Source organism: Kineosporiaceae bacterium (assembly GCA_016713225.1).
In the GTDB taxonomy this organism is placed as follows: domain Bacteria; phylum Actinomycetota; class Actinomycetes; order Actinomycetales; family Kineosporiaceae; genus JADJPO01.
This window is the reverse complement of sequence record JADJPO010000003.1, coordinates 115,344-173,014: the sequence shown is the minus strand read 5'-3', so window position 1 is coordinate 173,014 and position 57,671 is coordinate 115,344. Positions and strand designations below refer to the sequence as shown.

Below are 57,671 nucleotides of genomic sequence, written 5' to 3'. Positions count from 1 at the left end.
CCATGTACGCCAAGGCCCGCTCGGCCGCCGTGCGCGCACTCTCGTCGTCCATCGCTGCCGGGTCGGGAACCCGAGCCGACAACGGAAGCCCCTGCCCCGGATTGGTTCCCCAGGTGACGAAGGGCTCGAGCTCGGCGGCGTCCAGCACCACCTCGGCGTCGAAGGTGGCGTCGGGGTCGGTGTGCAGCTGCGACCAATCCGCCACGGCGGCCTGCCAGTCGGCGCCGGAGGGGGCATGCGGGCGGCCCTGCAGGTAGTCGAAGGTGGTCTGGTCGGGGGCGATCATCCCGGCGCGGGCGCCGGCCTCGATCGACATGTTGCACACCGTCATCCGAGCCTCCATCGACAGGGCACGAATCGCCTCGCCGCGGTACTCGATCACATAGCCCTGCCCGCCACCGGTTCCGATCCGCGCGATCACCGCGAGGATGATGTCCTTGGCGGTGGCGCCCTCCGGCAGCGTGCCGTCGACGGTGACGGCCATGGTCTTGAACGGCTTGAGCGGCAACGTCTGCGTGGCCATCACGTGCTCGACCTCGCTGGTACCGATGCCGAAGGCCAGCGCCCCGAAGGCACCGTGGGTCGAGGTGTGCGAGTCGCCGCACACGACCGTCATGCCCGGTTGGGTCAGTCCCAGTTGAGGACCGACCACGTGCACGATGCCCTGTTCGACATCACCCAGCGCGTGCAGCCGAACACCGAACTCTGCACAGTTGGCCCGCAGCGTCTCGATCTGCGTGCGGCTCACCGGGTCTGCGATCGGTTGGTCGATGTTCGTGGTCGGGACGTTGTGGTCCTCCGTGGCCAGCGTCAGGTCGGGACGGCGCACCGGACGACCGGCCAACCGCAGCCCGTCGAAGGCCTGCGGGCTGGTCACCTCGTGAATCAGGTGAAGGTCGATGTAGAGCAGATCCGGCTCTGCCCCGCCGCCGGTGCGGACGACGTGCGCGTCCCAGACCTTCTGTGCCAATGTGCGTCCCACGCCTGGACCCTCCTGCGATCGATCGTCGGGTGTGCTGCTCGACACAGCGTGCTCCTCCGATCGGGTGTCGTGCGCTTGCGTCTCACGCATCGAGACGCGAGTATCACCTTATGGACTCCGCCACTGCTCCCCTGCCAGCCGACGGCCTCGACCGGTCCGGCAGCGGAGTCGGCGTCCTCGACAAGGCGGCCGTCGTCCTGGGGGCGCTCGAGGCGGGCCCGTGCTCTCTGGCACAACTGGTCTCGGCCACCGGGCTGGCCCGCCCGACCGCCCACCGGCTGGCCGTGGCGTTGGAACACCACCGACTGGTCTCCCGTGATCTGCAGGGGCGGTTCATCCTCGGGCCCCGGTTGGCCGAGCTGGCCTCCGCCGCGGGTGAGGACCGGCTGCTCGCCGCCGCCGGGCCGGTGCTGACCGCCCTACGCGACCACACCGGGGAATCGGCTCAGCTCTACCGCCGCCAGGGCGATGCCCGGGTGTGCGTCGCCGCGGCCGAGCGTCCGATGGGCCTGCGGGACTCGATCCCGGTGGGTTCGTCGCTGTCGATGCTGGCGGGCTCGGCGGCCCAGGTCCTGCTCGCCTGGGAGGAACCCGACCGGTTGCACCGTGGCCTGCACGGCGCGCGGTTCACGGCGACCACGCTGTCCGGGGTGCGTCGTCGTGGCTGGGCACAGTCCCTCAGCGAGCGCGAGGCAGGTGTCGCCTCGGTGTCCGCCCCGGTGCGCGGCCCCTCGGGTCGGGTGGTCGCGGCCGTGTCGATCTCGGGCCCGATCGAGCGGTTCACCCGCCAGCCCGGCCGACAGCACGCCGCCGCCGTGGTCTCGGCTGCCGCCCAGTTGACCGCGGTGCTGCGCTCGGCGACCTGAGCCACCACCCGAACCACCACCCGACCAGCAGCCGACCGCCGCCGGTTCGAGGCCGGTTCGAGGCCGGTCGGTCAGCCGGCCACCGGCTGCATCCAGGTGTGGGTCTGCACCCCGCGCGGCTGTCCCGCGGGCAACAGCACCGGCTCGACCTCGACCGCGTTCCCCCCACGATGCCGCACCTGCAACCAGCCCCGGACGGCGGCGCCGCACCGGCTGGGCAGACCGAGCGCCGGCGCGATCACCTTCACGTGGTGCACGGCCGGGGTGATGGTCACCGATCGCGCGCTGCCCCGCCACGTCGCACAGACCCGGCCGGAGGCCTCGATGTCCTGCGCCACCAGCGCCACCTCGACCACGGATGTCGCAGCGCCTCCCCGCCCGCACAGGTGGTAGCCGAGGGCACAGGTCGTCAGCTCGGCCTCGCCCTCGAGCCGCAACCGTGCAGCGGTCGTGACCGGCCGCAGCGCGGCCACCAGGGCCACCGCAGCGGCCTGCTGGCCCACGGGGACCCCCGGCGCCCCGGGACCGCCCACCAGCACCGCAGGGCGTTGCGCGGCGCGCGCCACCACCCGGGCGGCCGTGGCACCGAGGGTGCCCGAGGTGATCCGCAGCCACGACGACGACGTCGACTCCGTGCGCGGCGAGACCTGCAGCAGGCAGCGCACCGCGCGCCCCGGGGTCACCGAGACCACCGCACGCCCTGTCAGCACCCGCGAGGCGACCTGGGTGGACCCGTTGCCCGGCACGGGGTTCTGCCCGATCACCAGGACATCGGGCAGCGCGCGCCGTCCGGGGGCGGTGCCGACCGCGGACGGCGCCGCGCACCAGGCGCGCACCGAGAGCGCGATCCTGATCGGCACCTCGACGCGGAGCTGCGTCGCCAGGACGACACTGCCCCGTGAGGTGGTCGCGGCCGGGACGTCCAGGGTCACCACGCTCGTGAAGCGAGCCGGGCGCAGGACATCCCCGGACGTCGTCCGGCGGAATCCCGGATCGGCCACCACCCGACGGGGCAGCACCGCGACCCGCACCGACGCCGACGCCGACGCCATGGTCATCGACGTGGTCATCGCCGAGGTCACCGCAGAGGCGGTCGGGGCAGGGCCGAACAGCAGACCCGTCAACACCAGGAACAGCCCGAATCTGCGCATGGGCCTCACGCTGGCACCGGCCTCGGTACCCCGTGCGGGACCTCGGCCCTGCACGGATCGGATGATCCCGACAGTCTCGGCGCCAGCCAGCACGACGTCAGGGCAGCGACAGGAACGGTCCGTGGTGGACGCTGCAGACGATGTAGTCCGCGGCATTGCCGTCCACGGTGCCGTCGTAGGCCGATGAACAGGACTCGAAGATGACCTGCACCCGGCCACCGGCCATCACCAGGCCCTGGGACATGTTGGGCGCGACCAGCCAGCGCCCGATCGCCGAGCTGCCGTTGTAGACCTTCGTGCGCGGCCAGTAGATCAGCTGGCTGTCGTTGTCGCGCCCGTAGGACTGGCTCCACACGATGCGGTTGCCGAACAGGATGACCCCCTGAACCCGCGAGGGCGTGTACACCCGGTCGACCCATTTTGTGGGCAGGCTCCCGCCCACCACCGGGTAGCTGTACATGTAGTCGCGCGCGTCCGGATTGAAGTGTCCGACCCACAGCGTCTCGCCATCGGCAAACGCGTACGAGCTGGCCGCGACCGGAAAGGACGCCGTCGCCGACAGCGGGGTGCCACCGGTGCGGCTCAGCTGCGAACGGGGATAGCGCCGCATTCTGGTGCCGTCGGCGACCCAGAGATGGCCAGAGGTCATGGCGATCCCTCCGACATGGCCCGTGATGTCCAGCGGATAGGTGCGCAGCCAGGTGCCGGTGGCCCGGTCCATCAGCGCCACGATCGACCTCGCCGACTCGTAGTGGTCGTAGTACGAGATGATCAACGTGTTCTCGTCGAGCTTGGTCAGGCCCTGGGGCACCCAGCTGGTGTGCGCGTAGGGCTGCCACTTCGGCCCGGTGTCGAAGTAGACGTAGTACTCGTCGAACTGTGCCGGTGCGGCCAGCGCGGACGATGGCACGAACAGGGCCACCACCGTCGCCGCGATCACGCCGAGCATGCGTCGTCCCCGCGTCATGTGTGCCTCCTGCGTCCTGGCCCGCCACCCGTCGGGACGCCCGGGCGACCCGCCGGGCAACCTACCGCTCTCACCACGGCCTTGGGCAGGGGGTGAGTGACAAAAGCGACAGGCCCCCGGTCGATGACCGGGGGCCTGTCTCATGTAGCCCCGACGGGATTCGAACCCGCGCTACCGCCTTGAGAGGGCGGCGTGCTAGGCCACTACACAACGGGGCCGCTGGGGTACCAGGACTCGAACCTAGACTAACTGAACCAGAATCAGTCGTGCTGCCAATTACACCATACCCCATGGGGGTATCTCGTCCGGCACCACGGCACCGCTCGAGACCCGCCGCACGACTGTACCGGGCCGCCGTCCCTCGCCCAAATCAGATCCTCACCAGGGTGGGGAACGCGCCGGCGTCCAGCAGATCGGCGAGCTCGAGCAGTGAACCGACCACCGGCACGTCGTCCGGGGTGGGCTGGCCGTCCCGGTCACCCCGGCCTCCCCAGCTGCGGTCGAGCCACACCCCGACCAGGCCGGCCGCCCGGGCACCGCGCGCGTCGGCGTCCGGTTCGTCCCCCAGATACAGGCTGCGGCCCGGGCTGACCCCGAGACGCTCACACGCCAGGTGGAACACCCGGGGATCGGGCTTCCCGACGCCCAGGTCGTCGACGGCGACCATCACCTCGAACCGATCCGCCAGACCGACCCGTTGCAGCTTGTCGCGTTGATAGGCGGCGCCGGCATTGGTCACCAGCCCGTAGGGCAGGCCCAGGAGCTCCAGGCGCTCCAGCAGCGGCACGGCGTCGGGGAAGAGCCGCCAGGCCTCACGGAAGGCCACGTCGTAGGCCTCGCTCCAGCGATGTTGGTCGGCGACCGAGAGCGTGGGGCCGTCGAAGGCCGCATGTAAGGCCACCGCGCGGCGATGCCGTTGCTCGGCGAAGCTCGACTCACCGCGGGTGTACGCCCGGAAGTGCCCTCCGGCGTCGCGCACCCAGTGCTGCAACGCGGCCGCCTCACCCTCGGCGTCCAGATGAGGCAACCAGGTGGCCACGATCGCGCTGATCGCCCGTCCGAAGGCATACCGGGTGTCGACCAGGGTGTCGTCGAGATCCAGCAGCACCCCCGCCCGGTCGGGTGACGGCGGCCGGCTGCCGGTCACCGGGTGGTCACCGGGTGGTCACGGGAGTGGTCACGCGATCACCAGGCCCGCATCGGGGGGTGGAACAGCCGCGGCACCGCCCGGCGACGGGCGAGTCGGTCGAGCACCACGGCGGTCAGCACCATCAGCACCAGGTCGGCGACGAACGATTCCGGGGTCGACGTCGTGGCGTCGAGCATCTCCTCCAGGTGACCGCTGCCCACCGAGTAGGCGAAGGCGATCACGTTGTTCGCGCCGTGCATCGCGATCGAGGCCTCCAGCCCCCCGGTGCGCCAGACCAGCCACGAGGCCGCCAATCCGAACACGAACCGGTCGGCGAACAGCCAGGGGTCCTGCTGGCCGTGGGCCAGGGCGAACAGGGTGCCCGAGACGAGGGCCGCCACGATCGCGCCCACCTCGGCCCGCGGGATCCAGGCGCCGATGGCCTGCGTCAACCAGCCGCGGAAGAGGTACTCCTCACCGGCAGCCTGAAGGGGCGTGGTCGTGATCACGATCACCGCGTAGAGGCCCGCCTGGCTCTCCGGCTGCCAGGTCAGGTCACCGTCGAGGGCCAGCAACAGTGCATCGGCGATCACCAGGACGAGCAGACTGACCAGGTAGCTGGTCACCAACCAGGCCCACCGGACGCCGCCGGTGACCGAGGCGAGCCACCTCGGCCGCCACCCATGACCGCCCCAGACGGCAGCCTGGGCCACCACGATCAGGGCCGCCAGCACCAGATTGGTCACCAGCACGCCGGTGGGCGAGATGGCCCACCGGTCGTACTCGGCGTCCGAGGGCGCCGCGCCGGACCCGTCGGACCCGGCCGACTGCCCCATCAGCAGGGCGGCCGTCACCACCCACGAGAGCACCAGGACGGCGAAGGTGGCCCCGGCGGCGATGGCCAGGCTCACCAGGGGGCGCCACCAGCGGTGGTTCGGCCCCCGCAACAGCTGCGAGTAGGGCCGGGCGAGCCAGGCCTGCGGCGGGCCGGCGGGCAACGCCACCCACGGGGCCGGTGAACCGACGGCCGACGGTGGGCCGATCGGATCCGGCGCGCGCAGGCTCATTCAGGCCAGCCTGGTGCGCAATGCAGCCAACCGGGCCAGCGTCGCGGAGCTGCCCAGGATCTGCATCGACTCGAACAGCGGCGGCGAGATCCGGCGCCCACTGACCGCGACGCGCAGCGGGGTGAACGCCACCTTGGGCTTGAAGCCCAACCCGTCGATGATCGCCCCGCGCAGTGCCGCCTCGATGGCCTCGACCTGCCAGTCCGCGGCGGCGAGCGAGCCGAGCGCGGACGCCGCGGCGTCCAGGACGGCCACCGAGGTGGCGGCGTCCTTGGTCACCTGGGCGAGCGCATCGTCGGCGATCTCGAGGTCACCGTCGGCGGTGAACAGGAAGCCGAGCATGCCGGACGCCTCGCTCAACACCTGGATCCGGGTCTGGATCAGCGGGGCTGCGGCGGTGAGGATCTCGCGCTCGCGGGCGGTGAGCGCGGCAGCGTCCGCAGTGCTCAGCAGCGCGGCGGTGTGCAGGTAGGGCACCAGTCGCGCGGCGAAGTCGGCCGCCTCCAGCCGTCGCAGGTGCTCGGCGTTGATGGCGTCGGCCTTGGCCTGGTCGAATCGGGCCGGGTTGCCGTTGACGTCGGCGATGTCGAAGGCCTTGGCCATCTCGTCCATGCTGAAGATGTCGCGGTCCTCGGCGATCGCCCAGCCCAGCAGGGCCAGGTAGTTCAGCAGGCCCTCGGGCACGAAACCGCGATCGCGGTGATGGAACAGGTTCGACTGCGGGTCGCGCTTGGACAGCTTGCGCGTGCCCTCCCCCAGCACCATCGGCAGGTGGGCGAAGCGGGGCACGAAGCTGGTGACACCGATGGCGATCAGCGCCTGGTACAAAGCGATCTGGCGTGGCGTGGACGAGAGCAGGTCCTCGCCACGCAGCACGTGGGTGATGCCCATCAGGGCGTCGTCCACCGGGTTGACCAGGGTGTAGAGCGGCTGGCCCCCGGCGCGGGCGACCACGAAGTCGGGCACCGTGCCGGCCTTGAAGGTGACCTGCCCGCGCACCAGATCGTCGAAGGTGATGTCCTGCGCGGGCATCCGCAGCCGCAGCACGGGCTCACGGCCCTGCGCCCGGAACGCGTCGCGCTGGGCGGCGGTCAGGTCGCGATCGTGGTTGTCGTAGCCCATCTTCGGGTCACGCCCTGCGGCGCGGTGACGCGCCTCGATCTCCTCCGGGCTCGAGAACGACTCGTAGACGTGTCCCCCGGCCACCAGGCGGGCCAGCACGTCGGCGTAGAGCTCGCCCCGCAGGCTCTGCCGGTACGGCTCGTGGGGGCCACCCACCTCGACGCCCTCGTCCCAGTCCAGCCCCAGCCACCGCAGCGCGTCGAGCAGTTGGGCATAGGACTCCTCGCTGTCCCGAGCGGCGTCGGTGTCCTCGATGCGGAACACGAAGGTGCCGCCGGTGTGACGGGCATAGGCCCAGTTGAACAGCGCGGTGCGGATCAGGCCGACGTGCGGCGTCCCGGTCGGTGAGGGGCAGAACCGGACGCGGACCGGGGACGGAGCGGTCGGCGCAGCGGCGGCAGCCGGGTCAGCAGTGGGGCGGCTGACGTCGGTGTTCACGGTGTTCGCGGAGTTCGCGGTGTTCACAGGGTTCTCGGTCATGGTGGCCTCAGGGTATCGGCCAGCTCACGCCCTCACCTGGTCCAGCATCACCGAGCACCAGCGAACACCACCGAGCACCGCCGAGCCCCCCGACGGCTCTCGGGGGTGGCTCAGGGGTCCCTCAGGGACGTCCCGGACAGACAGCCGCGCCTCGTGGGCGCAGTCTGGACTCATGACGAACTCCGCACAGCGCACTCTCAGCCGCAGCGACAACCGGGTGGTGGGCGGTGTCTGCTCGGGCCTCGCCGACTACTTCGGCATCGATGTCACCCTGGTTCGCATCGTGACCGCGGTCCTGGTGATCTTCGGTGGCGCCGGCGTACCGCTCTATCTCGCCGCCTGGCTGATCATGCCCGACGGCCGGGGCGACATGATCGCCGCCCGGGTCGCCGGCAAGGTCCAGGCCAAGATGGAGAACCGCGGCGCACCGGTCCAGGTCCCGAACCCCTACGCCCCCAACGGCCACGTGCCGGACGCCGAGTCCACGCGGCCGTCGTCCGCCTCGGCACCCGCGCCGAGTACGGCCGCCGACACCGCGCACGAGCCGCCGGCGGTGTGACCGCCGGGGTGTGAGCGCCGGCCCAGCGAGGGCCGAGGCTCTCACCGGGTCAGCGGCGCACCATCGGATTCGACAACACGCCCAGTCCCTCGATCTCGACCTCGACCCGCTGCCCGGCCGTGACCGGACCGACCCCCGCCGGGGTGCCGGTCAGGATCACGTCGCCGGGCAGCAGCGTCATGACCGAGCTGACGTGCACGACCAGGGTGGCGATGTCGAAGACCATCTGCGAGGTGCGCGCCTGCTGCACCACCTCACCGTCGCGGCGGGTGGTCAACGCCAGATCGCCGGCGGTGTCCAGATCGAGACCGGTCACCAGGTAGGGGCCGAGCGGGCAGAACGTGTCGAACCCCTTGGCGCGCCACCACTGGCCGTCCTTGCGCTGTAGGTCGCGGGCGGTGACGTCGTTGGCACAGGTGTAGCCGAGGATCACCTCGGCCACCCGCTCGCGCGGCACGTCCCTGCACAGGCGTCCGATCACGACGGCCAGTTCACCCTCGTAGTGCACCTCGGCGCTCTGCGGCGGCAGCACCACCGGGTCGCCCGGGCCGATCACCGAGGTGTTCGGCTTCAGGAAGGCCAGCGGTTCCTCGGGGACGTCGCTGCCCATCTCGGCAGCGTGGTCGACGTAGTTCTTGCCGATGCCGATCACCTTGCTGCGCGGGATCACCGGCGCCAGCAGCCGCACGGCGTCGTCCAGCGGCACCACCTCGCCGGTGTAGGTGATCGGGGCGATGAGCGGGTCAGCGCTGATCACAGCGAGCTGCTCGATGCCGTCACCGGCGTCCCCAGCCTCCTGGACGACGGCGAAGCGGTAGTCCTCACCCGTGGTGAATCTCGCGATACGCACGGCGGTGAGGTTAGCCGGTCGACGTAGCCTGGTGCGGTGAACGAGCTGCCACCGCCGCTGTGGCGGGCGCGACAGGCCGCCCACGAGCGCCGCGTCGACCGGCTGGTCGGCCCGCACCTCGCGCGGCGTGCCCGGGGCGAGAAGCACGCCGTCGAGGACTTCCTGTTCACGTACTACTCGCTGCGTCCGGCGCGGTTGCGCCGCTGGCATCCGGGCGCGGGTGTGACCCTGATCCTGGACGACGGCCGGCGCGAGTCGCTGGACGTCGCGGCCTTCCTGGCGCGCCGCGGCGAGGCGGTGGGACACTTCGCGGACCTGTTGCGCGCCACGGCGTCCCGCCCGGCGCACCTGGGCTGCTTCGGCCTGCACGAGTGGGCAATGGTCTACAAGCACGGCGCGGACGACGAGCGCCGACACCCGGCGCCGCTGCGGTTGGGCGCGGCCGGCAGCGACGCGGTCGTGGAGGCGCATCGGATTCGGTGCTCGCACTTCGATGCGTTCCGGTTCTTCACCCCGGATGCGATGGGCCGCAACGAGCTGCAACCCACGCGTGAGCGCCAGATCGAGCTCGAGCAGCCGGGGTGCCTGCACGCCACCATGGACCTGTACAAGTGGGCCTACAAGCTCGCCCCCGCGACGTCGTCCGAGCTGATCGCCGACTGCTTCGAACTGGCCCGCGATGCCCGCGCCCTCGACATGCAGGCCTCGCCCTACGATGTGAGATCCCTGGGATACGAACCGATCCCGATCGAGACCGCCGAGGGCAAGGCGGCCTACGTCGTCCGCCAGCGTGAGCTGATCGCCCGCGCGGAACCGTTGCGCGCCAGGCTGATCGAGGTCTGCGAGGCGCTGCTCGGCACTGAAGCCCTCACTGAATCCACCACTGAATCCATCACCGTCTGAACGAGCACGCCCTCAACGGCGGGATTCCGTGCGCCCTGGCAACACCAAACCCCGCCAACATCACCCACCAGGCCAAACCCTCTCGGTGATCATGTAATCCGTGCACATTTTCGTTACCTGATCTCGACGTGGTGTCGGCAAACGTGCACGGATTGCATGATCACCGAGAGTGTGTGAGCGTCGGAACCGGCTCAGAACCCCGGGTGGACGGCGGGTGGATCCTCACCGCATGCCGGCGCCTGCTCGCGGCGAAAGGCGGTCGCGACGGGCACCCAGGGACAGGTCCACCACCGCGCCCAGCCTGCCGAAATCGGCCGCTGCGGCCGCGAACCGCCGGACCGGCCCCCGCCCGGACGAGGTGGTCACAGCTCATCGTCTCCATCCGGCGAGCGCCGGCCGAGCACGCGGCGTCCGATCAACCACACCAGGACCAGCACCGTGGCGGCTCCGACGAACGCACCGGCGATCGTGCTCAGATCCCCATCGAGACCGTCGCCGGAGCCGGTCGCCCGCAGCAGGCCCGACAGCAACGCCCCCATCACCAGCGCGAGCAGCAGATAGCGCCCTCGGCTCCTCGACCAGTTGCCCGACGCTTCGACGCCCAGACGCCGGGCATAGCCGATGGTCATCGCGGCGGCCAGACCGATGACCCCCACGAGCGCCTGGGCGTAGGGCAACGCGTCGTGGCCGCCGATCCAGAGCATGGCCGCGCCGAGCGTGAGACCACCCCACAGGATCAGCTGAAACCCGAAGGCGGAGGCCTCGTTCCAGACGTCCCGCTGGCGCTCCTCGGCATAGAAGGGATCACCGAAGTCGGCCACTGCCGCGGCCAACCGCATGAAGGCCGACCGCTTGGTCGAGGTGCTCATGGACCTACCCCCGCATCTGATGGCGCGAACAGGGTCTCGACCGTCGTTCCCAGCACAGTGGCCAGGCGCAAGGCGAGATAGACCGAGGGGGCGTAGTCGCCCGCCTCGATTGCCACGACGGTCTGCCGGCTGACCTCGCACGCGGTGGCGAGTTGAGCCTGTGTGAGGCCGGCGAGCTGACGGTGCCCACGCACCGCGTTCACGCGCCCGTCCGCCGTCGTCTTGACCACGATTCGAGTGTCAATCTTACCTGACATCATGTCAAGTAAGAGCGACATGCCATGTCAATGATCGCCGTTAGATCGCAGTCTGCACCGGACAAGCCGGAGCGAACTGCGATCTAACGGTGATCTTGGGTGGAGGACACCAGGATTCCGTGATCATGCGACATTCCATCCGCCGACAGGGCCTGCCGCGCCGCCACTCACTCCGATGCGGCTGGTCTGGGGGCACCATGCCGGCCCTTCCGCTGATCTCGCCGACCCCTCGCCTCATCGGAACAGGCCGTGCACCGACGAGGTGCGCACCCACACCGACCGGCGTCCCGAGTACACAGCAGTAACCGGCTCATGCTCCGCAGGTGACCAGCCATGCTCCCAGGCATGCCCGATATACACCTATTCAAGGCGGTCCCTGCGGAGCATGGTTGGTCACCTGCGGAGCATGAGCAGGTTTGTGGTCGGCAGGTTGGGGGGTCAGCGGGGGGAGACTCCGGCGCGCATCAGGCCGTACGTGAGGCCGTCGACCAACGACTGCCAGGACGCCTCGACGATGTTCGCGCCGACGCCGACCGTCGTCCAGGTGCCCTTGCTGTCCGCGGTCTCGATCAGTACCCGGGTGATCGCGTCGGTGCCGGAGGAGGCATCCAGGATGCGCACCTTGAAGTCGATCAGCTGCAGCTTGGCCAGCTCCGGGTAGACCGGCAGCAACGCCCCGCGCAAGGCCTGGTCGAGGGCATTCACCGGGCCGTTGCCCTCTCCCACCGCGACCTGCCGCGCACCGCCGGCGAGCAACTTGACGGTGGCCTCACTCAGGGCATCGACGCCCGGACGCGACTCGGTGATCACACGCCAGCTCTCCACGTCGAAGAAGGCCAGGCGCGCGCCGTCCGCCTCTTCACGCAACAACAACTCGAACGAGGCGTCCGCCGCCTCGAACGTGTAGCCCGCCGCCTCCAGGGACTTGACCCTCTCGGTGATCCGAGTGACCAGGTCGCCCTGACCTGCCAGGTCGTACCCCAACTCGCGCCCCTTCAGCTCGATCGAGGCGCGCCCTGCCATGTCGGAGACCAGCATGCGCATGTCGTTGCCGACCGTCGTGGGGTCGGCGTGCTGATAGAGATCGGGATCAACCTTGATCGCTGAAGCGTGCAGGCCTGCCTTGTGGGCAAAGGCGCTCGCACCGACATACGGCTGCCTGGAGTACGGCGGGACATTCGTGACCTCGCTGACGGCATGCGCGATACGCGTTGCCTCAGCGAGCTTTCCGGCCGGCAGCACCTGCCGGCCGAGCTTGAGTTCCAGGTTGGCGATCACCGCGAGCAGGTCGGCGTTGCCGGTCCGCTCGCCGTACCCGTTCAGGGTGCCCTGCACCTGGACGACGCCCGCGTCCACCGCGGCGAGCGAGTTCGCCACGGCGCAGCCGGTGTCGTTGTGGCAGTGGATCCCCAGCGGCGCACCGCTGGCGGCGGCCACCGCAGCCACGACGTCCGCGATCTCGACCGGCAGCATGCCGCCGTTGGTGTCGCACAGCGCGACCACCTCGGCGCCGGCCTCGACCGCCGTCCGCAGCACCTCGACCGCGTAGGCGGCATCGGCCCGGTACCCGTCGAAGAAATGCTCGGCGTCCAGGAACACCCGCCGGCCCTCGCCGACGAGGAACGCGACGGTGTCGCGCACCATGGCCAGGTTCTCGGCGCCCGTGGTGCGCAGTGCCCGCTCGACGTGGCGGATGTCGCTCTTGGCCACCAGGGTCACCACCGGTGCCAGCGAATCGAGCAACGCCCGCACCTGCGGGTCGTCGGCCGCGACGACACCGGCCTTGCGAGTGGCACCGAACGCGGTGAGCCGAGCGTTCTTCAGCCGCAGCTCGTCGGCCGCGCGGCGGAAGAACTCGGTGTCCTTGGGGATCGCGCCCGGCCACCCGCCCTCGATGAAGCCGACGCCCAGATCGTCCAGGTGGGTGGCGATGGTGAGCTTGTCGGCCACCGACAGGCTCAGACCCTCCTGCTGGGCACCGTCGCGCAGGGTCGTGTCGTAGACCTGCAAGGGGCTGGTCGGGCTCATCGTGTTCTCTCTTCCGTCGGTGCAATCGGCACGAAAAAGACCCCTCGCGAATCGCGAAGGGTCTGCGCGTCGGTGGTGCCTGGAACGTTCCTCAGGCGGTACCGACGCGCCTGCCGATAATGATGCTGAAGGCGGTCATGATGGGAGCAGTCAACCACATCAGCGCTGCCGGAACCGAATCCTTCGGCTAGTAGTGCTCGCAGTCATAGGGCGCCGAACCGATGGCGCCCTCCTGTCGCCACCGGTCGATGGCCGCCTGCTGGTCATCGGAGCAGTGACTGCTGACGGTTGCGGCCACGAACGCCGGGATCCCGACGGTGATCAACGCGGGGGCCAACACCACGACCGCGAGGGCCGCCGCCGGTAGCCGGCGGTCGCGCCACCGCCGGACGATCGCTGCGCCGAGCAGGATCCCCAGCGCCAGGCAGAGGATCGGTAACGCACGCACCACGGCGCCGTCGGCGGCGCGGCACAGCGCCCCCCGGGGTGAGTCGTGAGCGGTGTACGGGGCCCCGCCGTCACCATCGAAGCACTCGATGATCACGAAGTACTCGACCACCACCCAGACCGAGACCGCCAGCAGCACGCCGCCCACCAACGCAGCGGTCTGGGCCAGGTGCCGCCGCTTCGTCATCCTCAGCCCTGCTCTCTGCCGGTGCCGACGTGTCAGGCCCGACGGCGATCCGACTCGGCGATCAACACCGAGCAGGGCGCGTGGTGGGCGAGATGGGTCGCGACGGAACCACCCAGGAACCGCCGCACCAGCCCGACACCCACGCCTCGCGTGCCCATGACCACCAGGTCGACGGACCGTGCTGCCTCGACGAGGGCGGAGCGGGGGTCCTCTCGGCCTCGCGAGGTCGGGACGACCTCGGTCACGAGACCCGCCTCGCTCAGGAGTGCCACCATCGCCGACGACGAGGCCACCGGGTCGGTGCGGCCGTCGGCCACGCTCAGCACCTGCACCCTCGTCCGGGCGGCCCAGGGCAAGCGGGCAAATCTCGCCGCCGCCGCCTCGGCATCGGCCGAGCCGTCGGCACCCACCAGCACCCGGCGCACCGGCCGGTCATCCCGCGCGATCACCAGCGGGCAGGGCGGCCCGTGGAGCAACGAGTCCGCCGTGCTGCCCAGGGTCACCGGCATTCGCCCGGCTCCACGCGCCCCGATCACCAGCAGTTCGGCGTCCGGGAAGCCGAGCAGCACCAACCGCGGATCGCCGATCGCCACCAGGTGCTGTACTCCCCCGCCGAGCCGGGTGGGATCGGCCGGCGTACGTGGCGTCGGTGGTAGCCAGGGGCGCGCGGCCGCCAGCTCGGGGGTGGTGGGGATCTTCGCCGGATCGTCGTCGGCGGTGATCACCTCGACCCGCCAGCCGTCCCAGTCCTGGGCGTCGACCCACCGCCACGCACGGTCGGCCTGGTCCGACCCGTCGTCACCCATCACCAGGAAGGGCGTGTGCGTCATCGCCGGGAACCCCCTCGACTGCGCTGAAGAGCTCGAGCACCTCGAGCTTGCCCCGTCGACAGCGCGAGCGCATCCACCCAAGGTCGCCCTCAGTCGCCGGCGAGCCGGCCCAGCGTCTCGGCCACGACGTCGAGGTCGGACGCCGCGCCGTCGACTCCACGCACCGCCGCACCGACCTCGGAGGTCGCCAACACCAGGCGCCGGATCTGCTCGACCAATGCCTCCGCCCCGGTGGTGGTCGCTCCCACGGCCTGTTCGATCGCCACCGTCACCGATTGCTGGGATGACAGCGCCTGGGTGACGGCATCCTGCGCCGACTGCACCTCCTCGACCACCGAACTGATCGAGTCGATCGCCTGCACCGTGCCGAGCACCTCGTGCTGGATCGAGCCGACGCGTTCCTCGATCTGCCCGGTGGCCGCATTGGTCGCGCTGGCCAGTTCCTTCACCTCGGACGCCACGACGGCGAACCCCTTGCCCGACTCCCCCGCCCGGGCGGCCTCGATGGTCGCGTTGAGGGCCAGCATGTTCGTCTGATCAGCGATCTGGCGGATCAGCAGCACCACGTTGCCGATCTCGCGTGAGCTCTCGTCGAGCGCGTTCACCCCGGCCCGTGAGGCGCTGGTCTGCTGCGCCGCGCCGCCGGTGAGTTCGTGGGCCAGCGAGGTCTGCCGACTGATCTCGGCGATCGAGCCCGCCATCCGGCCGGTGTCGCCCGAGACCTCGCCGAGCCGCTCGGCGATCGCCGCGGCCTCCTCCTGCACCGCGGCGGCCACCTTCGTTCACCTCGTGGGCCACCCCTGCCAGAACGGCGCCGTCCTCACGCACCCGGTGGGACTGCGCCCGGACGACCTCGGCTGCCTGGCGCAAGGTCGTCCGGTGCTCGGCCGGCACCGCCCCCTCGGCGGCGGACGAGGCGACGTCGGGCGGCGTCGTCGCCGAGCGTCGGCCGGCCGACAGCACCGCGCTCACCCCGGCGAGCGCCGCGCAGCCGGCGGTCACGAACTGCCCCTGCACCACGCACGAGCCGGCGGCCGTGCCGGCCAGCACAGCGCTGGTCCAGCCCAGCACCACGCCCGCACGCAGGCCGGACGACGCCGCCGCGCCGGCACGGCGGCCCCCCGGCTCCCCGGAGGAGGCCGGTCCGGGCAACAGCGCACCCAGCGCCGAACCGCGTCCCGACGACGCCACACCGGACGACGTGGACCGGGAGTACTCCTCGACGGCCCGGCGCGCCGCGGCCAGGTCGGCGACGTAGCGGAAGCGCGCGGCGTCCGGGGTGGCGTCAGAGGTGCGTTTCATCTGGCTGCGCATCACCTGGCTCGGCACCACGTGCACCGCCTGGCCGAGGCCTCGCTGCAGACAGAGGCCCATGCACCCGTTGTGCAGTGCCTGGGTGGCCTCGTCCTGCGCCGGGTAGGACGACAGGTCGACCAGGAGCTGGAAGCCGGGGGCGACCTGGTCCAGGTGACGGGTCAGGTCACGCTCCCACGCCTCACGTTCGGCCGGCCCCCACACCCCCCAGAATCCGAACTCGATCACCTGGCCGCGCCGGGTGATGGCGTGACCGGCTTCGGTACGGGTGGCCACGGCCATGCCGGCCTCCTGATCTGGTGCGCTCGGGCATCGATACCCCGCACCATCGGCACGTCGGAGGCCTCACTCGAGCCCGTCGGCTCGACACCTCGCCGTGATCAGACCAGGCGGCGCATCCAGCCGTGGACATCCTCGGTGCGCCCGTACTGCAGGTCGACCAGGGTTCGGCGCAGCCGCATCGTCACCGAGTCCTCGGCCCCGGGATTGGGCGAGGCGACCTCGCCGCCGTCCCAGACCAGCTTGCCGACCGGGGTGATCACCGCCGCGGTGCCACAGGCGAAGACCTCGGTGATCTCACCGCTCGCCACGCCGTCACGCCACTCGGCGATATCGACCTTGCGCTCCTCGACGTCCAGGCCGAGCCCCTTGGCCAGGGTCAGGATCGAGCTGCGGGTGACCCCTTCGAGGATCGTGCCCAGCTCGGGGGTGATGAGCCGGCCGTCCCGGGTGACGAAGTACAGGTTCATGCCGCCGAGTTCCTCGACCCAGCGGTTCTCGGCAGCGTCCAGGAAGCACACCTGGTCGCACCCGTGCCGGCCGGCCTCGAGCATCGGTGCCAGGGACGCCGCGTAGTTGCCGCCGCACTTGGCCTCGCCGGTGCCGCCCCGGGCCGCCCGGGTGTAGGCCGACGACAACCAGATCGAGACCGGCCTGACCCCACCGGAGAAGTACGACCCGACCGGGCAGCCGATCAGCAGGAACTCGATGGTCGCCGCCGGACGCACCCCCAGGAACGGCTCGGAGGCATACATGAACGGGCGCAGGTAGTACGAGCGCTCCTGACCGGGTGCACTCTCGGGCACCCACGCGGCGTCCGTGGCCACCAGCAGGTCGAGCGCGGCGAGGAAGTCCTCCGTGGCCAGCTCCGGCAACGCCAGCCGCCGCGCCGAGCGCTGCATCCGTGCCGCGTTGGCCTCGGGGCGGAACGACCAGATGCTGCCGTCGACGCGCCGGTAGGCCTTGAGCCCCTCGAAGATCTCTTGCGCGTAGTGCAGGACGGCGGCCGCCGGGTCGAGTGTGAGCGGCCCGTAGGGCTGCAGCTCGGCAGTGCCCCAGCCACCCTCCGTCGTCCAGGTCGAGCGGATCATGTGGTCGCTGAAGTGCTTGCCGAAGCCGGGATCCGCCAGGATCTCGGCGCGGCGCTCGGCGCTCGCCGGGTTCTGGTTCGGGGTGATCTGGAACGGCTTGCCGGCGAAGGTCAGGGCAGACATCGGGAACTCCTCGGGGGTCACGTCAGATGCGGGCGGCGATGGCGTCGCCGATCTGCGCGGTCGTCCGGACGGCCGACCCGCGCTCGGCGAGGTCGGTGGCTACCGCCTGCTCCACCCGCGCGGCCGCCTTGTCGTGGCCCAGGTGCTCGAGCAGCATCGCCACCGACATCACGGTGGCGGTCGGGTCGGCCTTGCCCTGCCCGGCGATGTCGGGGGCCGAACCGTGCACCGGCTCGAACATCGACGGCACCGAGCGGTCGGGGTTGATGTTCCCGGACGCCGCGAGGCCGATCCCGCCGGCGATGGCCGCCGCCAGGTCGGTGATGATGTCGCCGAACAGGTTGTCGGTGACGATCACGTCGAACCGCGTCGGGTCGTTGACCATGAAGATGGTCGCCGCGTCGACGTGCTGGTAGGCGGTGGTGACCTCGGGGAAGTCCAGCCCGACCCGCTCGACGGTGCGCCGCCACAGGTGCCCGGCGAAGCTCAGCACGTTGTGCTTGTGCACCAGGGTGAGGTGACGCCGGGGTCGGTTCGCCGCGCGCGCGAAGGCATCCCGGATGACCCGCTCGGCTCCGAAGGCGGTGTTGACGCTGACTTCGGTGGCGACCTCGTGCGGCGTACCGACCCGCAGCGCGCCCCCGTTGCCGGTGTACGGACCCTCGGTGCCCTCGCGGACCACGACGAAGTCGATGTCGCCGGGGTTGGCCAGCGGCGAGACCACACCCGGGTACAGCTTGGCGGGACGCAGGTTGACGTAGTGGTCCAGCTCGAACCGCAACCGCAGCAACAGCCCTCGCTCCAGCACTCCGCTGGGCACGCCCGGGTCACCGATGGCACCGAGCAGGATCGCGTCGTGCCCACGGATCTCGGCCAGCGCACCCTCGGGCAGGGTCTCGCCGGTGGCGTGCCAGCGGCGGGCACCGAGGTCGTAATCGGTGGTCTCGACACTCACCTCGCCGTCCAGTGCCGTGCGCAGGGCCTTCAGGCCCTCGGCGACAACTTCGGGGCCGATTCCGTCACCGGCGATCACTGCGAGGCGAATGGCGTCCATGCGGGGCAGGGTACTCGGCGAACCGGCGTCGGGCGGTGCCGTGTCCACGACGCGGACGAGGGCGGGTTCAGGCCCGACAGCTCAGGCCTGGTTGGAGAACAGCTCCACCTTGCGGCGAGCGCCCGACACGATCACCAGGTCACCTTCCTGCACCACGGTGTAGGGGGTGGCGTGGGTGAAGTCGCTACCGGGCGTCTTGATCCCGACGATCGTGACCCCGTGCTTGCTGCGGACCTCGGACTTACCCAGCGGCATCCCCATGATCGACTTGGGTGGAACGGTCTTGACGATGGCATACCCGTCGTCGAACTCGATGTAGTCGAGCATCTTGCCCCGCACCAGGTGGGCGACCCGCCGTCCCATGTCCTGTTCGGGCCGGACGACGTGACCCACGCCGACCTGCTCCAGGATCTGGCGCTGCGCCTCGCTGGCGGCCTTCGCCCAGATGTTCTCGACCCCGAGATTGCGCAGCACGAACGCCGTCAGCACGCTGGCCTCGAGGCTGTTTCCGATGGCGATGACCGCCCGTTCGAAATCTTGGACGGACAGTTGCCGCATCGCCTCGATGTCGGTGGAGTCCGCCTGCACCACGTGGGTGACCCGACCGGCCATGTTGTTCACCCGGCGCGCGTCGGAGTCGATGCCCAGCACCTCGGCGCCGTCCCGCTCGAAGTTCGAGCGCCAAGGCGGTACCGAACCGGCCGAGGCCGATCACCACGACGCCACCGGTGTCCACGCTCTGTCTAGCCAATCAGGGGCCTGCCTTCCGGGAAGGTGTAACGACGTTGGTGCTCGCGCAGAACGAGCGCCGAGACCAGGGTGACCGGACCCAACCGGCCGAGGAACATCAACACGATCAACACCAACTGTCCCAACCCCGGCAGCTTGGGGGTGATCCCGGTGGACAGGCCCACCGTGCCGAACGCCGAGGTCGCCTCGAACATCACGTCCCGCAGCGGGAAGCCACTGATCTCGCTGAGGACCATCGTCGAGCCCACCACGGCGGCCACCCCCAAGAGGGCGACCGTCAACGCCTGACGGCTGGTGCGGGGATCGATCCGGCGCCGGAAGACGTTCACGTGCTCCTCGCCCCGGGCCTCGGCGAGGATCACGAAGAACAGCAGGACGAACGTGGTCACCTTCAGGCCGCCCGCGGTGCTGGCCGATCCCCCACCGATGAACATCAGGACGATCGTGCCCAGCAGACTCGCGTCCTTGATCTGGGCGTAGTCCCAGGCGTTGAACCCCGCCGTGCGCGGCTGAACGCTGTGGAAGAAGCTGGACAACAGCTTGGTGCCCACGTCGACCTCGCCGAGGGTGCCCGGGTTGGTCCACTCGTTGATCGCCAGGAAGATCCAGCCACCGATCAACAGGGCGAGCGTCATGGCGACGGTGAGCTGGGTGTGGATGCTCCACCTGCGCGGCGCGGCCCGTCCCAGCAGCTCGAGGATCACCGGGAAGCCCAGGCCGCCGAGGATGATCGCGAAGCCGATGGGCAGCAGGATGAACGGGTCGGAGGCGAACCCGATCAGGTTGTCCGAGAAGAGGGCGAACCCGGCATTGTTGAAGCTCGACACGGCATGAAAGACCCCCAGGTAGAGCGAGCGACCGAAGCTCTCGCCGTACCCCAGCCACCAGCGCAACGTGAGCAGGGTCGCGATCGTCAGTTCGACCAGCGCGGTGATCTTGAAGACGCCCACCAGCACACGCCGCAGATCGCCCGGCCCGAGACTCTTGGTCTCCGCGGCCGCGGTGAGCCGGGTCTTCAAGCCCATGCGCTTGGTGACGAACAGGGCCAGCAGGCTGGCCATGGTCATGATCCCGAACCCGCCGACCTGAATCAGGGCAGCGATCACCACCTGGCCGAACGGCGTCCAGTACGTGGCCGTGTCGACCACGGCCAGCCCGGTCACGCAGGTGGCGCTGGTCGCGGTGAACAGCGCGGTCAGCAAGGGCGCCCCGGAGGGACCCTGGCGCGAGACGGGCAGCATCAGCACCGCTGTGCCCAGCCAGATGGTTGCCCCGAAGGCGAAGACCATCACCTGGGCAGGGTGGCGCAGCAGCTCTCGACGCCGGCCCGACCGACCCGGCGACTGGATGGTCACGCGGCGCAGCATCGCACGAGGCACGGCCGGACCTGCCACACATCGGCCATCGCGTCGACCTTCGGTCGTTTCCAGCGACGAGAGGCTCAGCTGGCGATCTCGCCCGGTTCGCGCTCGGTTCTCGCTGAGTTCGGGCCGGGTTCAGGGCGGGGTGACGGCGGTGGCTCCATCGCGGCGCGGGTCGGCGGCCGCGGTGAGCGCGCCGTCCGGATCGCGAACGGCGACCGAGACGCCCCCGAAGTACATCGACGACGGGTGGTGTGCCCGACGGGGCAGCTCGGCCGCCGAGGGCAATCGACCCGCCGCCTCGAGCACCTCGAGATCCGCGGCCAGGTCGGATTCGTACTCGAGCTGTTCGGCGCCCTCGGCGGTGCGGCTCAGGTGCAGCCGCGGCCGGGCGATCGCCTCGGGCCAGTCCAGTCCGCTACCGGCGACCGCCGTCAGCACCTGGGCCAGCGCCGTGGTGATCCGGTCGGCGCCGGGACTGCCGATGGCGATCGTGGGGCCGTCCGAACGTCGGCCGCCCGTCGGTCCCATGTTCGAGGCCAGCCGGACGCCGGGAGCCAGGGCGTGAAGTCCGGTGCGGTTCAGTTCGTGCTCACCCAGGCAGTTGTTCAGCCACACCCCCGTGCCTGGATGGTGATGCCCGAGCCGTAACCACACGAGGCGGTCACGGCACAGGCCGCCCCGGCGGTGTCCACGGTCGAGACGTGTGCCGTGGACGGCGCGACGCCGAGCCAGGCCTGCCCGCCGGAACGCACGCCGTCCAGCAGGGCCTGACCGGCAGCCGCCCGGTCCGGGGCCACGTCGAGGTCGAGCGCGCGGTAGGCCAGCACGGCACGAAAGACCGTCACCAGACTCGCGAGCTCGGCCCCGCCCGGCCCGTCGAGCAGCATCAGCATCGCCGCCAGCACGGGGCCACCGATCGCCGGTGGCGGGTTGGTCGCGACCTGCCAGCGGGCGCCGTCCCGGGTGCTCAGCTCGACCTGCGTCGCCGGCCGGACCACCGGGGCGCAGCGGATCAGATCCTCCACCGTGATCAGCCCACCGTGGGCGGCCATGTCGTCGGCCAACGCCCGAGCCACCTCGCCCCGGGTCATCGCGGCCGATCCCTCTCGCGCCACCCGGGCCAGGAAGTCGGCCAGATCCGGGATGCGCAGGCACTCGCCCCGGCGGACCGGGGTGCCGTCGGGGTGGTGCAGCGCGGCCGGGTCGCCGGGTCGTGACCGAAGAGTGAGTCGCGGGTGTAGCCGAGGTAGTAGTCGGCCGCCGCTCCCAGGGCGAAACCGTCGCGGGCCACCTCGATCGCCGGTTGCACCACCACCGACCAGGGCAGTGAGCCGAACCGGCGATGGGTCTCCTCCAGGGCGGGGAGCACCCCGGGGGTGGCCGCCGATCCGTGCCCGACGGTCATGTGCGTGCCGCCGCCGTACTCGGTGTACAGCTCACGGGTGCCCCGGCCGAACGCCTCGGGCGGCAGACCTCGCCCGGGCATCTCGACGTAACCGTCGATCGTGATCGGGTCACGCCCGTCGCCGGGGTCCACCGTGACGAACGCTCCCCCGGCCAGCGAGACGATGCCCGGTTCGGTGACGCACACCATGAGCGCTGCGGCGAGCGCGGCGTCCACGGCGTTGCCGCCCTCGACCCCCATCCGGGCCGCGGCATCGGCGGCGTAGCGGTTCGGGGCGGCGACGGCGATCTGTGAGGTCGGACCCGTTGTCGTGCGCGGGGTCACCTGCTCGAACCCGCGCCTCACCTCGGGTGGTCGCTCACGTCAGATCCACCCGCCGACCGGACATCGCCCCGATCCGGGCCACGATGTCCTCCAGCACAGCGGCGGGAACCGCCTGGTCGAGGGTCAGCACACTCAACGCCTGGTCGCCGTGGTCGGGTCGTGCCACCTGCATCGACCCGATGTTGACCGCTGCGTCGCCGAGCAGGCCGCCGATGGCCCCGATGACGCCGGGCCGGTCCTGGTAGCGCAACACCAGCAGGTGGTCGGCCAGCGGCAACTCGAAGTCCAGGTCGTCGATCCCGACCAACTTCTCGACCTGCTTCGGGCCGGTCAGCGTGCCCGAGACGGCCAGCGGAGTCGAGTCGGCCATGCAGCCCCGCAGGGTGATCACGTTGCGGAACGCGGGGCTGTTGCCGTCGGCGATCAAGCGGGCCTCGATGCCCCGGTCGGCGGCCAGCACCGGTGCGTTGACGTAGGACACCGGGTCCTCGACCACATCGGTGAACAGCCCCTTGAGTGCCGCCAGTTTGAGCACCGAGACATCGTGGGCGGCGATCTCGCCGTGCACCTCGACGTCCAGCTGCACCGGGAACCCACCGGCCAGGGCCGTGAACATCCGGCCCAGCTTCTCGACCAGGCCGATGCCCGGCCGGACGTCCTGAGCGATCACCCCACCCGAGACGTTGACCGCGTCCGGCACCAGTTCGCCGGCCAGCGCCAACCGCACCGAGCGGGCCACCGCTGATCCCGGCGTTCTCCTGCGCCTCGTCGGTCGAGGCCCCCAGGTGGGGCGTGACCACCACGGTGTCGAGCTCGAACAGCGGGGAGTCGGTGCACGGCTCGCGGACGAACACGTCGAGCCCGGCCCCGGCCACCCGGCCCTCCTCCAGCGCCACCAGCAAGGCCTTCTCGTCGACGATCCGCCTCGGGCGGCGTTGATGATGCGCACCGACGGCTTGACCTTGCGCAGCTGCTCCTCACCGATCAGCCCGATGGTCTCGGGGTCTTGGGCAGGTGCACGGTGAGGAAGTCGGCCTCCGGCGAGCAACTCGTCCAGACTCAACAGGCGTACCCCCATCTGCCCGGCCCGCGCCGAGGAGACGTAGGGGTCGTAGGCCACCACCCGCATGCCGAAGGCCGACAGCCGCTGGGCGACCAGCACGCCGATGCGCCCCAGCCCCAGCACGCCGACGGTCTTGCCCTGCAGCTCGACCCCGGTATAGGCCGACCGCTTCCAGGCCCCGCCCTTGAGCGAGGCATGCGCCTGCGGCACGTTGCGCGCCACCGACAACAACAACGCCACGGCCAGTTCGGCCGCCGAGACGATGTTCGAGGTCGGGGCGTTGACCACCATCACGCCCGCTTGCGTGGCCGCGGGGACATCGACGTTGTCGAGCCCGACGCCGGCCCGCGCCACCACCCGCAGCCCGCGCCCGGCGGCCAGCGCCTCGGCGTCCACCTGGGTGGCCGAGCGCACCAGCAGCGCGTCGGCGTCGGCCAGCGCCGCCAGCAGCGCCGGGCGGTCGGTGCCGTCACACCACCGGACGTCGAACCCGTCGCCCAACGCCTGCACGGTGGCCGGGGAGAGCTCCTCGGCGATCAGGACGACGGGCCGGCGGCCCGGGTCGCTGCTGACACTGCTCATGATCGACTCACTGCTCCGGTGGTCTCTTCCACTCGTCGGGCAGGTCGAGTGGACCTGCCCCGGGGTCGCCGGGCGAGAGCCGGTTGGGCTTGCCGACCCGCTTCTCCTGCTTCCGCTCGGCGACCTGGACGTGCTTGTTCCCGTTGAACAGGGCATGGACCATCTCCATGCCGATGCCCACGGCCGTCACCGACCTCGTCCGGTCGCGCCGGAACCACCGCAACAGACCCATGGAACCCGACGCGCCTCAGCGCGCGGCGGTGCCCTCCACGTAGTCGCTGTCGGTCGACTTCACCCAGCTCATCAGCTTGCGCAGCTCACGGCCGGTGCCCTCGATCGGGTGCTGCTCGCCCTTGGCACGCAACGCCGTGAACTCGGGCGCCCCGGCGTCCTGGTCGGCGATGAAGCGCGCCGCGAAGGCGCCGCTCTTGATGTCGGCCAGGATCGCCTGCATGTTCTCCCTTCACGTGGGCGTCGATCACCCGCGGACCGGAGACGTAGTCGCCGTACTCGGCGGTGTCCGAGACCGACCAGCGCTGCTTGGCGATGCCACCCTCGTACATCAGGTCGACGATGAGCTTCAGCTCGTGCAGGCACTCGAAGTAGGCGACCTCGGGCTGGTAGCCGGCCTCGATCAGGGTCTCGAAGCCGTACTGCACCAACTGCGAGGCACCACCACAGAGCACGGCCTGCTCACCGAACAGGTCGGTCTCGCACTCCTCGGTGAAGGTGGTCTTGATGCCGCCCGCCCGCAGGCCGCCGATGCCCTTGGCGTAGGACAGCGCGAGCGGCCAGGCCTTGCCGGTGGCGTCCTGCTCGACCGCGACCAGCACCGGGACGCCGCGCCCGTCGACGTACTCGCGGCGTACCAGGTGACCCGGACCCTTGGGCGCGACCATCGCGACGTCCACCGCCGGCCGGGGGGCTTGATGTAGCCGAACCGGATGTTGAAGCCGTGACCGAAGAACAGCGCGTCGCCGTCCACCAGGTTGGGCTCGACGGCCTCGGTGTAGACGTCACGCTGCACGTGGTCGGGCACCAGGATCATGACCACGTCGGCCTCTTCACAGGCCTGGGCGGGCGTGACCACCCGCAGGCCCTGGGCCTGCGCGCCTTCTCACGGCTGCGGCTGCCCTCGGGCAGACCCACCCGGACGTCGACGCCCGAGTCGCGCAGGGACAGGCTGTGGGCGTGACCCTGGCTGCCGTAGCCGAGGACCGCGACGTTGCGGCCCTGGATGACGGACAGGTCGGCGTCGGCGTCGTAGAACATCTCGGCCACGGGGTGCATCTCCTTCAAGTGGTCCATCAGTGGATGGGTATGGCGCAAACGATAGGTGCTCGGTACGACACGACGCTCCCGCCCGGGTCGCTGGAGCCGCCGGCTCGGTCGCAGAGCGTGGGTTCGATCACCGGGACACTGCCCCGGTGATCATGCAATCCGTGCACCTTCCGTGATCATGCAATCCGTGCACAGCAGTGACTCCCTGGCCGCCGTCGATGCCTCGGCGAGTCGGCAACGCCGCCGAGCCGCGCCGTCCACCCTGCACACGACGCGAGAAGGGCGTGCAGGAATTGCATGATCACGGGCGTTTTGTGCACGGATTGCATGATCACCGGGGGTGGGGTCAGGCCGAGCGGAGGGAGCGGTCGGTGATCGAGCGGCTGCCGCGGCCGATGGCCACCAGGCCGGACTGCACCAGCTCACGGATGCCGAACGGCTCGATGACCTTCAAGAAGGCCTCCAGCTTGTCCGGGTTGCCGGTGACCTCGACGGTGACCGCGTCGGGCGCGACGTCGACCACCTTGGCCCGGAACAGCCGCACCGTCTCCAGCACGTTGGACCGCGAGGTGATGTCGGCCTTGATCTTGACCAGCAGCAGCTCACGCTGCACCGAGGCGGTGGTCTCCAGTTCGACGATCTTGATCACGTTCACCAGCTTGTTGAGCTGCTTGGTGACCTGCTCCAGCGGCAGCCCCTCGACGTCCACCACGACCGTCATGCGTGAGACGTCAGGGTGCTCGGTCGGACCGACCGCCAGGGAGTGGATGTTGAAGCCGCGCCGGGCGAACAGACCGGCGGCGCGGGTCAGCACGCCGGGCTTGTTCTCGACCAGCACCGACAGCGTGTGCTTGCTCATGGTGGTTCGTGCCTCGTCTCTGAGTTCTCAGGTTCGGTTCAGTTCACGTTTCGGTTCGCCGGAGGTCGGCCGTCGAGGCCGGGGGTTCACCTCGCGGTCCCAGCTGGGGTGAGGTCGCGGGCGAAGAGGGATCTCGTCGTTGCTGACCCCGGCCGGCACCATCGGCCAGACCATCGAGTCGCGGAAGACCACGAAGTCGACGACCACCGGGACGTCGTTGATCGACATGGCCTTCTCGATGGTGGCGTCGACGTCCTCGGGGCGCTCACAGCGCAGCCCGACGCAGCCGTACGCCTCGGCGAGCTTGACGAAGTCCGGGATGCGCGACCCGACCGAGGTGTGCAGGTCGGTGTTGGAGTACCGCTCGTTGTAGAAGAGCGTCTGCCACTGCCGCACCATGCCCAGGCTGGAGTTGTTGATGATGCCGACCTTGATCGGGATGTCGTTGATGACGCAGGTGGCCAGCTCCTGGTTGGTCATCTGGAAGCAGCCGTCGCCGTCGATCGCCCAGACCGTGCGGTCCGGCATGCCGACCTTGGCACCCATCGCGGCCGGCATGGCGTAGCCCATCGTGCCCAGGCCGCCGGAGTTGATCCAGGTGTTGGGGTGCTCGTAGGAGATGAACTGCGAGGCCCACATCTGGTGCTGCCCCACGCCGGCGACGTAGATCGACTCCGGGCCGCTGATCTGCCCGATCCGGGAGATCACGTGCTGCGGCGAGACCTCACCGGCGGGCGGGGCCGCGTGCCCGAGCGGGTAGGTCTCGCGCAGCCGGTCGAGGTGGCGCCACCAGGCACCCAGGTCGGCCTTGCGCCCCTCGGCCAGTTCGGCCTCGACCGCGACGAGCAGCTCGGTCAGCACGTCCTTGGCGTCCCCGACGATCGGGACGTCGGCCACCCGGTTCTTGGAGATCTCGGCCGGGTCGATGTCGGCGTGCACCACCACCGCCTGCGGCGCGAAGGAGGACAGCTTGCCGGTCACCCGGTCGTCGAAGCGCGCCCCGAGGCTGAACAACAGGTCGCACTGCTGCAGCGCGGCGACCGCCGCCACCGTGCCGTGCATGCCGGGCATGCCCAGGTGCTGGGGCTGCTGTCCGGCAGCGCGCCGCGGGCCATCAGGGTGGTGACGACCGGCGCACCGGTCAGGTCGGTCAGGCGACGCAGCTCTGGCGCTGGCGCGCGCCTTGATCACGCCGCCGCCGACGTACAGCACCGGACGACGGGACTCGAGCAGCAGTTTGGCCGCCTGCTGGATCTGCTTGCTGTGCGGCTTGGTCACCGGGCGGTAGCCGGGCAGGTCGATCTTGTCGGTCCAGGCGAACGTGGTCTGGGCCTGCAGGGCGTCCTTGGAGACGTCCACCAGCACCGGGCCGGGCCGGCCGGTGCCGGCGATGTGGAACGCCTCGGCCAACACGTGCGGGATGTCCGCCGGGTCGGTGACCAGGTAGTTGTGCTTGGTGATCGGGATGGTGATCCCGGAGATGTCCGCTTCCTGGAAGGCGTCGGTGCCGATGGCGGCACTGGGCACCTGCCCGGTGATGGCGACCATCGGCACGCTGTCCATGTAGGCGTCGGCGATCGGCGTGACCAGGTTGGTCGCCCCCGGCCCGGAGGTCGCCATGCAGACCCCCACCCGACCGGTCGCCACGGCATATCCCTCGGCCGCATGCCCGGCACCCTGCTCGTGGCGCACCAGGATGTGCCGCACCGAGGGCGAGTCCATGAGCGGGTCGTAGAGCGGCAGGATCGCGCCGCCCGGGATGCCGAAGACCGTGTCGACGCCGAGCGACTCGAGCGAACGGACGAGACTCTGCGCCCCGGTCATGCTGGTCATGGGTATGCCTTTCGGGTCGGACTTTCAGGTCGGACTTTCAGGTCGGGCATTCAGTTGGACTGCCTCGGGAGACGAAAAGACCCCTCTGCCCGATCGGGGCGAGGGGTCGCGCGCTGGCTGAACAGCAGGGATGACGAAACGTCAGCCGGCGCGCCGGCCGAGTACGAGAAAGCGGGTGGAGAGCACGATGACACGGTTCCCCGGCGACGGCGCCCGTGTCAATCGCCTCGCGATGATGTCTCGTGATGTGAGACAGCCGGTGGGACGACCGGTGAATCGAGTGAGATGGACGGTCGCACCGGGCTGCGGCGCGCCAGATCGACCGGTGGCCCGTCGAGGACGTCGAGCAGCTCGGTCGAGCTCATCGCGCGGTGCAGCGCGAAGCCCTGCCCGGCCCAGGCTCCGAGGTCGCGCAGCAAGCGCGCGGTGGCCAGGTCCTCCAACCCCTCACAGACCACCTGGAGTCCCAGCCCTCGGGCCACGCCGATCACCGCGCGGACGACGGTCGTCGCCTTGGGGTCGCTGCCGACGCCACCGAGCAGGGTGCGATCGAGCTTGACGGTGGTCACCGGCATCCGCCGCAGGTAGGACAGGGAGGAGTACCCCGAGCCGAAGTCGTCGATCGCCAGCGCCACGCCGTCCGCCTGCAGCCGCCGGATGGTCAGGTCGGCGCGATCGCCCTCACCGAGCAACTGGCCCTCGGTGATCTCGATGAGCAACCGGTCGGGCGCCAGCCGGGCTGCGGCCAGGGCGCTGTGCACGGCCTCGACCACTGCCGGATCGGACAGCTGCCGGACGGACATGTTCACCCCCACCCGCAGGTCCTTGCCCATCTGCTGCCACAGCGCCGCCTGGTGCGTGGCCTCGGCCAGCACCCAGCGGCCGAGCTCGTCGATCTCGCCGGTCCCCTCGGCGACCTCGACCAACTCCGCCGGGCTGACCACCTCGGCCAGGGCCAGCTCGGCCTCCCCCGCCGGCACCCGCACCAGCGCCTCGACACCCACGATCACCCCGTCGGCCAAACGCACGATCGGCTGGTAGGCCAGGGTCAGCCGGCCGGTGTCCAGCGCCCGGCGCAACTCGATGGCGATGTCCACCTTGCGCCGCGCCCGCTCCTCGAGGGGGTGGTCCCAGACCACGACCCGGGTGCGAGCGCTCCGCTTGGCCGCCTCGGTGGCGATGTCGGCCCGATGCAGCAGCTCGGCCGCCCCCGTCGTCCCGAGCGGTAGTGCCGGCCAGGCGGCCTGCAGCGGGCTGGTGCGGTCATCCCGCGTGGCGGCGATACCGATGCCTGCGCCGAGCCGCACCGGGCGATCGCGGACCCGGAACGGGGAGTCGAGCGCGCCGAGCATCTGCTCGGCCAGCTCCAGCACCCGCGGCAGCGGCAGGCCGGCGAGAGCGATCACGAACTCGTCGCCCCCGATCCGCGCCAGCACCGGTGCCGGCTGCGGGCCGGTGCCGCGCACCTGCGGGTCGGCACTGACCAGGTTCTGCAACCGCACCGCGACCTCGCGCAGCACGCCGTCCCCGAGCTCGTGCCCGAACCGGTCGTTGACGGCCTTGAAACCGTCGAGGTCCAGGTGCACCAGGCACACCGAGCGGGCGGCCACGAGCCACTCGCCGATGGCGCTCAGCAGATGGTCGCGGTTGACCAGCCCGGTGACCGGGTCGTGGTGGGTCAGCTCGAAGATCTGCCGGCGCAGCTGCGCCGCCTCGGTGACGTCGCCCAGCGTGACCATCGCGCCCTCGGGCACCGCCCGCAGCCGCAACGAGGCTGCGCCGGAGGCCGGCGGTGCCAGCGAGATCTGCAGCCGAGCCGAGGCCCGACGGCCACTGGTGATCGCCAACACCACCTCACGCAGCGCCTCCCGGTCGTCCAACGGCACCAGCTCGGCCAGGTCGTTGCCCACCAGCGTCTGCGCCGGGCGTTGCAGCACCGCGCAGTCACCATCGGTGGCACTGACCACCTGGCCCCGACGATCCACCCCCAGGACGACGTCCGCGCTGTCCTCGACGACGGCGGCCAGCGTGGCGCGCGACCGGTCGAGCTCATCGGCCAGCCGGGCGGCGGTCCCCGCCTCACGCCAGCGGGCGAGCAGCATCTGCATCGCGAGCAGGCCCACGGCCAACCAGGCCACCGTGCCGGGCACCCGCCGCTCCAGCAGCGAGCCGGCCACCTGAACCGCCAGTGCTGCCGCGGCCACGGCGAGCGCCACCGTCTGGTGGATCCGCCGGGTCGGGGTGAGCTGCGCCGTCCCGAGTCGTTCGGGCACCTCACCCCGCAACACCGGCAGGGCCGCGAGGGCCACGAACCCCAGAACCTGGCCGGCCGTGGCGATCTCGCCGTCGCCGATCACCCCGGCGAGTCCGGCGAGGGTGAAACTCGCCGCCGACAGGACGGCGGCGGCCGGCTGCAGGTCATGCGGGTCGGGCAGGCCGCTGGTGCCGGGCCCGTCGAACATCTCCTGCAGCGCGGCCTGACCCCACACCGCGAGCACCGACAGCCCGAGCAGGGCCATGACCAGCGGCCGGAGGACGGCGGCCGCCTGGACGTCGTCCGACAGCCCCACAACCGTGGCCAGACCCCACCCCAGGGTCAGCAATGCCGTCGCCAGGACGGTGGCCTCCCAGCGAGCCAGCAGCAGCCGGGACAGCCCCAGCATCGCCCATGCCCCGGCCGCCAGCGACAACGGCCAGCCGACCGTGCCGACCAGCGTGGGGCGCGCCACCACGAACAGCTGCGCGATCCCCGCGGTGGCCGCCCAGGCGGCGATCGCCAGAGCCGAGCGTCCGGCGCGTGGCGAGCGCAGGCCCCGGTCGAGCCAGGTGGCACAGGCGGCCGCCGCGCTCAGGGTGAGCAGCCACCCGAGCACCAGACTCATCGGTGCCCCCGACCCCACGCCCGGTCCCGACTCAGTCGCAGACCGCGCCGAGGGACGCCGACCCGACCAGTCGCGCGTACTTGGCCAAGACGCCGCGGGTGTAGCGCGGCGGCAACGGCTGCCAGCCCACCGCCCGCGCGGCCAACTCGTCACCCTCGACGAGCAGGTCGAGGGTGCCGGCAGCGACGTCCAGCCGGATCCGGTCACCGGTGCGCACGTGGGCGATCGGTCCGCCGTCGACCGCCTCGGGGGCGAGGTGCCCGACGCACAGGCCCGTCGTCCCGCCGGAGAACCGGCCGTCGGTGACCAGCAGCACGTCCTTGCCCAGTCCGGCGCCCTTGATCGCACCGGTGATCGCGAGCATCTCGCGCATCCCGGGGCCGCCCTTGGGTCCCTCGTAGCGGATCACCACGACGTCCCCGGCCTGAATGGTGCCGTCCTCCAGCGCATCCAGCGCGGCACGCTCCCGCTCGAACACCCGCGCCGTGCCCTCGAAGACGTCGGAGTCGAACCCGGCGCTCTTCACCACGGCCCCCTCGGGCGCCAAACTGCCTCGTAGCACGGTGATTCCACCGCTGCGGTGGATCGGTCGGTCGAGGGGTCGCAACACGGTGCCGTCCAGCGCCGGTGGATCGATGGCGGCCAGGTTCTCGGCCAGGGTCGCGCCGGTGACGGTGAGCGCATCGCCGTGCAGCAGGCCGGCGTCCAGTAGTGCCCGCATCACCACCGGGACGCCGCCGACCCGGTCGATGTCGGTCATCACGTGGGCGCCGAACGGTTTGACGTCGGCCAGATGCGGCACCCGGGCACCGATGCGGGTGAAGTCGTCCAGGCTCAGCTCGACCTCGGCCTCGTGCGCGATCGCCAGCAGGTGCAGCACCGCATTGGTGGAGCCGCCGAACGCCATCACCACCGCGATGGCGTTCTCGAAGGCCTCGAGGGTCAGGATGTCCCGGGCGGTGATGCCCTGGCGCAGCAGGTTGACCACGGCCTCACCCGACTTGCGGGCGAAGCCGTCGCGGCGCCGGTCGGTGGCCGGCGGCGCGGCACTGCCGGGCAGCGACATGCCGAGGGCCTCGGCGGCACTGGCCATGGTGTTGGCGGTGTACATGCCACCGCAGGCACCCTCGCCGGGACAGATGGCGCGCTCGATGGCATCGACGTCCGCGCGGCTCATCAGGCCCCGGGAACAGGCGCCGACCGCCTCGAAGGCATCGATGATCGTGACCTGGCGTTCGCTGCCGTCGGACAACTTGGCGATGCCGGGCAGGATCGAGCCGGCGTAGAGGAACACCGATGCGAGATCCAGCCGAGCCGCGGCCATCAACATGCCCGGCAACGACTTGTCGCAGCCGGCGAGCAACACGCTGCCGTCGAGCCGTTCGGCCTGCATCACGGTCTCGACGCTGTCGGCGATCACCTCGCGGCTGACCAGCGAGAAGTGCATGCCCTCGTGACCCATCGAGATGCCGTCGCTGACACTGATCGTGGCGAACTCGAGTGGGTAGCCGCCGGCCGCGTGGACGCCGTCCTTGCTCGCCTTGGCCAGCCGGTCGAGCGACAGGTTGCACGGGGTGATCTCGTTCCATGAACTGGCCACTCCGATCTGCGGTTTGGCGAAGTCGTCGTCGCCCATGCCCACCGCGCGCAGCATCCCGCGGGAGGCCGCTTTCTCGAGCCCGTCGGTGACGGCTCGGCTGCGAGGCTTCAGATCGGGGTTCTGGCTCACGGGGTGAGTCTAGGTCCGAATCGGCCGGTTTCCGGGGAGCAGACTGATCCCGACGCCGACCAGCAGCACGACGCCGCCGAGCATCTCGAGTGGCTTCGACCGCTCGCCCAGGACGAGGAACGCCGAGGCCATGCCGGCCACCGGAACCAGCATGGCGAAAGGCACCACCGAGCCGGCCGGGTGGCGGGACAGCAGGGTGTTCCAGATGCCGTAGCCGAGCAGCGAGGACAGCCACGCCGTGAACAGCGCCGAGGCGATCACGACAGGGGTCAGGTGGGTCAGGGCCGCGCCGATCGCTGCCGGCCCCTCGATCAGGTACGACAGCACCGCCATCGGCACCGGCACCACCAGGCCCGACCAGACCACCAGCGACAACCCGGACGACGCCTGCGCGGTGCGTGCCACCACGTTGCCGATCGCCCAGGAACCGGCCGCGGCCACCACCAGGAGCAACGGCACCACGGGCGCGCTGCTCGCCCGACCGGCGGCCACCACCGCGAGCCCGGCCAGACCGATCAGGACGCCGGCGATCTGGCTGCGCCGCGGTCGTTCGTGCAGGGCGACGGCGGCCAACAGAACCGTGAACAGCACCTGAACCTGGATCACCAGCGGAGTCAAGCCGGTGGGCATGCCCAGGTGCATGGCCACGTACATCAGGGCGAACTGCCCCAGGCTCATGAACATCCCGATCAGGACGACGACCCGCCACCCGGCCCGCGGCGGCGGCACGAAGAACACCGCCGGCAGACAGACCAGCACGAACCGCAATGCCACGAACAACAACGGGGGCACCACCTGCAGCCCGGCGTGGATGACGACGAAGTTCACCCCCCAGATCAGGGCGACCAGAACGGCGAGTGCCGTGTCGCGCAAGGGCATCCCGGTGGCGGATGGGCGATCGGTCAGCGGGGCCGGCGCGGTGGCGGAGGTCGTGGACGGGCTCACCCGGTCAGTCTGCGGGGCGCAGACCATGTAGCACCAGCAAATAGATGTGCATCGAACACAGTAGCCTTGCTTCATGATGGATCTGGTGGCGCTGAGGTCGCTGGTGGCGGTGGCCCGTGACGGATCGGTGGTCTCGGCCGCCGCGGGGCTCGGCTACACCCCCTCGGCCATCTCGCAGCAGATCAAGAAACTCGAGTCCCACGCCGGGGTGGCGCTGCTGGAGCGCGTGGGGCGCGGCGTCGTCCTGACCGAACCCGGCCGGTTGCTGGTCGAGCGGGCCGAGGCGATCCTGGCCCAGCTCGAGGAGCTCACCGCCTCGGTGCAGGCGGGCCAGGGCCGCCCCACCGGGCGGCTGCGCGTGGCGGCGTTCTCGACCGCGGTACGTGGCCTGGTGGCCGAGGCGGTGCACGATCTCGGCGTCGCGGCACCCGAGGTACAGGTCGGCCTGGTCGAGATGGACCCGTGGGATGCCCTGGCCGCCGTGGCCGCCGGTCAGGTGGACCTGGCCGTGGTGCACAACTGGGAGCCGATCCCGCTCAACGTGCCGGTGCACCTGCGCATCCGCTCACTGGGCACCGACATCGCCGATGTGCTGGTGCCGCACGACCACCCGCTGGCCGGACGGCGCTGGGTCACGGCCGCCGCTCTGGCCGACCAGCACTGGGTGAGTGTGCCCGAGGGGTCGATCTGCCACCAGTGGCTCACCACGATGCTGCGCTCGGTGGGCACCGAGCCCCGGATCAGCCATTGGTCGGCCGAGTTCGCCAGCCACGTCGAACTCGTCGGGCACGGCGTGGCCACGGCCCTCGTGCCACGACTCGGGCGCGGGCCCTTGCCGGCCACGGTGCGAGCCCTCTCCGTCCGAGATCCGGTGCCGACCCGCACCGTCAGCGTCGCCTGGCGCGCCACCATGGCCGAGTCCCCTGCGCTGCGAACCGGTTTGGAGATCCTGACCCGACTGGGGCGAACCCACCTGGCTCACCCGGCTCACCGGGACCGGCTACCCTCCGCGGGGCCGAACACCACCGCCACCCGGAAGTCCGGCTCGACCGCCACGAAGTGATGGGCCACCCCGGCCGCCACGAACAGGATGTCGCCGGGGCCAGCACGGAAGTCACCGTGCTCGGTGACCAGGGTGGCGCGGCCGGCGATCACGACGTACACCTCGTCCTCGGTGTGCGGCTGCTGGGGGTCCTGCCCCCCGGCGGGGATGGCGTAGGTGCCGACCGACAGATCGTCACTGCGGTGGTGCTCGACATAGGTGGCGCGGGTCGCCACCAGCGCGAGAGCAGGAACGAACTTCACCGGTGCGGACGTCATGGCCGCCATGATGGCGCACGGCGGCGACAATGGCCTGCGTGTCCGCCCCTCGGAGCGCCCCCGGGTCGCCGGCCGTGCCACCGGCTGGTCCATGGGTTCCACCGGTGCTGGTGGCCTGCGCGCACGGCACCGGCAGCGCCGCCGGACGCCGCGAGCTCGCCCGCTTGCGCCTGGCCGTGGCGGCAGCCCGGACCGGGCTCGAGGTGGTGGCGGCTCACGCGGATGTCGAGGTGCAACGACCCGGGATCGCCCGCGTGCTCACGCGCCTGGCCGAGCGGCAGCAGGCGAGTGTCGTCGTCCCGCTGCTGCTCTCGACCGGCTACCACGTGGAGCAGGACATCGGGGACGCCGTGGCCGCACCTGCCGCACGGGGTCTGGCCATCGCCGCCGCCCCGCTGGGGCCGGACGAGCTGCTGATCGACGTCCTGGTCGACCGGCTGCGCGCGTGTGGCGCGCGGCGTGACGATGCCGTGGTGCTGGCCGCAGCCGGCTCGAGGCGACCACGGGCGCAGGCCGATGTGGCGTGGACGGCGCGGCGGCTGGCCGAGCGGTGGGGTGCGGCCGTCGAGGTCGGCTACCTGGCCGGTGCGCCGTCGCTGGGCGAGGTCGTCACGCAGCTGCGCGCGCGGCGTCCGGGGGTGACCGTGACTCTGGCCGCCTACCTGCTGGCGCCGAGCGCGTTCGGTGACCGATTGGCCAGTGCCGGGGCCGATCGGGTGGCGGCGCCGCTGGTGGGGCACCCGGCCTTGATCGAGCTCACGCTGGCGCGCTATGACCAGGCGTGCCGCGAGGCGCGATACTCGCTGCAGCCGAGAGGAGACGTGCGATGACGGACTACGTGGCGGCGATCGATCAGGGCACCACCAGCACCCGGTGCATGCTGTTCGACGACGCGGGGCTGACGGTGGCCATGGCCCAGGTCGAGCACCGTCAGATCTTTCCGCGGGCCGGTTGGGTCGAGCACGATCCGGGCGAGGTGTGGGCCAACACGCAGCGCGTGATCACCGAGGCGCTGGCCTCGGCGGGGGTCGCGGCGGGACGGGTTGCGGCGGTGGGCATCACCAATCAACGCGAGACCACGCTGATCTGGGACCGACACACCGGTGAGCCGGTGGGCAACGCGATCGTCTGGCAGGACACCCGCACCGACGCCATCTGCGAGCAGTTGGGTTCACTCGGCGGCGGCGCCGGCCGGTATCGCGACCGGGTCGGCCTGCCCTTGGCGACCTACTTCGCCGGGCCGAAGGCACGGTGGATCCTCGACGAGGTGGCCGGCGCCCGCGCCCGGGCCGAGCGCGGCGATCTGGTCATGGGCACCATGGACAGCTGGGTGTTGTGGAACCTCACCGGCGGGGCATCCGGCGGGGCGCACCTGACCGACGTGACCAACGCCAGCCGCACCCTGCTGATGGATCTGGACACCCTGGCCTGGGATCACGACATCGCGGCCGAGATGCGACTGCCCTCCTCGATGCTGCCCGAGATCCGTTCGTCCTCAGGGGATTTCGGGAGGGTTCACGGCGGAGAGCTGGACGGCGTCCCGATCACGGGGGTGTTGGGTGACCAGCAGGCCGCCACGTTCGGACAGGCGTGTTTCACGCCGGGGACGGGTAAGAACACCTACGGCACCGGGTGCTTCTTCCTGCTGAACACCGGGACGTCGAAGGTGGCCAGCAGCCACGGCTTGCTGACCACCGTCTGCTATCGCATCGGTGACCAGGCCCCGGTGTACGCCCTGGAGGGGTCGGTCGCCGTCACCGGGTCGCTGGTGCAGTGGTTGCGCGACAACCTGGGGCTCATCTCGTCGGCGTCCGAGATCGAGGCGCTGGCGGCGTCCGTGCCCGACAACGGTGGTGCCTATCTGGTGCCCGCGTTCTCGGGACTGTTCGCGCCGTACTGGCGGTCCGACGCGCGCGGGGCGCTGGTGGGGCTGACCCGGTTCGTGAACCGGGGACACATCGCCCGCGCCGCGTTGGAGGCGGTGGCGTTCCAGACCCGCGAGGTGGTCGAGGCGATGGTCGCCGACTCGGGCGTGGCGCTCTCGGAGCTCAAGGTGGATGGCGGCATGGTCGTCAACGAGTTGTTGATGCAGTTCCAGGCCGACATCCTCGGCGTGCCGGTGGTCCGGCCCCGGGTCACCGAGACCACGGCCCTGGGTGCTGCCTATGCCGCCGGCCTCGCCGTCGGCTACTGGCCGAGCCTGGAGGCGTTGCGCACCAACTGGATCGAAGGCGCCCGCTGGACCCCCGCCATGGACGACGACCACCGAGCAGCCCTCTACGGCCAGTGGAAGAAGGCCGTCACCCGCACCTTCGACTGGGTCGACAGCTGACCCACCGCCCAGCCGCCACCAAGCATGATCACGTTGAAGATCACGTTGCGGGAATCCGTCACTTCTGAGCACACGAACTCCTCAACGTGATCTTCCACGGTGTCCAAATCCCTCAACGTGATCTTCAACGTGATCATGCGAGCCTTTCAGCGGACGACTCCGATGCGGGCGGGGTCAGACTCTCGGCGTCGCGATCACGTTCGGGCGAGCCGAGCCGCGGCGCGCAGCGTGGGCTCTGCTGATTCGGGCGAGCACGCCGGACGGGCTCGCGCGCAGTTGCTGCGGGGTGATCGCGATCACCGGCACGCCGTACTCGGCGAAGACGCCGTCCTGATGCAGCGTGTGCTCCCAGTCGGCGACGCCGAAGTGATGGCGACGCGAGTGCACCTGGATCGCCAGGCCGACGTCGTCCAACCAGCAGTCAGGAGTCGGCAATCGCGTCCCGTCGGGAGCCTGCAGGACCGGATTCGCCCACACCACAGGGAATCGGCCACTGGACCGCAACACCTGCAACAGGTCGTGCTCGGGAACCGACCACGCACCGGACGCCGCTGCGTCGATTCCCGCGCGCAGCAGTGCACTTCCGCACCGCGGGCCGTCGTCCAGCTCGACCCGCAACTCCTCGATCGTCACCAGCTCTCGCTGAACGGACTCGATCACCACAGCACGGGCATCGCGCACCGACGGCGCGTCCCGCGCGGCATCCGCGAACGACCTCGCGGCGGAGGCGAAGACCAGGCAGCCTCGACGCAGCTGCTTCGGATCGGGACGTCGGCTGCGTCGGATCACGAGCGCCGGGTTGGCCGTGAGCGTCCGAGCGAGCGGGATGAACAGGTGCACCCGCCCGTCGTCCGGGGCGTTGACCGAACCTCGCCATCGCGCGGCCGTGTTCGAGGTGATGACCGCACCCTCACCGGCATACAACGAGGCCGCCACCAACTGTTGTCTTGCGCTCAGCCGACCCCGAAACGAGGCCACGACCCCGGGGAGGACGACCGACCATTCGCGGCGGAGCCACCACCGAACGTCGTGCGGGCTCCACCCCGCCTCATAGAGCTGCCGCCGCGTGACCAGGCCGTCCTGGGTCCGGAGCAATTCCACGACGGTCGTCGACAGATCTCGCGAGAGCACCACGGCGCGATCGTGGCGCCTCACGACCGGGCGCGTCGATGCCCTACCCGCCACCTGTGGATAACCGAGGCCGACCCATGATCACGTTGAAGATCGCGTTGCACAGATCCGTCACATTTGCGCAGACGAGATCCTCAACGTGATCTTCCTCGAGGCCCGAATCCCTCAACGTGATCTTCAACGTGATCATGGAGGGCAGGAGGAGGGACAGGTGAAGGGGCCACTCGGGTGGAGGTTCGGGTAGAGGGGCGGGTGGAGGGCCACTCAGGTGGAGGCGCCACCCGCGACGACGTCCGGCAGCGAGGACTGTGGCAACGGCTCGACCACGCGCCCCCGCAACCGCGCCGCCTCGGCCGGCGGCGAGCCCTGCACCCGCACACTGATCCGAATCCGGTCGGCGCGGAACAGGTCTCGGGAGTACTCGAAGGCACGGCCCGCGGCGTCCACCGTGGTCCGGAGTACCTGCACGAGGGGCGCCCCGGGTTCGATGTCGAGGATCGAGGCCTCCGACTCCCCCGCGGCGATCACCTCGATCTGCTCCAGCGCCTCCGCCGGACGAATGCCGAACTCGCGGTCGAGCAACTCGTACAACGAGCCCGACAGGCTGCGCTCGGGCAGGCCGGGCACCAGGTGAGCCGGGATCACCGCGCGTTCGAGCGAGATCGGGGCACCGTCGGCGAGCCGGATGCGCACCAGGTCGACCACGAAGTCCTCCGGCCCCAGACCGAGTGCCACAGCGGCGTCCGCCTCGGCCAGCGAGACCGAGACCGAGACCACTCGCGAGCCCGCGGTGTACCCCTGGTCGCGCAACAGCAGCGGGACGCCGACGATGCGCGACAGATCCCGATCCACCTTCGCCGAGGCGACGAACGTGCCACCCCCGCGCCCGGGCACCCGGCGCAGTGCCCCGGAGGACTCCAACGAGATCAACGCTTGGCGCAACGTCGACCGGCTGACCCCCAGCCGCACGGCGAGATCCCGCTCGGGTTCGAGTTTCTGCCCCGGGTCGAGCACCCCCTGCTGGATCATCCAGGCGATGCGGCGACGCACCTCGCGCGCCGTCGGCCCCAGATCAGCCGAACCGGGGTCCGGAGCATGGCCCGACGGGCCGATGGTCACCTACATCGCCTCCAGCGCTGCCAGCGACTCGGGCAGGATCTGCCCACCGTCGATCACGAGCGCCTGACCGGTGATGTAAGCAGCCTCATCGGTCGCGAAGAACAGTGCTGCGTTGCCGATGTCGCTCACCTCTCCCAACCGCCGCTGCGGGATGGACATCTCCATGGCCTGGCGATACTCCGGGCCGAGATCCGCCAGCCCCTCGGTAGCGATATTGCCAGGCAGGACGGCGTTCACGGTGATCCCGCGCGGGGCGAGCTCGATCGCGGCAGTACGCATGAAGCCGAGCTGAGCCGCCTTGCTGGCGCCGTAGTGCGACCAGCCGGGATAACCGGTGACCGGTCCGGTGATCGAGGAGGTCAGGACCACCCGGCCGTGCCCGGACGCCGTGAGCGCCGGCAAACAGGCCTGCACGCTGAGCATGCAGCCCTTGACGTTGGTGGCGTAGACCAGGTCGAAGTCGGCCTCGGTCATGTCGGCCAGCTTGCTGTCGGGGAAGATCCCGGCGTTGGCGCACAGCACATCGATGCCGCCGAAGGCCTCGATCGCCGCAGCGGCCATCAACTCGCACGAGGCCTTGGACGTCACGTCGCCCAGGTAGGACGTGACCGACCCTGCGCCCAGCGCATCCAGCTCGGACGCCGCGCGCGCGGCGTCCTCGGCGTTGCGTCCGGTGATCAGCACATTCGCACCGGCCCGGGCGAACACCGCGGCGATGCCCTTACCGATGCCCTTGGTGGCCCCGGTGACGATGACGGATCGTCCTGCGACAGAGGTGAACATGACGCTCCTACTCGGCTGTGGTCGACGGAATGGTCGGAGGGATGAACGCGGAACGGTCGAGATCAGGCGTGATCGGACAGGTACTGCTCGGCCAGGTGGCAACTCATCGTGGTGAATTCCGGCCCCATCTCCTGCGCGGTCTCGGTCGCGGAGTGAGAACCGATCCAGGCCACGAGCAACAGCCGGCGCAGCATGACGAACGTCGGTAGCTCGGCTTCGTCGGCGGCGCTGAGTTCGGCCACGGTGCGGTACCCGCGCACCCAGGCGTCGATCAGCTCGGGGATGTACGGCTCGTGCTCGATGAACGACACCGAGGAGGCGAGGTCGTACAGGTACCAACTGAATCCGCAGTCGTCGAAGTCGATGACGTTGACCTGATCACCGCAGACCAGGAGGTTCGCCAAGCGCATGTCGGCGTGCACCAGGCCGAATCGCTCGGGACCGGTGCCATGGGCCGCGAGTCGATGCTGCAGCACCTCGCTCAACCGGCCCAGGACGGCGAGCTCCTCGGCACCCATGCCCAGGCCGTCCTGCCAGCGGCCCCACCAGCCCCGATCCCCGATCGAGGTGTCGTAGTCCCAGACGAACCGGGTGAAACCCGTCGGCCGCGACCAGGTTCGAGCGTGAGTGTGCAGCCGCGCGGTGATCGCCCCGAGCTGGACGAAGTCACTCGCCAACCGCGTGGCGTCCGGTTCGGCGCCCTCCACCCAGGCGAAGCGCACCACCTGTCGGGTACGTCCGTCCGGCAGCGCCGCGGTGACCACCGACGAGCCATCGGCCGCCGGCAGGTAGGCCGGGGTCGACACCACGTGATCGGAGCGCAGGGCGTCGATCCAGGCCAGCTCGCTGCGAATCGCCTCGATCGAGTGATATCCGCTGCGGTGCACCCGCAACACACTGCGCCCGGCGTCCGGGTCGTCGATCGCGAACGTGCCGTTCTCGGACACGTTCAACAGGCTGAGCGTGGCCTGCGGGTGCAGGCCGTACGCCGGCAACGCCGCGTGGGCGAACGCCGCGAAGTCCTCCGCTGAATCGGTCACGCTTCCTCCTCGTCGTCCCCGTGTCAGGTCGTGACAGGTCGCGTCAGTGATCGCGACCGGCCACCGCACCGAGCGCAGCCACGATCGCCTCCCGTGCCCGCTGCACGGTAGCCGTATCCCCCGACAGGTAGACCCGGCCCGCCGCCCCGATCATCGAGACGTCGACCAAGGTGGCCTCCGGGGCCACCTTCTCGGCCTCGTTGACGGCCATCGCCGCGAACAGCGCCGGGGTCACCTCGACCACCAACAGGCTCTGCCCGGGCAGCAGCATCGAGGCCTGCCGGGTGCGGTTGACGATCACCGCGTGCTGGTCCTGCACGTCCTCGATCACGTCGTGGTAGAGCAGCTGCGGCCGCAGCTGGTCGGCCGGTGACGCGCCGATCCCCGCCAGGATCGCCTCGCCCGCAGCCCGGACGTCGTCCGCCGAGTCGGCGTGCACCTCGAGGATGCCGAACTGTCGCTCGACGAACAGCAGCCCGACCTCGAGTGACGGCATGGCGTGCAGCGCGAGCGAGGTGACCCGCTCGATCGCCAGACCCGGTGCCACCTCGACGATCAGGGCGTGCTGGCCGGCATACGGCGGGTACCCACGAGCCCGGGTGGGTGTCCCCAGGTAGGCGGCGAACTGCGGCTGCAGGTCCTCGAGCACGAGGTAGACCCGTAGCTGCGGTGCCGGCACGGGGACAGGTGCGGACGCCGACGCGGACGCGCTCACGGTCATTCGACCCGTCAGTCGCCGGCGACCACGAAGTGGCGGGCCAGCTCGGCGTGCGGCCGCGGGATGACGTGCACGCTGACCAGCTCGCCCACCTGACCGGCGGTCTCGGCGCCGGCCTCGGTGGCGGCCTTGACCGCGCCGACGTCGCCGACGATGGTCACGGCGACCAGACCGTCGCCGACCTGCTCGCGCCCGACGATGACGACGTTGGCGGCCTTGACCATGGCGTCCGCCGCGGCCAGCGCCGCCACGTAGCCCTTGGTCTCGATCATTCCGATGGCGTTGGATGCCATGGTGCTTCTCCTTTACCTGAGAACTACTCCTGGGAACCAGCCGAAATGGGTTCTCGCGAGCGGCAGTCAGCCGCCCGCGACGTGGTGGATCAGGCCGACGATCGCGGCTCGTCGATCGAGCCGATGATCAACGCGTCGATCGGTGGGTGCGGCCCCGGGAACCACGCCGCCGCAACGGATCCGGTGGCGACCAGCACCGACTCCCCCGGGCCGCTGCCCAGCGCGTCGAACGCGATCATCCGGGCCGAACCACCCTCGAGCTCGACCTCGAGGAATGCCCCGTTCGGCACCTCGGGCAGGCGCTTGGTGGCCCACACGTTGCCGATCACCTTGGCTCTGAGCATGACCTCTCCTACGACCTGCGTTGCGGGGACGACTGTGACGATGGGGACGACCGGTACGACTGTGACGACTGTGACGACAGGGACGAGGAGTGCGGCGCCGAGCTGCGTTCGATGACCACGCCCAGCACCCGGGCCCGGTCCTTGGCCAACGGGGTGAGCACGGCACGCGGCCCGATCACCAGGCGTGCGCCGTCCGCCGCCGCCGCGTTCACGGCCCGTTCGGTGACGGCGCCCCGCTCGATGTGGTGCGCGGACGACGCGGCGATGCGTCCGGCACTCGGCGCCGCCCCCGGCACCACCTCATGGCCCACGCTGCCACGCACCTCGGCGAGCTCCTCACGAATCACCGTGGCCAACTCCTCACGGATCACCTCGCGCAGCAGCTCGCGCACCAACTCGCGCATCATCGGCTCGCCACCGGCGCCCGGGAACGGAGTCGGGCTCATGCCCGGGCCAACGCCTGCTCGGCAGCTTCGGCTGCGGCACGCACCTCGGACTCCTCACCGGTCAGGTACACCCGCCCGGTGGCCCCGATCATGCGGTAGTCGACCACGGTGATCCGGGCGGCCTTCTCGGCCTCGTTGGTGGCCAGGATGGCGTACGAGGCGGGCTCCATCTCGAGCACGAACATCGACTGCCCGGCCAACGCCATCGAGCCGACCTTGTTGCGGTTGACCAGGAAGGCGTGTTGCCGGTCGATCCGCGACACGATCCGCGAGGCCAGCACCTTCGGGCGCATCGCCTCGGTCGCCGAGGCACCGAGGTGATCGAGCACCGAGCCGGCCGCGGCGCGCACCGATGCGGGTGGCCCGTGCAGTTCGAGATAGCCGAAATGCCGCTCCACGATGAGGATCCCGGCCCCGACCTCGGCGCTCTTCAACGCCACGTCGGTCAGCGGCTCGATGTCCAGACCCGGCGCCACCTCGATGATCTGTGCGGCGTACCCGGCCCGCGGCAACGACCCCTTGATCCAGGTGCCCAGATAGCACATGGTCTGCGGCTGCAGCCGGTCGAGGAAGATGAACGACCTGATCTGAGGTGACATGTCAGCCCTTCACCATCGCCCGCAGTTCCTCGACGATCAGTCGCCGCAGGTGTTCCCGTAGTTCGTCGCCGGCGGGGGTGCCGGAGTCGCCGTGTCCGTGTGCCCATCCGTTCGATGCGCCGGACGAACCGCCCGACGAGGCAGCCGGGTGCGTACCGGACGCCGCGCCGTCCAGGTTGGACGCCACCGGATACGCCGGCACCGGACCTGCCGGTGCCTGCCACGGGGTCATGCCGGCGAAACTCGGCATGACCCCGGCCGGGTCGCTGGCGTAGGCGAGCCGAGTGTCGGCCACCAGGTGTTCGGGGGCCAGGTTGGCGGCCAGCGACGAGCTCCCGACGAACCCGGTTCCGATGGTCATCGTGGGCGCCAGGTTGGTGTGGAAACCGCTGCTGCCCAGGGAGTTCCCGACGTTGACGCTGATCCGCATCACCGGCAGTGCCGCGCCGTAGGCCATCACCGTGGCGGCATCCCGGCTGTGGATCGCGGCGCTGTGGCCCTGCCCGGTGATGCGCAGGACGGCGCGCGCCACGTCGATGCCTCGTTCGGCACTGGGCACGCGGGTCATCGCCAGCACCGGCAGCAGCTTCTCGTGCGCCAGCATCTCCTCGGGGACGACCAGGTCGATCGGGGTGATCAGCACCCGGGTACGGGCAGGCACCCGGATCCCCGCGGCCGCGGCGATCGCGGTGGCCTCGCGCCCGATCCACTCGGTGCGCGGCCGATCACCGTCGAAGATCACGGCCCGGACGGCGTCCGTCTCGGCGGGTGAGGTGACGTGGCCACCCTGGCGCACCAGCGCCTTCTCGAGCGCGTCGGCGATCGACTCGACCACGACCAACACGCTCTCGTTGGTACAGAGGACGGAGTTGTCGAACGCCTTGCTGTCCATGATCGCCGTTGCGGCTGCGGCGGGGTCGGCCGTGGCATCGACCAGGACCGGCACATTGCCCGGCCCCACGCCGAGAGCGGGATTGGAGCTGGAGTAGGCCGCCCGCACCATGGCCGTTCCGCCGGTGGCCAAGATCACCGACACCCGCGGGCTGGACATCAGGGCATCGACCAGCGGGACCGACGGTTCGGTGACCACTTGGACGCACCCGTCAGGCGCCCCGGCCGCCACCGCGGCCTCGCCCATGATGCGCGCCGCCTCGGCACAGACGGCCGCCGCGAACGGGTGCGGGGAGATGACGATGGCATTGCGCGTGAACAGCGCGAACATGATCTTCGCGAAGGTGGTGGCCACCGGGTTGGTCGACGGTGTGAGCGCCAGGATCACCCCGGCGGGCCGGGGCAACCGCACGATCTTGGCCTGCTCGTCGACCTGTGGGCTGACGTAGTCGTGGTCACCGTAGGCCTGCCAGAGGCCCAGCGAACACGACTCGTTCTTGATGACCTTGTGCTCCACGACGCCGAAACCGGTCTCCCGCACCGCCGCCTCGGCGAGATCACGCGCTGCGGCGGCGCCGGCCCGGGCCGCGGCCTGCGCGATCCGCCGCACGGTGGCGATGTCGTAGCGAGCGAAGGCCCGCGAGGCCCACTCGGCGCGCTCGATCATGGCCAGTGCCCGGGGGGTTCCGCCGGGCGCCAGCGGCATCGCGGGCATCGGGGAATCGCTCTGAGGGCTCATCGCCGTCCTCCGGTTCGCCCTGGTGCCCGAACGGCCTCACGACCGACCTCGCGGCCGGCGTCGCGGGCCGCCTGCGCGATGCTGACCGCCGTCCGGTCGAGCAGTTCCTCGGCCAGTTCGGGCGACATGAGAATGCCCGGCTTGTACTGCAGCACCCGCGGATCGAGCGTGGAGAAGATGGCCCACACCCCGTTCTCGTAGAGGTGTTTCATCACGTACTTGGCGCCCTGGGGGTCGGCGAACTCCAGACCGAAGATCACACCGTTCTGCCGGATTCCGACGAACCAGTCCGGGCAGGAGTCCTGTATCCGTCGCAACCCGGCGCCGATCACGTCGCTCAGGTAGTGCACCCGGGACCGGGTCTCGGGGCGGGAGGTGATCTCGAGGGTCTTCAGCGCGGCGATGCACCCGAGCTCGGCGCCGCCGAAGGTCGAGATGTGACCGAAGCCGTCCTCGGTCAACCACCCGGCACTGCGCTCGTTCACCAGCACACACGCGATCGGGTAGAGGCCGCCGGAGATGCCCTTACCGGTCACCATGATGTCGGGCGTGATGCCCTCTTTGGTGATTCCCCACAACTCACCGGTACGCATCAGCCCGGTCTGCACCTCGTCGGCGATGTAGAGGGCGCCGTAGCGTTCGCACAGCGCCTTGACCGCGCGCAGGTACCCGGGGTCCGGTAGCGGGAAGCCGTACGTGGCCGGGATGGTCTCCATGATGACCGCGGCGATGTCCCGGCCCGAGAGAACCTGCTCCATGGCGGCCAGGTCGTTGAACGGCACGTGGGGGAAGTCCTCCGGCGAGTCCGCCAGGAAGAGCTGGGAGAACCGCTCGTCACCGGTCCCCACGGCCAGACCGGTGTGGCCGTGGTAGGCCTTGACGATCGAGACGATCTTGCGCTTCTGCGTGGTGTGGCGGGCCGTCTTGAGGGCGATGTCGATCGCCTCGCCGCCGCCCGAGCCGTAGATGACCTTGGTCAAGCCCGGCGGGGCCGAGGCGATCAGGGCCTCGGCCAGAGCCGTGCGAGCCAGCGAGGGAAAGTGGTGGTTGCCGATGTCGAAGTGCTGCATCGCGGTCGAGACGGCGTGCACCACCTCAGGGTTGCGGTGACCGAGGTTGTAGGTTCCGCCATTCAGGTGAACGTCGATCAGGCGCTTGCCCGTCATGTCGTAGAGGAAGTACTCCTCACGACGGTCGATGACCAGCGGCACCCCGGAGTCGATCCAGAACTGGGTCTTGCCCGGGTTCCAGAACTCCTTGGACTTGCGCAGCATCTCGTCCTTGGACGCATACGAGAACAGGCCGTAGTCGAACTCGGCGCCGCTGGAGGGGGTTCCCGTCACGACGCTGGACTGTACCAAAGCACAGTCCAAAGACAAGGTCTGGTTTTTTCGGGGACGTTACAAGTTGAACCAAAGGCTTGTCGGCGGCACGCGGCCCGGTCATACTCCTCGCCAACCTGACCTGCTCCCCTGGGTCCCCTCAGAGCTCTCGGCCAGAAAGGTGAGCCATGAGTACCAGCCACCTCGGTGACGGCGTCCACCCGTCCCCCGGCGACCACCAACCGATCGGTCAGGACAGTGCCCGACTCAAGGCCGGCGCCGTCGGCCTGATCGGCGTCCTGTTCATGGCGGTTGCCAACGCCGCCCCCATCACGGCGATGAGCTTCAACGTGCCGATCGCCGTCGGCTACGGCAACGGCATCGGCGTGGCCGGCGGGTACCTGTTCGCCACCATCGTGCTGACCATCTTCACCATCGGCTTCGTCGCCATGGCCCGCTACATCACCACGGCCGGCGCCTTCTACGGCTTCACCGCGCATGGTCTGGGTCAGCTGCCCGCCATGGTGACCGGGCTGCTGGCCACCGTGGCCTACGTGATCTTCGAGGCCTCGCTGATCGGCGGCTTCGCCTACTTCGCCTCCGAATACGTGTTCAAGCCCGCCGGTCTGGATGTTCACTGGATGCTGATCGCCCTGATCGGCATCGTGGTGATCGCCCTGATGACGTACTACTCGATCACCCTGGCCGCCGGCGTCCTCGGGGTAACCCTGGTCGCCGAAGTGGTGCTGCTGCTCTCACTCGGCCTGTCGGTGCTCATCAAGGGCGGCCCCGACGGCTACCTGGTCACCGACACCGTGTTTCCCAACAACGCTTTCGAGAACCTCCCCGAGGGGGCCTTCGGCACCGGCGTCAAGGTCGGAACCGCCGCGATCGGCATCTTCTTCGCCTTCTGGTCCTGGGTCGGCTACGAGACCACCGCGGTCTATGGCGAGGAGTCCAAGAACCCCAAGCGCAATGTCCCGCTCGCGACTCTGATCGCTGTGATCGGCCTGGGAACCTTCTACACGTTCATGTCCTGGTTGGTCGTGGTCGGCAACGGCAGGGCGGCCGCCGTCGAGGTATCCGCCGGTGCCGCCCCAGTCGACCTGTGGCTGAACCTGGTCGATACCAACCTCGGTGGCGTCATGACCGACATCTACAAGGTGCTGCTGGTGATCGGGTCCTTCGCCTGCGCCATGGCCTTCCACAACGCCGCGGCCCGCTACCTGTACGCCATGGGCCGCGAAGGCGCCTGGTCGTGGATGCGCAACTCCCTCGGCGCGGTGAACGTCAAGCACGGTTCGCCCGCGGTGGCCTCGTTCGTCCAGTCCGGCATCACCGTGCTGCTCTGCCTGCTGTTCCTGCTCTTCACCGACGTCAAGGTGGCGGATGAGGCCGGCACCCTGGTCTCGACCCCCGACCTGGTTCCGTACGTGAACGTCTACGGCGTCCTGGCCCTGATCGGCACCGCCATGGTGCTCATCGTGCAGACGATCACCTCGGTCGCGGTGATCTGGTACTTCTGGGTCAAGAAGGTGCACACCGGCAACGTGCTGACCACACTGGTCGCGCCCCTGGTCGGTGCGGCGGGCATGCTGTACGCACTCAGCCTGCTGTGGTCGAACCGCAAGTTCGCCGCGGGTCTGGCCGCCGACAGCAAGGTGTTCCAGTTCATGCCGTACTACGTGATCGGCCTGTTGATCCTCGGCGTCGGCTACGGGCTGTACGTGAAGTCGGCCAAGCCCGAGATCTACGACCTGATCGGCAAGACCACCATGGAAGAGGCGCACGAACGCGCCTGACCCCAGACGCCGTGGCGGGCGATCACCTTCCCCCTCGAGGGGTCGCCCGTCACGGCCCCGTGGCTGAGATCCTCCGGAGGTGCCCATGGAATCGAGCCGGCCCACCCTGCGCTGGGAGCCCGACCCGGACGCCGATCCGGCCGGCTACACCTACACCTTCGGCGGCATCGCGCCGGTCGCCCAGGTCGACCCGGGCACGCTGGTCTCCACCTGGACCATGGACTGCTTCGGCGGTCGGGTCCGGGCCACCACCGACCTGGCCAGCCAGGTTTGCGACCCCCGCATGCTCAACCCCCAGTCGGGCCCGTTCTACGTGACCGGTGCCCGCCCCGGCGACACCCTCGCCGTCCACTTCGTCTCGATCACCCCGCGCGAGGGTTGGGGAGTGAGCAGCACGGTGCCGTTCTTCGGCTCACTCACCGCCACCCCGACCACGGCGATGCTGCACTCGGCCCTGACCGAACGGACCTGGATCTACGAGATCGACACCCACGAACAGGTGGTGCGCTACCTGGCGGCGGACACCCCGTTCAGCGCCACCCTGCCGCTGGACCCGATGCACGGAACCGTCGGCGTGGCACCGGCTCTGGGCGAGGTGCGCTCGTCGCTGGCCCCCGGCGACTGGGGCGGCAACATGGACACCCCCGAGATGCGCGCCGGCGTCACCTGCTACCTCGGGGTCAACGTGGAGGGTGCGATGTTCAGCCTGGGTGACGGCCATGCCCGCCAGGGTGAGGGCGAGACCTGTGGCGTGGCGGTGGAGTGCGCCATGGACACCAGCGTCCTGCTCGACCTGCTGCCCGGCCACCCCACGCCCTGGCCGCGCCTCGAGAGCGACGACTTCCTGATGACCACCGGCTCGGCCCGGCCGCTCGAGGACGCCTTCCGGATCGCGCATCAGCAGATGGTCACCTGGATCGCCGAGCTGACCGGGCAGAGCGTCCTCGATGCCTACCAGTTCGTCTCGCAGACGGCGCTGACCCCGGTGGCCAACGTGGTCGACACCAACTACACCGTGGTGTGCAAGGTGGCCAAGGCCTACCTGCCGGGGGTCGTGGCCATGAACGGGCTGCACAACCGCCTCAGGACGCAGGCCGCCCGCGCGACAGCGGGGCGCTGACTCATGCCTCACCACACCAGGTTCGAACTGGATCTGCCGCTGGCGCAACGGATGACGACCGCCGCTCGGTCAGCCGCTCAGAGCGTGGACGCGCTGGTTTCCGTGGCCGTGGTCGACGGTGGCGGGCACCTGATCTGTTTCGAGCGCATGGACGGGGCCGAGATCGCCGGGCCCGTGCTGGCTCGTGACAAGGCCTACACCTCGGTGGCACACCGGATCGCCACTGCTGAACTGAACCCGCTGGTTGCCCCCGGCGCCGACCTGGCCGGCATGAACTCCGCGGACGGCGGGCGCTACGTCGCCTTCGCCGGTGGGCTGCCGCTGTGGGACGGTGACCGGGTGATCGGTGGCATCGGCGTCAGCGGCGGCACCGCCGCCCAGGATGCCGCCGCCGCCGAGGCCGGTGCCGCCGTCGCCGAACTCGCCCGGGTCGGGCCGGGTTTGCCCGCGTCTGCCGGGGCAAACCCGGCCCGATCCGGTCAGCTGGAGTCCTCGTGAGCTCACAGCCCATCGGGCGATTCCGGTTCATGGACGCCCAGGACGTCAACCTCGACGGCTTCGCCGTGCCCGACGCCGGCCTCGGCCTGGTGGCCTTCGACTCGCCCGCGGACCCGGTGCCGTCCTTGGTCATCGAGAACGGCCGCGTGGTCGAGCTCGACGGACGCCCCCGGGCCGACTTCGACGTCATCGACGCCTTCATCGCCACCCACGGCATCGACCTCGACACGGCGCCCGAGGCGATGGCCATCGACGAGACCGCCTACGCCCGCCTGCTCATCGACCCGAGTGTGCCCCGCGCCGAGGTGGTGCGACTGGCCGGCGGCATGTCCCCGGCCAAACTCGCTCGGGCACTGGGGGTGCTGCGGCCGGCCGAGCTCGTCATGGCGATGACCAAGTGCCGTGCTCGGCGCACGCCGAGCAACCAGGCCCACGTCACGAACCGCTCCGACGACCCACTGCTGCTGGCCGCCGATGCCGCCACGGCCGCGGCCTTCGGCTTTCGCGAGATCGAGACCACGGTGCCGGTGCTGGGCGATGCTCCGTCCAACGCCGTGGCGGTGAGCATCGGCGCCGCGGTGAGTTCACCCGGGGTGTTGGTGCAGTGTTCGGTCGAGGAGGCGCTCGAACTCGAACTCGGCATGCGTGGCCTGGTCTCCTACGCCGAGACCGTCTCGCTCTACGGCACCGAACAGATCTTCGTGGACGGCGACGACACCCCGTGGTCGAAGGCGTTCCTCACCTCGGCCTACGCCAGTCGCGGCGTGAAGATGCGGGTCACCTCCGGCGGCGGCGCCGAAGCGCTGATGGGCGGCGCCGAGGGCTGTTCGATGTTCTACCTGGAGGCCCGCTGTGTGGCGCTGGCCCGCGCGATCGGGGCCCAGGGGGTGCAGAACGGCGGCATCGACTCGGCCGCCGTGGCGGGTTCGGTACCCGGCGGCGTCCGCTCGCTGATGGCCGAGAACCTGATGGTCATGCTGCGCGGACTCGAGGCCTGCACCGGCAACGATGCGCTGATGAGCGAGTCCGACGTACGCCGCACCTCGCGCACGCACCCGATCTTCATCGCCGGGTCGGACTTCATCTGTAGCGGGTTCGGCTCGATCCAGCGCTACGACAACATGTTCGGCCCGAGCCAGTGGAACGCCGAGGACCTGGACGACTACCTGGCGATGCAGCGCGACTGGGGCGTGGACGGCGGGTTGCGCACTGCCGTCGAGCCGGACGTCGCGCGGTTGCGCGAGCGGGCGATCGACGCCGTCCGCTCGGTGTACCGATTGCTCGGGCTCGCCGACTTCGGCGACGACTGGGCCGCGCAGGCACTCGATGCCGCAGGGTCCAAGGATGTGCCGAGTGCCGATCTGATGACCCCGTTGGCGGCCTCGGGACTGATCCGCGATCTGCCGATCACCATGCTGGACGTGATCGATGCGTTGGCCGAGACCGGCTTCGAGGTCGAGGCCGAACGGATGCTGGCCATGTTGCGCGAGCGGGTGCGCGGTGACTACCTGCAGACGGCAGCCATCTTCGACGAGCAGATGCACGTCCTCTCGGCCGTCACCGATCCGAACGACTACGCCGGGCCCGGCACGGGGTACTCCCCCACCCCGGCGCGGCAGGCCGAGATCGATGGCATTCGCCAAGAACGCTCGGTGGGCGACATCCGGCAGGAACAAGAGCGCTGTCGCAGTGAGGCGTTGCAGGTGACGGCGCCGTCCGCCGAGGTCGGGCACGACCCGCGCGAGGTGGTGATCGGGCTGTCACCGGCCGCCGGGCGGGCGATCTGGCGCACGCTGAGTGGCCTGACCGTCGTCGAGGCACTCGACGAGCTGCTGGCCGGTCTCGAGGAGGAGGGCTGCACCGCGCGACTGGTGCGGATCAACGACAGTCTCGATCTGGGCCGGATCGGACTCACCGCGGCCCGGCTGGCCGGCTCGGGCATCGGGATCGGGCTGCAGGCCAAGGGAACTGCGCTCATCCACCGACGCGATCTGGCACCGTTGGCCAACCTGGAGCTGTACAGCGTGGCACCCACGTTGACCCGAGCGGCCTACCGTCGTCTCGGCATCAACGCCGGCCGCCACGCCAAGGGGGCGACCCCCGAGCCGGAGCGAAACCCCTACAGCGACGAGGCCATCGAGGCGCGCTACCACACCACGGTGGTGTCGCTGGTGGCGATCGAACGGTCGTGCGTGATCGCCGGGGCGCCGGTCGACACCATGACACTCCAGCGGGAGGCGTGATGGAACGGACAGAGCAGGTGCGCGCACGGTCGGGCACGCCGGTCGAGGACATCACCCTGGACGGCGTGCTGGCCGGCGAGGTCAGCCTCGACGACATCCGGATCCACCCGGACACGCTGATCGCCCAGGCAGAGGTCGCGACCCGAGCGGGCAATCCCCAGCTGGGAGAGAACTTTCGCCGGGCGTCCGAACTGACGGCGCTGACCGACGAGCGCGTGTTGGCGATCTACGAGGCGTTGCGCCCGCATCGGTCGAGTGCGGCGGACCTGGAACGGATCGCGGCCGAACTCGACGATCTCGGCGCCGCCCGCAATGCCGCCCTGGTGCGCGAGGCAGCCACGGTCTACCAGGCGCGCGGCCTGTTGCGGTGAGCCGGTGATCAGGTGCTGATCGCCGGAGTCGACATCGGCAACGCCACCACCGAGATCGTCATCGCCGAGGCGGTGTCGGGTGCCGCCGGCGGTGAGCTCCCCCAGCCGGTCGCGTGGGACCGCCGTCCGACGCGCGGGGTCAAGGGATCGCTCGAGGCGTCCACGGCCGCAGCACGCCTGCTGGCTCGCATGGAACGACGCCTCGGACGCAGGTGTGACCGGGTGCTGATCACGCCGCAATCCCCGGCCCACACCCTGACCGTCACGCTCGACAGGGTCGCTGAACCCACGGGTCGTCTGATGCTGCTCGCCGCCGGATCGGTGACTCCCGCCGGGCAGGGTTACGTCGACGGTCGGCCGGTCGATCTGGACGACGATCCCGAGGCGTTCGCCGCGCGCGCCGCCGCGTCCGGGCGACCGGGGTCCGACATCGCGGTGGTTCTGGTCGCGCGAGACCCACTCGGATTCCGCCGCACGGCACAGCGGGTTCGCACCTGGCTGGATGCCGGGGTGAGCGTGACCGGCGTCCTGCTCGCCGGGGACGAGGCCCGGCTGGTCGCCTCCCGGCTGCCGCAGCCGCTGCCGATCGTCGACGGGGTCGATCCCGAGACCGCGCTGGCCTGCGCGCGGGTGGTGGTCGAGGTGGCCCCGCCCGGCGGCGTGGTGACCACGGCGGTCGAGGCGATCCGGTTGGTGCGCGATCTGCAGCTGGACGACGCGGAGCACGTCCACGCCGCCGCTCTGGCTCGACGGTTGCGCGGTCAGGGTGCCGTCGCCGTCGGTGTCGGCCCGCCGAACGTCGCGGTCCCCTCGGACGCCGCACCGTCCGCGATGTCGAGCCTGGCGGACGACGCGTCGGCCCTCGTCGACACCCTCACCTTCACCGACGGGGTCACCGTGCCACTGGACGGCGCGGTGGCCGCGTTGCGTAGCCGCCCGGTGGGATCGCTGCGCGACGTCCGATGGGCGGGCCGGGAGCCCTCGGCAACGCGGGATCTGTGGCTGGTCGATCCGGCCGCCGAACCCCTCGCCGGGGTGTTGGCGGGCCTGCGTGAGGATGCCGCGGCGGCACAGCAGGTGAGCCTGTCGATGTTGTCCGACCCCGATGCGGTGCGGGCGTGGCCCGAGGCCTTCGATGCCCCGGGACGCCGGGTCGAGGTGGTCGGCAGCGAGCCGGCGGCGGCCAGGGCCGGGGCGCTCACCACCCCTGGCGCACGCCGCGATGCCCTGGTGCTCGACCTGGGCGGCGGCACCATCGATCTGGTCGGGGTCGCGGACGGCGCAGTGCTGGGGCCAGGAACGGTGTCCGTCACCGGATCGGTCACGGGATCGGTCACCGCACGCCGGATCGGGCGAGCTGCTCACAGCGGCCGTCGCCCGGGCGCTCGGACTCTCGTCGGGAGCTGCAGAATGGGTGAAACGCGCTGCGGCCGTGAGGGTCGAGTCGGCGCACGTGATCGCGGACGAGGCGGGTGGGCGGCACTTCCGGGACCAGGCCGCCGCCACGGGAACGGTCGGCCGGTTGGTGGTTCCCGGACCGGCGGGCGAGTTGCCGTTCGGCGGTGCGTTGACGCCGTCCCAGTGGCGCGCGATCCGGATCGCCCTGCTCCGAGCGGTGTTCGGCGACAACGTCCGCCGCGCGGTGGCCACGGTCGGCGGCCTCGGGGTGAGGTCGCCCCAGGGTGAGCTACCCGCTCTGTTCGGTGACCGCGACGTGCTGCTGGTGGGCGGGCCGGCCGGCAGCGACGAGCTACCCGCCGTCCTGGCCTCGGCCCTACCCGGTGCCACGCTGGGCCGGGCCGATGTCGCGGGTCGATTGGGCCACCGCTGGGCCGTTGCCTACGGGTTGCTGCTGCTCGGATGACGCCGCCCGGTTGACGCAGTGAGCGTGAGCAGTGTTCAGGTGGCACTGCTCGGAAGGTCGCTGTCGTTGCGAGCCGGTCATCTCGTTCCGGGCATCTTGGCAAAGTGACCCGTTCCACAAGAGTCATTCTCCTGCAAGGGCTTTCATCGCCGATTGACGCGGCTTGATTGTCGGTGGTCGCCCGTAGTGTCCGAGTCATGGACCCGGAGCAGACCCCCACCCCGGACGGCGAGCCCGCCGCCGGGAACAGTGCTCCCGGGGACAGTGGTCTGCCCAGCCCAGGAACAGTGATCTGCCCAGGAACAGTGATCTGCCCGGTATCTCGGACGGCGACGCCGGAGCGCTCGGGTTGGGTGCCTGCCCGGTGGCCGCCGTGCTGGATGCGGTCTCGGCTCAGGTCCGCCCCCTGCAGACCGCGCCCACCCTGACGCTGTCGGACGGCGAGCTGCGCGACGCGCTCATCGCGGCCCACCGGGTCGCCAACCAGGTCGAGGCCGCGGTACTGCACCTGGTGCGGGCGGTGGATGACCGGCCGGAAGCGATGCCGACCTGCGCACCCGGCAAGGTCGCCGCCACGTTCCTGGTCCATGCGCTGCGCATCGATCCCGGCACCGCGGCCCGCGACGTCGCCGCCGCCCGTGCCCTGGACCAGGACGGCGCCGGGGTCGGCGTCGACACCGGAACCGACGGATTGGGTCCGGACGGCGCCGCCACGTTGGGGTTACCCGAAGTCGGTGCGGCGCTGGCGGCCGGGGACATCTCGCGTCGTCATGTCGATCATGCCACCGGGTGCCTGGGGCGCATCGACAAGGACGTGCTCACCCACATCGACCCGGACGGGATCTCCGGGGTCCAGCGGGTGGACGAGTTCCTGGCCGAGATGGCCCGCAAGCACGCCCCACACGTGTTCCGGCGGCTGTGCACCCAACTCGAAGAGGCGTTGAACCCCGGCCAGGGGTTCGACCCGAAAGCCCACGAGAAGCGGTACCTGCACCTGGGCACCGACGCCAACGGCATGCTCATCGGCCGGTTCGCGCTCTCGCCCGCGGACGGGTTGATCGTCCGGAACGTGATCCACGCGTTGAGCAAACCCACCAAGGCCAGCACGACCACCGACACCGCGGACGCTGCGGCTGGTGAGGACGGGCAGGTGCAAGGTGAACTGCCGCTGCGTGATCCCCGCACCGCGGCGCAACGCCGGGCTGACGCCTTGACCCAGCTGGCCCGTCTTGCCCTGCACCGCGGCACCGACCCCGACGCAGACACCGGTAGCGGCAGCGGCAGTGGCAGCGAGGGAGATCCATCCGCCGAGGCTGCAGCGCCCAGCGACAACCACACCCCGACAGCCACCACCGCCAGCCCCGCCAACGACACCAGCAGCGGCGACGACATCGGAAGCGGCGGCCGCGACGACGTCAACGGCAACGACAGCGGTAGCGGCGAAGACGACGGCTCAGCGACCGCTGGACGGACCACCACTACCAGCCAGGCCGCCCCACTCACTACCCGGCGCACGCCCACCCCGCCACCGTCCACCGGCGTGCACATCTCGCTGATCGCCACCCTCGACCAACTCACCGCCGCCCTCCACCCCGCACCCGCCCCCGGCACCGGACTCGGCAGCGACCTCGGACCCGGCGGCGGACCCCTACCCCGCCACGTCCTGGCCCAGATGCTCTGCCAGAGCCTGATCTCCCCCACCATCCTGGACGGCGACGGAGCCGTCCTGGCCCAGGGCCGAGCCCAACGCCTGGCCACCCCCGCCCAACGCCGCGCCGTGTTCGCCCGAGACCGCGGCTGCATCATCCCCGGCTGCACCGCGCCACCGGACTGGTGCGACGTCCACCACGTCACGCCCTGGGCCGAGGGCGGGTTGACCGACGTCGAGGCGATGGCGTTGACGTGCGCACGCGACCACACCGCCGTCCACGCCGGGATCTGGACCATCACCATGATCAACGGCGTGCCCTGGGTCATCCCCCCACCCTGGATCGACCCCCACCAACGACCCGTCCGCAACACCCTCCACGACGACGAGGCCCGCGCCTGCGCCCTCGCCCGGCACCTCGGCGACCAACTCGCACTCGACCTCGATCAAGGCCGATCGAACAACCAACCTCCGCAGGCCAGCGGTCTCGGACCTCATCCCACCGAACAGGACCCACCCTGATGCGTCGTGAAGGGCTGATGCGTCGTGAAGGGGACCGACGATGAGCAGTGAACAGACGAACGGCGGGCTACCGCACCGGCCCGGCGACGATGTTGACCAGTGGGCGTCCGGCGGCGAAGCGTTCCACCTGGTCGCGCAGCAGCGCCCGCGCGCGAGGCGGAAAGGCCGTGGTGTCGCCACCCACGTGAGGGCTGATCAGCGTGTTGGGGCTGCGCCACAACGGGTGATCGGCGGGCAACGGCTCGGGATCGGTGACATCCAGCGCCGCGTACAGCCGGCCGTCCGCCAGGGCCTCGACCAGGGCATCGGTCACCACGACGGGCCCCCGCGCCACGTTCACCAGCAACCCACCGTCCGGCATGCTCGCCAAGAACGCCGCGTCCACCAGACCGCGCGTCGCCTCGGTGAGTGGACAGGCCAGGATCACCACCTCGTGCTCCGGCAGCAACGCCGCGAGCTCGTGCACCCCGTGCACGTGGCCGCGCTCGTCGTCCCGCGCCCGGCTACCCACGCGCGTGATGCTCACCTCGAACGGAGCCAACCGATCGGCGATCGCCTCACCCACGTTGCCGACACCGATCAGCAACACCCGCCGGTCGGCCAGAGCCGGGCGAGTGCCACCGAGCCACCGTCCCTCGGTCTGTGCTCGCGCGAACTCGCCGATCCCGCGCAGCACCGACACGGTCAGGGCGACAGCCAGCTCGGCGGTGGAGGTGTCGTGCACGCCCGCGGCGTTGGCCAGCGTCACCCCCGGCGGCACCAAGGGCAGCACCGCCTCGTACCCCGCGGACAGCAACTGCACCACCTGCACCGAGGGCAACGCCTCGAGCCGATGCATCACCGACGCCTTGCCCATGTACGGCAGCACGACGACCGACGGCGGCTCCAGACCCGACGGGTACGGCTCGCTCATGCTCCAGAGCACCAGCTCCGCCGGCGCCGAACCCGCCGGCC

At 70.5% G+C, this 57,671-nt stretch carries 49 protein-coding genes, 2 tRNA genes and 5 pseudogenes (1 of these 56 only partly in view); 14 read left to right on the top strand and 42 right to left on the bottom strand.

Annotated elements, in window-relative coordinates; genetic code table 11:
• Positions 1–1,072 carry the 5' portion of a 3-isopropylmalate dehydratase large subunit gene (gene leuC, locus IPK24_11855; protein MBK8076228.1) on the bottom strand. 437 nt of this gene lie to the left of the window's left edge, so the window shows 1,072 of its 1,509 coding nt (coding positions 1–1,072); its start codon is at positions 1,070–1,072; the stop codon falls past the left edge of the window.
• Between the two features lie 20 nt (positions 1,073–1,092).
• On the opposite strand from leuC, the gene IPK24_11850 reads away from it, so the two are divergent.
• Positions 1,093–1,848, top strand: a complete 756-nt coding sequence (locus tag IPK24_11850) for an IclR family transcriptional regulator (protein ID MBK8076227.1) — start codon at positions 1,093–1,095, stop codon at positions 1,846–1,848.
• A gap of 71 nt (positions 1,849–1,919) precedes the next feature.
• Here the strand turns inward: IPK24_11850 and IPK24_11845 are convergent, their stop codons facing one another.
• The 7 genes from IPK24_11845 to IPK24_11815 form a co-directional block, all read right to left on the bottom strand.
• Positions 1,920–2,999, bottom strand: coding sequence for a hypothetical protein (locus IPK24_11845; protein ID MBK8076226.1), 1,080 nt, complete (start codon positions 2,997–2,999; stop codon positions 1,920–1,922).
• Between the two features lie 97 nt (positions 3,000–3,096).
• The gene (locus IPK24_11840) at positions 3,097–3,966 is read right to left on the bottom strand and encodes a hypothetical protein (GenBank protein ID MBK8076225.1); all 870 of its coding nucleotides are present in this window, start codon (positions 3,964–3,966) and stop codon (positions 3,097–3,099) included.
• 145 nt (positions 3,967–4,111) lie between these two features.
• Positions 4,112–4,184: transfer RNA gene (locus tag IPK24_11835), tRNA-Glu, on the bottom strand.
• Position 4,185: 1 nt separating this feature from the next.
• Positions 4,186–4,257: transfer RNA gene (locus IPK24_11830), tRNA-Gln, on the bottom strand.
• Positions 4,258–4,336: 79 nt separating this feature from the next.
• On the bottom strand, positions 4,337–5,113 hold the full coding sequence (locus IPK24_11825) for an HAD-IA family hydrolase (protein ID MBK8076224.1): 777 nt from the start codon (positions 5,111–5,113) through the stop codon (positions 4,337–4,339).
• Positions 5,114–5,151: 38 nt separating this feature from the next.
• Positions 5,152–6,162, bottom strand: coding sequence for a CPBP family intramembrane metalloprotease (locus IPK24_11820; protein ID MBK8076223.1), 1,011 nt, complete (start codon positions 6,160–6,162; stop codon positions 5,152–5,154).
• The gene (locus tag IPK24_11815; protein ID MBK8076222.1) at positions 6,163–7,764 is read right to left on the bottom strand and encodes a glutamate--tRNA ligase; all 1,602 of its coding nucleotides are present in this window, start codon (positions 7,762–7,764) and stop codon (positions 6,163–6,165) included. It abuts the gene before it with no gap.
• A gap of 172 nt (positions 7,765–7,936) precedes the next feature.
• Here IPK24_11815 and IPK24_11810 point away from each other — a divergent pair, with 172 nt between their 5' ends.
• The gene (locus IPK24_11810) at positions 7,937–8,323 is read left to right on the top strand and encodes a PspC domain-containing protein (GenBank protein MBK8076221.1); all 387 of its coding nucleotides are present in this window, start codon (positions 7,937–7,939) and stop codon (positions 8,321–8,323) included.
• A 49-nt stretch (positions 8,324–8,372) separates the two neighbouring features.
• Here IPK24_11810 and IPK24_11805 read toward each other — a convergent pair whose 3' ends face one another.
• Positions 8,373–9,173 (bottom strand): fumarylacetoacetate hydrolase family protein, encoded by an 801-nt coding sequence (locus IPK24_11805; GenBank protein ID MBK8076220.1) that lies wholly within the window; start codon positions 9,171–9,173, stop codon positions 8,373–8,375.
• Positions 9,174–9,209: 36 nt separating this feature from the next.
• Between IPK24_11805 and IPK24_11800 the strand changes: the two genes are divergently transcribed.
• Complete coding sequence (locus IPK24_11800; GenBank protein ID MBK8076219.1) at positions 9,210–10,076, top strand: 3-methyladenine DNA glycosylase; 867 nt, start codon at positions 9,210–9,212, stop codon at positions 10,074–10,076.
• A 362-nt stretch (positions 10,077–10,438) separates the two neighbouring features.
• Here the strand turns inward: IPK24_11800 and IPK24_11795 are convergent, their stop codons facing one another.
• From IPK24_11795 to IPK24_11700, 20 genes and pseudogenes are all read right to left on the bottom strand, one after another.
• A complete protein-coding gene (locus tag IPK24_11795) occupies positions 10,439–10,945 on the bottom strand; it encodes a hypothetical protein (protein MBK8076218.1) in 507 nt (168 codons plus the stop codon).
• Positions 10,942–11,202: a helix-turn-helix transcriptional regulator gene (locus tag IPK24_11790; protein MBK8076217.1), complete on the bottom strand. Its 261-nt coding sequence runs from the start codon at positions 11,200–11,202 to the stop codon at positions 10,942–10,944. The genes IPK24_11795 and IPK24_11790 overlap by 4 nt, the downstream gene beginning before the upstream one ends.
• Before the next feature lie 438 nt (positions 11,203–11,640).
• Positions 11,641–13,230 (bottom strand): citramalate synthase, encoded by a 1,590-nt coding sequence (locus IPK24_11785; GenBank protein ID MBK8076216.1) that lies wholly within the window; start codon positions 13,228–13,230, stop codon positions 11,641–11,643.
• Between the two features lie 187 nt (positions 13,231–13,417).
• Positions 13,418–13,864 carry a hypothetical protein gene (locus IPK24_11780; protein MBK8076215.1) on the bottom strand — a complete coding sequence of 149 codons (447 nt, stop codon included), beginning with the start codon at positions 13,862–13,864 and terminating at the stop codon, positions 13,418–13,420.
• 32 nt (positions 13,865–13,896) lie between these two features.
• Positions 13,897–14,694 (bottom strand): universal stress protein, encoded by a 798-nt coding sequence (locus IPK24_11775; protein MBK8076214.1) that lies wholly within the window; start codon positions 14,692–14,694, stop codon positions 13,897–13,899.
• An 89-nt stretch (positions 14,695–14,783) separates the two neighbouring features.
• Positions 14,784–15,299 (bottom strand): chemotaxis protein, encoded by a 516-nt coding sequence (locus IPK24_11770; GenBank protein MBK8076213.1) that lies wholly within the window; start codon positions 15,297–15,299, stop codon positions 14,784–14,786.
• On the bottom strand, positions 15,232–16,290 hold the full coding sequence (locus IPK24_11765; protein ID MBK8076212.1) for a hypothetical protein: 1,059 nt from the start codon (positions 16,288–16,290) through the stop codon (positions 15,232–15,234). The genes IPK24_11770 and IPK24_11765 overlap by 68 nt, the downstream gene beginning before the upstream one ends.
• Positions 16,291–16,388: 98 nt before the next feature.
• The gene (locus IPK24_11760; protein MBK8076211.1) at positions 16,389–17,501 is read right to left on the bottom strand and encodes a branched-chain amino acid aminotransferase; all 1,113 of its coding nucleotides are present in this window, start codon (positions 17,499–17,501) and stop codon (positions 16,389–16,391) included.
• Between the two features lie 22 nt (positions 17,502–17,523).
• Complete coding sequence (locus tag IPK24_11755) at positions 17,524–18,555, bottom strand: 3-isopropylmalate dehydrogenase (protein MBK8076210.1); 1,032 nt, start codon at positions 18,553–18,555, stop codon at positions 17,524–17,526.
• Between the two features lie 81 nt (positions 18,556–18,636).
• Positions 18,637–19,270 (bottom strand): annotated as a pseudogene (locus tag IPK24_11750) (TrkA family potassium uptake protein).
• 28 nt (positions 19,271–19,298) lie between these two features.
• A complete protein-coding gene (locus IPK24_11745) occupies positions 19,299–20,672 on the bottom strand; it encodes a TrkH family potassium uptake protein (GenBank protein ID MBK8076209.1) in 1,374 nt (457 codons plus the stop codon).
• A gap of 129 nt (positions 20,673–20,801) precedes the next feature.
• Positions 20,802–22,314: pseudogene (locus tag IPK24_11740) on the bottom strand (gamma-glutamyltransferase).
• A gap of 118 nt (positions 22,315–22,432) precedes the next feature.
• Positions 22,433–24,043 (bottom strand): annotated as a pseudogene (locus IPK24_11735) (phosphoglycerate dehydrogenase).
• 7 nt (positions 24,044–24,050) lie between these two features.
• Positions 24,051–24,275: a hypothetical protein gene (locus IPK24_11730; GenBank protein ID MBK8076208.1), complete on the bottom strand. Its 225-nt coding sequence runs from the start codon at positions 24,273–24,275 to the stop codon at positions 24,051–24,053.
• Positions 24,276–24,290: 15 nt separating this feature from the next.
• Positions 24,291–25,315: pseudogene (gene ilvC / locus IPK24_11725) on the bottom strand (ketol-acid reductoisomerase).
• 355 nt (positions 25,316–25,670) lie between these two features.
• Positions 25,671–26,183, bottom strand: a complete 513-nt coding sequence (gene ilvN, locus IPK24_11720) for an acetolactate synthase small subunit (GenBank protein MBK8076207.1) — start codon at positions 26,181–26,183, stop codon at positions 25,671–25,673.
• A gap of 27 nt (positions 26,184–26,210) precedes the next feature.
• Positions 26,211–28,016: pseudogene (locus IPK24_11715) on the bottom strand (acetolactate synthase large subunit).
• 218 nt (positions 28,017–28,234) lie between these two features.
• Complete coding sequence (locus IPK24_11710) at positions 28,235–30,898, bottom strand: EAL domain-containing protein (GenBank protein MBK8076206.1); 2,664 nt, start codon at positions 30,896–30,898, stop codon at positions 28,235–28,237.
• A gap of 31 nt (positions 30,899–30,929) precedes the next feature.
• A complete protein-coding gene (gene ilvD, locus IPK24_11705; GenBank protein MBK8076205.1) occupies positions 30,930–32,627 on the bottom strand; it encodes a dihydroxy-acid dehydratase in 1,698 nt (565 codons plus the stop codon).
• Positions 32,628–32,636: 9 nt separating this feature from the next.
• Positions 32,637–33,506, bottom strand: a complete 870-nt coding sequence (locus IPK24_11700) for an EamA family transporter (protein ID MBK8076204.1) — start codon at positions 33,504–33,506, stop codon at positions 32,637–32,639.
• Between the two features lie 139 nt (positions 33,507–33,645).
• On the opposite strand from IPK24_11700, the gene IPK24_11695 reads away from it, so the two are divergent.
• Positions 33,646–34,635 (top strand): LysR family transcriptional regulator, encoded by a 990-nt coding sequence (locus tag IPK24_11695; GenBank protein ID MBK8076203.1) that lies wholly within the window; start codon positions 33,646–33,648, stop codon positions 34,633–34,635.
• Here the strand turns inward: IPK24_11695 and IPK24_11690 are convergent.
• On the bottom strand, positions 34,560–34,892 hold the full coding sequence (locus tag IPK24_11690) for a cupin domain-containing protein (protein ID MBK8076202.1): 333 nt from the start codon (positions 34,890–34,892) through the stop codon (positions 34,560–34,562). The two genes, IPK24_11695 and IPK24_11690, sit on opposite strands and share 76 nt — an antisense overlap.
• Positions 34,893–34,921: 29 nt before the next feature.
• Here IPK24_11690 and IPK24_11685 point away from each other — a divergent pair, with 29 nt between their 5' ends.
• Positions 34,922–35,722: a sirohydrochlorin chelatase gene (locus IPK24_11685; GenBank protein MBK8076201.1), complete on the top strand. Its 801-nt coding sequence runs from the start codon at positions 34,922–34,924 to the stop codon at positions 35,720–35,722.
• Complete coding sequence (gene glpK, locus IPK24_11680; GenBank protein MBK8076200.1) at positions 35,719–37,224, top strand: glycerol kinase GlpK; 1,506 nt, start codon at positions 35,719–35,721, stop codon at positions 37,222–37,224. Before IPK24_11685 ends, glpK begins: the two co-directional genes overlap by 4 nt.
• Positions 37,225–37,398: 174 nt before the next feature.
• Here glpK and IPK24_11675 read toward each other — a convergent pair whose 3' ends face one another.
• From IPK24_11675 to IPK24_11625, 11 genes are all read right to left on the bottom strand, one after another.
• Complete coding sequence (locus IPK24_11675; protein MBK8076199.1) at positions 37,399–38,358, bottom strand: hypothetical protein; 960 nt, start codon at positions 38,356–38,358, stop codon at positions 37,399–37,401.
• Positions 38,359–38,619: 261 nt separating this feature from the next.
• Positions 38,620–39,384, bottom strand: coding sequence for a GntR family transcriptional regulator (locus IPK24_11670; GenBank protein ID MBK8076198.1), 765 nt, complete (start codon positions 39,382–39,384; stop codon positions 38,620–38,622).
• Between the two features lie 90 nt (positions 39,385–39,474).
• Positions 39,475–40,257, bottom strand: a complete 783-nt coding sequence (fabG, locus tag IPK24_11665) for a 3-oxoacyl-ACP reductase FabG (GenBank protein MBK8076197.1) — start codon at positions 40,255–40,257, stop codon at positions 39,475–39,477.
• A 62-nt stretch (positions 40,258–40,319) separates the two neighbouring features.
• Entirely contained in the window at positions 40,320–41,297 is a 978-nt protein-coding gene (locus IPK24_11660; GenBank protein MBK8076196.1) for a phosphotransferase, read from the bottom strand.
• Between the two features lie 43 nt (positions 41,298–41,340).
• A complete protein-coding gene (locus tag IPK24_11655) occupies positions 41,341–42,018 on the bottom strand; it encodes a microcompartment protein (protein MBK8076195.1) in 678 nt (225 codons plus the stop codon).
• An 8-nt stretch (positions 42,019–42,026) separates the two neighbouring features.
• Positions 42,027–42,308 (bottom strand): BMC domain-containing protein, encoded by a 282-nt coding sequence (locus IPK24_11650; GenBank protein ID MBK8076194.1) that lies wholly within the window; start codon positions 42,306–42,308, stop codon positions 42,027–42,029.
• Between the two features lie 89 nt (positions 42,309–42,397).
• Complete coding sequence (locus IPK24_11645) at positions 42,398–42,652, bottom strand: EutN/CcmL family microcompartment protein (protein ID MBK8076193.1); 255 nt, start codon at positions 42,650–42,652, stop codon at positions 42,398–42,400.
• A gap of 8 nt (positions 42,653–42,660) precedes the next feature.
• Positions 42,661–43,098 carry a hypothetical protein gene (locus tag IPK24_11640; protein ID MBK8076192.1) on the bottom strand — a complete coding sequence of 146 codons (438 nt, stop codon included), beginning with the start codon at positions 43,096–43,098 and terminating at the stop codon, positions 42,661–42,663.
• A complete protein-coding gene (locus tag IPK24_11635) occupies positions 43,095–43,697 on the bottom strand; it encodes a BMC domain-containing protein (protein MBK8076191.1) in 603 nt (200 codons plus the stop codon). The genes IPK24_11640 and IPK24_11635 overlap by 4 nt, the downstream gene beginning before the upstream one ends.
• A gap of 1 nt (position 43,698) precedes the next feature.
• Positions 43,699–45,294: an aldehyde dehydrogenase family protein gene (locus tag IPK24_11630; GenBank protein MBK8076190.1), complete on the bottom strand. Its 1,596-nt coding sequence runs from the start codon at positions 45,292–45,294 to the stop codon at positions 43,699–43,701.
• A gap of 29 nt (positions 45,295–45,323) precedes the next feature.
• Positions 45,324–46,601: an aspartate aminotransferase family protein gene (locus tag IPK24_11625; GenBank protein ID MBK8076189.1), complete on the bottom strand. Its 1,278-nt coding sequence runs from the start codon at positions 46,599–46,601 to the stop codon at positions 45,324–45,326.
• Between the two features lie 236 nt (positions 46,602–46,837).
• On the opposite strand from IPK24_11625, the gene IPK24_11620 reads away from it, so the two are divergent.
• The 8 genes from IPK24_11620 (at position 46,838) to IPK24_11585 (ending at position 56,717) form a co-directional block, all read left to right on the top strand.
• Complete coding sequence (locus IPK24_11620) at positions 46,838–48,451, top strand: APC family permease (GenBank protein ID MBK8076188.1); 1,614 nt, start codon at positions 46,838–46,840, stop codon at positions 48,449–48,451.
• An 85-nt stretch (positions 48,452–48,536) separates the two neighbouring features.
• A complete protein-coding gene (locus tag IPK24_11615; protein ID MBK8076187.1) occupies positions 48,537–49,571 on the top strand; it encodes an acetamidase/formamidase family protein in 1,035 nt (344 codons plus the stop codon).
• 3 nt (positions 49,572–49,574) lie between these two features.
• Entirely contained in the window at positions 49,575–50,069 is a 495-nt protein-coding gene (locus IPK24_11610) for a heme-binding protein (protein MBK8076186.1), read from the top strand.
• Positions 50,070–50,098: 29 nt separating this feature from the next.
• The gene (locus IPK24_11605) at positions 50,099–52,312 is read left to right on the top strand and encodes a propanediol/glycerol family dehydratase large subunit (protein ID MBK8076185.1); all 2,214 of its coding nucleotides are present in this window, start codon (positions 50,099–50,101) and stop codon (positions 52,310–52,312) included.
• Positions 52,312–52,683, top strand: coding sequence for a diol dehydratase small subunit (locus tag IPK24_11600; protein MBK8076184.1), 372 nt, complete (start codon positions 52,312–52,314; stop codon positions 52,681–52,683). Before IPK24_11605 ends, IPK24_11600 begins: the two co-directional genes overlap by 1 nt.
• Before the next feature lie 12 nt (positions 52,684–52,695).
• Entirely contained in the window at positions 52,696–54,369 is a 1,674-nt protein-coding gene (locus tag IPK24_11595) for a hypothetical protein (protein ID MBK8076183.1), read from the top strand.
• Positions 54,350–54,547: a hypothetical protein gene (locus IPK24_11590; GenBank protein MBK8076182.1), complete on the top strand. Its 198-nt coding sequence runs from the start codon at positions 54,350–54,352 to the stop codon at positions 54,545–54,547. The genes IPK24_11595 and IPK24_11590 overlap by 20 nt, the downstream gene beginning before the upstream one ends.
• 364 nt (positions 54,548–54,911) lie before the next feature.
• Complete coding sequence (locus IPK24_11585; protein MBK8076181.1) at positions 54,912–56,717, top strand: DUF222 domain-containing protein; 1,806 nt, start codon at positions 54,912–54,914, stop codon at positions 56,715–56,717.
• Between the two features lie 67 nt (positions 56,718–56,784).
• On the opposite strand, the gene IPK24_11580 is transcribed toward IPK24_11585, so the two are convergent.
• Entirely contained in the window at positions 56,785–57,630 is an 846-nt protein-coding gene (locus IPK24_11580; GenBank protein MBK8076180.1) for a 2-hydroxyacid dehydrogenase, read from the bottom strand.
• Positions 57,631–57,671: the final 41 nt, after the last annotated feature.

Excerpts from the sequence above, each read along its gene's own strand:
- fabG (MBK8076197.1), bottom strand. The coding sequence starts at position 40,257 with ATGTTCACCTCTGTCGCAGGACGATCCGTCATCGTCACCGGGGCCACC.
- IPK24_11645 (MBK8076193.1), bottom strand. The coding sequence starts at position 42,652 with ATGCTCAGAGCCAAGGTGATCGGCAACGTGTGGGCCACCAAGCGCCTG.
- IPK24_11685 (MBK8076201.1), top strand. The coding sequence starts at position 34,922 with ATGGCCTGCGTGTCCGCCCCTCGGAGCGCCCCCGGGTCGCCGGCCGTG.
- IPK24_11630 (MBK8076190.1), bottom strand. The coding sequence starts at position 45,294 with ATGCCGCTGGCGCCCGGCGGAACCCCCCGGGCACTGGCCATGATCGAG.
- IPK24_11640 (MBK8076192.1), bottom strand. The coding sequence starts at position 43,098 with ATGAGCCCGACTCCGTTCCCGGGCGCCGGTGGCGAGCCGATGATGCGC.
- IPK24_11730 (MBK8076208.1), bottom strand. The coding sequence starts at position 24,275 with ATGGGTCTGTTGCGGTGGTTCCGGCGCGACCGGACGAGGTCGGTGACG.
- IPK24_11820 (MBK8076223.1), bottom strand. The coding sequence starts at position 6,162 with ATGAGCCTGCGCGCGCCGGATCCGATCGGCCCACCGTCGGCCGTCGGT.
- IPK24_11780 (MBK8076215.1), bottom strand. The coding sequence starts at position 13,864 with ATGACGAAGCGGCGGCACCTGGCCCAGACCGCTGCGTTGGTGGGCGGC.
- IPK24_11710 (MBK8076206.1), bottom strand. The coding sequence starts at position 30,898 with ATGAGTCTGGTGCTCGGGTGGCTGCTCACCCTGAGCGCGGCGGCCGCC.
- IPK24_11690 (MBK8076202.1), bottom strand. The coding sequence starts at position 34,892 with ATGACGTCCGCACCGGTGAAGTTCGTTCCTGCTCTCGCGCTGGTGGCG.
- IPK24_11700 (MBK8076204.1), bottom strand. The coding sequence starts at position 33,506 with ATGCCCTTGCGCGACACGGCACTCGCCGTTCTGGTCGCCCTGATCTGG.
- IPK24_11605 (MBK8076185.1), top strand. The coding sequence starts at position 50,099 with ATGGACGCCCAGGACGTCAACCTCGACGGCTTCGCCGTGCCCGACGCC.
- IPK24_11840 (MBK8076225.1), bottom strand. The coding sequence starts at position 3,966 with ATGACGCGGGGACGACGCATGCTCGGCGTGATCGCGGCGACGGTGGTG.
- IPK24_11755 (MBK8076210.1), bottom strand. The coding sequence starts at position 18,555 with ATGGACGCCATTCGCCTCGCAGTGATCGCCGGTGACGGAATCGGCCCC.
- IPK24_11795 (MBK8076218.1), bottom strand. The coding sequence starts at position 10,945 with ATGAGCACCTCGACCAAGCGGTCGGCCTTCATGCGGTTGGCCGCGGCA.
- ilvN (MBK8076207.1), bottom strand. The coding sequence starts at position 26,183 with ATGAGCAAGCACACGCTGTCGGTGCTGGTCGAGAACAAGCCCGGCGTG.
- IPK24_11600 (MBK8076184.1), top strand. The coding sequence starts at position 52,312 with ATGGAACGGACAGAGCAGGTGCGCGCACGGTCGGGCACGCCGGTCGAG.
- IPK24_11745 (MBK8076209.1), bottom strand. The coding sequence starts at position 20,672 with ATGCTGCGCCGCGTGACCATCCAGTCGCCGGGTCGGTCGGGCCGGCGT.
- IPK24_11760 (MBK8076211.1), bottom strand. The coding sequence starts at position 17,501 with ATGTCTGCCCTGACCTTCGCCGGCAAGCCGTTCCAGATCACCCCGAAC.
- IPK24_11615 (MBK8076187.1), top strand. The coding sequence starts at position 48,537 with ATGGAATCGAGCCGGCCCACCCTGCGCTGGGAGCCCGACCCGGACGCC.
- IPK24_11815 (MBK8076222.1), bottom strand. The coding sequence starts at position 7,764 with ATGACCGAGAACCCTGTGAACACCGCGAACTCCGCGAACACCGTGAAC.
- IPK24_11610 (MBK8076186.1), top strand. The coding sequence starts at position 49,575 with ATGCCTCACCACACCAGGTTCGAACTGGATCTGCCGCTGGCGCAACGG.
- IPK24_11655 (MBK8076195.1), bottom strand. The coding sequence starts at position 42,018 with ATGACCGTGAGCGCGTCCGCGTCGGCGTCCGCACCTGTCCCCGTGCCG.
- IPK24_11810 (MBK8076221.1), top strand. The coding sequence starts at position 7,937 with ATGACGAACTCCGCACAGCGCACTCTCAGCCGCAGCGACAACCGGGTG.
- IPK24_11650 (MBK8076194.1), bottom strand. The coding sequence starts at position 42,308 with ATGGCATCCAACGCCATCGGAATGATCGAGACCAAGGGCTACGTGGCG.
- glpK (MBK8076200.1), top strand. The coding sequence starts at position 35,719 with ATGACGGACTACGTGGCGGCGATCGATCAGGGCACCACCAGCACCCGG.
- IPK24_11625 (MBK8076189.1), bottom strand. The coding sequence starts at position 46,601 with ATGCTGCGCAAGTCCAAGGAGTTCTGGAACCCGGGCAAGACCCAGTTC.
- IPK24_11785 (MBK8076216.1), bottom strand. The coding sequence starts at position 13,230 with ATGAGCCCGACCAGCCCCTTGCAGGTCTACGACACGACCCTGCGCGAC.
- IPK24_11620 (MBK8076188.1), top strand. The coding sequence starts at position 46,838 with ATGAGTACCAGCCACCTCGGTGACGGCGTCCACCCGTCCCCCGGCGAC.
- IPK24_11580 (MBK8076180.1), bottom strand. The coding sequence starts at position 57,630 with ATGAGCGAGCCGTACCCGTCGGGTCTGGAGCCGCCGTCGGTCGTCGTG.
- IPK24_11845 (MBK8076226.1), bottom strand. The coding sequence starts at position 2,999 with ATGCGCAGATTCGGGCTGTTCCTGGTGTTGACGGGTCTGCTGTTCGGC.
- IPK24_11670 (MBK8076198.1), bottom strand. The coding sequence starts at position 39,384 with ATGATCCAGCAGGGGGTGCTCGACCCGGGGCAGAAACTCGAACCCGAG.
- IPK24_11850 (MBK8076227.1), top strand. The coding sequence starts at position 1,093 with ATGGACTCCGCCACTGCTCCCCTGCCAGCCGACGGCCTCGACCGGTCC.
- IPK24_11635 (MBK8076191.1), bottom strand. The coding sequence starts at position 43,697 with ATGTCACCTCAGATCAGGTCGTTCATCTTCCTCGACCGGCTGCAGCCG.
- IPK24_11790 (MBK8076217.1), bottom strand. The coding sequence starts at position 11,202 with ATGTCAGGTAAGATTGACACTCGAATCGTGGTCAAGACGACGGCGGAC.
- IPK24_11695 (MBK8076203.1), top strand. The coding sequence starts at position 33,646 with ATGATGGATCTGGTGGCGCTGAGGTCGCTGGTGGCGGTGGCCCGTGAC.
- IPK24_11775 (MBK8076214.1), bottom strand. The coding sequence starts at position 14,694 with ATGACGCACACGCCCTTCCTGGTGATGGGTGACGACGGGTCGGACCAG.
- IPK24_11765 (MBK8076212.1), bottom strand. The coding sequence starts at position 16,290 with ATGGCCGTGGCCACCCGTACCGAAGCCGGTCACGCCATCACCCGGCGC.